This window comes from Dactylosporangium sp. NPDC050688 (assembly GCF_040654515.1).
In the GTDB taxonomy this organism is placed as follows: Bacteria; Actinomycetota; Actinomycetes; order Mycobacteriales; family Micromonosporaceae; genus Dactylosporangium.
Window position 1 is genome coordinate 55,522 of sequence record NZ_JBFAIC010000021.1, and the last position, 56,460, is coordinate 111,981.

The following is a 56,460-nucleotide window of genomic DNA, read 5'->3' on the forward strand; positions in this document are numbered from 1 at the left end:
CCGGCGGCCCGCCTCGGCCGGGTCCCGCCGCGAGCATCGCACGCTGTGACGGGATTCCCGCCTGGCGACCGGGCCGACCCGTCGCCGGAACCTGCCCAATGGCCGGCCCCGAGCACCGCCGACACCCGGGTCGGCGCGTTCGCGGCGGTCTGGGAGCGCAGCCTGCCCAGGACGAACTTCGTGCGCGGCGGCCGGGCGCGCCGCACCGGGATACTCCGGGCCCTCACCTGGCAGATGCACACCGCGTTGACCGGCCCTGTCGCCGATCCTCGTGCCGGCTTCCGGGCCGGTGTCGAACTCGTCCGGAACTCCTTGACCGACCCGCAGGTCATGGCGGCCAGCATGCGCATCCTGCGGCAGCGGCTGCTGCCCGACCTCGGGATCATCGGGCCGGCGCCCGCGGATCGGCTCGCCGAACTGATCGAACAGTTCGCGCTCGGATTCACCACCGCGCTGCGCGACCGGGTCCGCGACGCGGCCGAGGACATCAGCCGCGACGAGCGCGAGGCCTGGCGGGCCCACCAGCAGCAACTGCAGCACCAGGTCCGGCAGGCCCTGCTGCGCGACCCGCTGACCGGCCTGCCGAACCGGGCGGCCCTCACCGCCTACCTCGACGCCGTCATCGCCGGGAAACCGTCCGCGCGCATCGGTGTCTGTGTGCTCAACGTCCAACGGTTCGCCGCGATCAACGACACCTACGGCACCGTCATCGCCGACCGGCTCCTGCAGGACGCGGCACGACGACTGCGCAGCCTGGCCACCGCCCGCTCCTACTACCTCGCCCACCTCGGCGGCGACACCTTCGCCGTCGTCGCCGAGGACACCACCGGACCGGACGATGCCGTCAAGGCCGCCGACGCGGCACTGCAGCTGCTCGGGCATCCTCTGCGGGCCGACGGACACGTGGTGTCCGTCACCGCCAAGGCCGGTATCGTGGAACGCCTCGCCGGTGGGAGCGGCTCAGGCGACCTGCTCCGGGCGGCGGCGATGGCATTGACCTGGGCACGGCAGGACCAACCGAGCGCGGCATGGGCACTGTTCGACCCGGCCCGCGAAGCGCTCGACATCCGCCGCCACCAACTCACCCACGCCCTGCCGGACGCCGTGCGGGCCGGCGAGTTCGTCCTCGCCTACCAGCCGATCATCCGCCTGTGCGACAACACCATCATCGGCATGCACGCCCTGCCGCGCTGGAACCACCCCACCGTCGGGCCGGTGCCCGCCGGCGAGTTCCTCGACCTCGCCGAACGCGTCGGAGTCCTGATCCCGCTGAGCACCCAGCTGCTGCACGCGGCCTGCGCCCGAGCCGCGACCTGGCAGTCCAGCCCCGAGTCACCGGTACTCAGCATCGACTGCGCCACCACCCACCTGCGTGACCCGGGCATCGTCACCACCGTCACCGCGGCACTGGACACCAGCGGCCTGCCACCGAACCGGCTGCAACTGGCCGTCGCGCAGGACGCCCTGCGTGAGCCCAGCAACGACATCGCCTTCACCCTCGACGGGCTGGCCCGCACCGGCATCAGCATCGCCGTCAACAACACCGGCGGCCCCGCCAACCTCGCCGAGTCCCCGATCAGCACCGTCATCCTCGACCCACGCCTCCTCGACGGCCTCGACGTCTATCTGCCGACCTACATGTCCAGCAGCACGACGCTCGCGTGGCTCATCGAGATGTTCCACGACCTTGCCCGCACCGTCACCGCCGTCAACGTCGACCGGCGAGACCAGCTCGAAGCCCTCAACGACCTCGGCTGCGACAGCGCCCGCGGCAACTACCTCGCCCACCCGATGCCCCCCGAGGCGGCCGACCAGCTGTTCAACGCCGGGAACCGGCCGCCACCCGATCAGGGGTGAACCGCCGGCGCGGCGTCCGAAGTGGTCAGGGCCGGCGCCGCGGTGGACAGGTGGCGGGCGGAGTTGACCAGCCCGACGTGGCTGAACGCCTGCGGGGTGTTGCCCAGTTGCCGGCCGGTGGCCGGGTCGTACTCCTCGGCCATCAGCCCGAGGTCGTTACGCAGGCCGAGCAGGCGTTCGAACAGCCCGTGGGCCTCACGTTCGCGGCCGATGCCGAACAGCGCGTCGGCGAGCCAGAAGCTGCAGGAGACGAACGCGCCCTCGGTGCCGGGCAGCCCGTCGACGTTGCCGTCGGACTGGGGCCGGTACCGCAGCATGAACCCGTCCACGCACAGTTCCCGCCGCACCGCCTCGACGGTGCCGACCACCCGCGGGTCATGCCACGGCAGGAACCCGTACCGCGGGATCAGCAGCAGCGCCGCATCCAGCCCTTTCGAGCCGTAGTACTGGGTGAACGTGGCACGGTCCGGGTCGTAGCCGTGCTCGCACACGTCGCGGTGGATCCGGTCGCGGACGGCCCGCCACCGCCGTACCGGACCGTCCAGACCCGAGCGTTCGACCGCTTGCACCGCCCGATCCATGCCGGCCCAGGCCATCACCTTGGAATGCACGAAGTGCTGCCGGGCGCTGCGGACCTCCCACAGCCCGTTGTCCGGGTCGCTCCAGTGTCCTTCGAGGTAGTGCAGCAGGGCACGCTGCAGGTCCCACGCGTCCTCGTCCGGGGCGAGCCCGGCCTGCCGGGCCAGGTGCAGCCCGTCGAGGGTCTCGCCCCACACGTCCAGCTGGAACTGCCCGGAGGCGGCGTTGCCCACCCGTACCGGTGCGGCGCCGCCATGTCCGGGCAGCCAGTCCAGGGTGAGCTCGGTGAGCCTGCGGCTGCCGTCGATGCCGTACATGATCTGCAGGTCGGCCGGGTCGCCCGCCACGGCGCGCAGCAGCCATTCCCGCCAGGCCTTCGCCTCGGCGACGAACCCCGTGTCCAGCAACGCCTGCAGCGTGAACGTGGCGTCGCGCAGCCAGCAGAACCGGTAATCCCAGTTGCGTGGGCCGTCCCACTGCTCCGGCAGCGAGGTGGTGGCAGCGGCGACGATCCCACCGGTCGGCGCGTACGTGAGCGCCTTGAGGGTCACCAGTGAACGGCGGACCGCGTCCTGCCAGCGGCCCGTGTACCGGAACCGGTCCATCCAGCGGGACCAGAGGCCCTCCGTGGCCGCGACCGCGTGCGTGGCGTCGACCCAGCGTGGCGTCGGCTCGTGCGACGGCCGGTAGGTCAGCACGAACGGCACCCGCTGGCCCGCCGCCACCTCGAAGTCCGCGTAGGTGGCGAAGTCCTCGCCGCGAAGCGGCACCGGGGTGCGCAGCCAGGCGGCGTCCGGTCCGGCAACCGCGGACAGCTGCCCTTCGAAGTGGCGCACCCACGGCACGATCCGGCCGTAGTCGAAGCGCAGCCGCAGCGCCATGTGGACCGGTACCCGGCCGGTGACGCCCTCGACCACCCGAACCACGTCGGCGGCCTCGCCCCGCGGCGGCATGCAGTCGACCACCCGGACCGTGCCGTCCGGGGTGTCCCACTCGCTCTCCAGCACCAGCGAGTCACCCCGGTACCGCCGGCGCGACGCCACCCCACCCGCCGCCGGACCCAGCCGCCAGAACCCGTGCCGCTCATCGCCGAGCAACGCGGCGAAGCACGCCGGGGCGTCGAAGCGGGGCAGGCACAGCCAGTCGATCGACCCGTTCCGGTCGACCAGCGCAGCCGTGTGCAGGTCGCCGAGCAGCCCGTAGTCCTCGATCCGCGACACCACGGCCGTCCTCCCCGCATCGAACGCGCCGACCTACCCCCATACCCGTGCACAGTGCCGTCAACACGCGCGGCGGCGGCAGACCGCGGGTTGATCGGCGGATCAGCGGGTAGCGGTCCTGGATGGCCACGACGCCGCAGTGGTGGCGCGCGCAGTGCCAGGGACTGTTCGGTCCGGCGGCCGCGGCGCTGCGGCAGGGCCGGTACGGCCGGCTGTGGCTGGGCCCCGCTGCCGCCCTGCTGGTGGCGGGTGCGGCGGTCGCCGCGCGGACCGGGCCCGGGCACGCCGCCATCACCCGGTATGCCATCACGCATCCCGACGACCCGTTGCCGGCCACCCTGCTGCGGCTGCCGCTGTCGGTGGTCGCCCCGGCCGCGCTGCTGCCGTACTGGTTCGCGGTCGGGCAGGTGCTCATCGTGTGCTCGCTCGCCCAGCCGTTGCTGGGCACGCTGCGTACGGTTGCCGTCGCCGCCGCCGGGCACAGCCTCGCGACACTGTCCGCGCCGCTGTGGATCGCCGCCGGCCCGCCGGTCGGGCTCGGCGCCGACGACGCCAGACTCGCCGACGCCGGACCGTCGGCGGCAGTGGTGGCGCTGCTGGCCTACGCCGCGGTCCGCCACCGGATCGGCTGGCTGGCTGCCGCGCTCGTGGCGTACCACAGCATCGAAGTCGTCACGGCCGGCGGTCTGGCACCCCGCGAGCATCTCGTCGCCACCCTCACCGGGGTCGCGGCAGCGGCGCTCGCCACCCGGCCGGCCGGATCAGGTGCGTTGTCGAGGCGGGCACCGGGCGCCCGGGCGATACCGGCACCGGCGCCCGCCGGCGCGCCCGTACGCCCGGCGCGGGCCGCCAGCTGGACGATCGGCGGCAGCACGCCGTGGCGGAGCCTGCGGCGTCGGGAGTGAGGTGGGCACCGTGGCATCGTCGATCGGCATGCTGGTCCTCGCGGTGCTCTGGCTGGTCTGCGCGGTGGCCTCACTGCGGGTGGCCGCCCGGCTCGCCGCACAGCACGAGCAGCGGGTGCGCCACGCGCACGGCGACGTCCACGCCTGGCCGCAGCACCATCCAGGCGCACACGAACGGCCGCCCGTACCCCTGCTGCGGACCGCCCGGCGCTGGGCGGTGGCGGCGAGACGGCGTGCGGCACGCCTCAGGCACCGGCTGATCGGCCGGTAACCATGCCGGCACCCGTCAACGGCCGGGATGTTCCACGACCTTGCCCGCACCGTCACCGCCGTCGACGTCAACCGGCGAGACCAGCTCGAAGCCCTCAACGACCTCGGCTGCGACGGCGCCCGCGGCAACTACCTCGCCGACCCGACGGCCCACGAGGCGGCCGACCGGCTGTTCAACGCCGGGAACCGGCCGCCCGACCCGGAGCGAACCGCAACCGACGGCACCTTCGCCTCCGGGGCCAACGGTGTGCGGGTCTTCAACGCCGCCCTCAACGATCCCGACTACCTCGGCACCCGGCACGCCCGGGCGCGGGGGGCGCGCTACGACGAGTTCATCGACGCGTACGTACGGGCGGCGACCAAGCTGTTCCCGGACGCCCTGCTGCACTGGGAGGACTTCGGGCCCGGCAACGGCTGGCGGATCCTGCAGCGATACCGCGACCAGGTGTGCACGTTCAACGACGACATGCAGGGCACCGGCGCGATCGTGCTCGCCGCCGCGCTCGGGGCCGGGCGCGCGGCCGGCACCCGCCTGCGCGACCAGCGTATCGTCGTGTTCGGCGCCGGTACCGCCGGCGTGGGCATCGCCGACCAGCTCCGCGACGCGATCGTGCGCGACGGCGCCGACCGGGACACCGCCACCCGGCAGATCTGGTGCCTCGACAGGCCCGGACTGCTCACCGACGACATGACCGGCCTGCGCGACTACCAGACCCCGTACGCCCGGCCGGCCGCCGAGGTCGCGGACTGGCGGCGCGATGGTGGGATCGGCCTGCACGAGGTCGTCGCCCGGGTCCGGCCGACCATGCTGATCGGCACCTCCACCGTGCACGGCGCGTTCACCGAGGCGATCGTGCGGGAGATGGCGGCGCACACGGACCGGCCGATCATCTTCCCGCTGTCCAACCCGACCGAACGCATCGAGGCGATGCCGGACCAGCTCATCGCCTGGACCGACGGGCGCGGGCTGATCCCCACCGGCATCCCCGTCGCGCCGGTCACCCACCGGGGCGTCACCTACGCCATCGACGAGGACCTGACGCTCAAGGAGGCCGCCTTGCGCCGCGGCATCAGCGACGAGCTGTACGAACGCATCGTCGTGCCCGAGGACCTGACCCACTCCGGCGTTGCCGACGCGCGGAAGTACCGCAACGGGGTCAGTGGTTGATCACTGCTTGACCTCAACCGTGCTTGAGGTACCACCATGGTGCGCATGGACGCGGAATCCCCGGCGAATGCCGCAGACCTCGAAGCCATCGAACAGGTCGTAGCCACCGTCGAACACTCCCAGCAGCACAAGGACCCCGACGAGTTCCTCGGCCTCTTCCACCCCGACGCGGTCTGGACGACGAGCGGCGGCAAGGTCCTCATCGGGCTCGACGCGATCTCGGAGTTCACCCGCAAGGTCCTGCCTGCGGCAGACTGGGACGGCAAGGTCACCTACGAGGTGGTCCACGTGTTCTTCATCCGCCCCGACGTCGCCGCGGTCAAGGTCCGTCAGCGCTACCTGACCCCAGGCGACGAAAGCGAGGGTGCTCCGCTGTACGTGATGTCCAAACAGGACGACGGCCGCTGGTTGCTGACCGCCTGCCAGAACACGGGGGTTGTCGCCGCTGGATGACTGATGCCCATCCAATGCCGACTCGAAGGACAACGCCTGCCGCCAGTACGCCGGTCAGTACCTCCACCTGGTCGCCTCGACGACCTCCTGCGGGGTGGCGCCGGCGAACCGGTCGGCCTCGGCGAGGCGGACCGCGCAGTACGCCTCCAGCAGCGGCGGCCCGAGCAGCCCGGCCAGCAGGTCGTCGGTGCGCAGCGCGGCGACGGCGGCGCCGGCCGTCTGCGGCAGCCGGTCGGGGCGGCGGTCCTCCGGCAGCAGCGCTGGGTCGCCCGGCACCTCGGGCGGCAGGCGCAGGTCCTGCCCGCATGAGGCGGCGACGATCTCGGTCACCGCGGCGACGACGAGGTACGGGTTGGCGGCGCCGTCGCAGCACTTGACCTCGACGTTGGCGGCCCGGTCGCGCTCGCCGGGACTGCCGGTGACCAGCCGCAGCGCGGCCTCGCGGTTCTCGTGGCCCCAGCAGCGGTACGGTGCGGCCCAGCGCTGCGGCTGCAGCCGCAGCCGGCTGGTGACGCCGGGGGAGCCGAGCGCGGCGAGCGCCGGCAGCCGCCGCAGCAGCCCGGCCATGGCGGCCTCGCCCGCGGGGCGCAGCCCGTGCGGCCCGTCACCGCCGCTGAACAGCGCCTGCCCGTCGCGGCGGGCCGAGACGTGCAGGTGGTGTCCGTTGCCGACCTGCCCGGCGGTGACGACGGGGGCGAACGACACCCGCAGCCCGTGCCGCTGGGCCACCGCCCGGACGGTCTGGCGGACCAGCACCGTCCGGTCCGCGGCGAGCACCGGGTCGGCGGCGGCGACGGACACCTCGAACTGGCCCGGCGAGTACTCCGGGTGGATCTGCTCGACGGGCACGTCCTGCGCGTCGAGGGCCTGCACCAGCTCGTCGAGGTACGCCGCCACCTCCACGACCCGGGTCATCCCGTAGGCGGGGCCGGTCACGGCAGGGCTGCCGTCGGCGGTGGCGAGGTACCACTCCACCTCGAACGCCATCCGCAGCTCCAGGCCGAGCCCGGCGGCGCGGGCGGCGGCGGTGCGGGCCAGCGTCCGCTGGCAGCACGGCCACGGCTCGCCGTCCTGGGTCCGCCGGTCGACCGGCGCCCACGCCCAGTGCGGCTGCGCGGCCAGGACGGTGACGCGGTCCAGGTCGGGGAACAGCCGCAGGTCCCCGGCCGGCCCGCCGACGTGGTCGCTGGTGGTGACCGAGTCGTCGACGAGGAACACGTCGAAGACCGGCGACATGCCGACACCCCAGCCGGCCGCGTGGTCGAGCCGGCCGACCGGCACCGCCTTCACCCGCGTGACGCCGGCGTTGTCGACCCAGGTGAGGGCGACCGCGTGGACGTCGCGGGAAGCCAGCTCGGCGGCATCCATCGACGCGTCCCTTCCTGAGGGTCAGGGGCAGCAGCGGACCTACCCGCGCCGACCCCGGTGAACCGCCTCCGCGGCCGCATACCGGTGGCCGGCGGCCGGTGCCCGGGCGGCCGGGTGGCAAGGCCGCTGACGTGTGGTGATACGCCGGGATGGCTTTGCGGGTGATCCTGCGGACCGTACACTCGGCGGCACGTCGCCGGGCCTGTGTGGCCACCCGGTGGCGAGGTGGCCGACGGCACCTGCCCGCACCGTGCCGGGCGCACCGTCGCCCGCTTCCTTGCCCGACCCACCCGCCACGTGCGTGCCTGCCTCGTGGCGTGGAGTCGCTCGTACCGTTGCCGGTCGGCGACCGAAGCCTAGGGAGATCATGAGAAGACCAGCCGTTACCGTGGGAGCGGTGTGCGCCGCACTGATCGCGGTCATGTTCGCCGCCAACCTGTTCGCCGCCAAGCACCAGTCCCGATCGACGCAGACGCTGCACCCGCGCACCGGGCTGCACGTCAGCGGCAGGAACATCGTCGAGGCCGGCGGCAGCAGCTTCGTCATGCGCGGCGTCAGCCACCCGTACGCCTGGCACAAGGACCAGAACCAGGCGTTCGCCGACATCAAGCGGCTGGGTGCCAACACCCTGCGTGTCGTGCTGACCGGCGGCGTCGGGGCCGGCGAGGTGGCCGACGTCATCGCCAGATGCAAACAGCACCGGCTCATCTGCGTCCTGGAGTACCACGACACCACCGGCTACGGCGAGCAGGACGAGGCCGTCGCCCTGGACACGGCCGCCGAGTACTGGACCGGACTCAGTAGCGTCCTGGCCGGCCAGGAGAACTTCGTCGTGGTCAACCTCGGTAACGAGCCGTACGGCAACGGCGACACCACGGGCTGGGCCGGCGCGACGAGCGCAGCGGTCAGGAAGCTGCGCGACGCCGGCCTGCAGCACCTGATCATGGTCGACGGACCCAACTGGGGACAGGACTGGCAGGGCGTCATGCGCAGCAACGCCGCGGCGGTGTTCAACAGCGACCCGCGACGCAACATCGTGTTCTCCGTCCACATGTACGGCGTGTACGGCACCGCCCAGAAGGTCACCGACTACTACGACGCATTCCACAACGCCGGGCTGCCCCTGGTGGTCGGTGAGTTCGGCTGGAAGCACACCGACGGGGCCGTGGCCGACGACACCGTCATGGCCGAGGCGCAGGCCCGCGGAATCGGATACCTGGGCTGGTCGTGGAGCGGCAACAGCGGCGGCGTCGAGTATCTCGACATGGCCACCGGCTTCGACCCCGACCGGCTGACGGCATGGGGCCAGCGCATCTTCGCCAGCGCCGACGGTATCCGGGCGACCGCGAAGGAAGCCACCGTCTACGGCAGCAAGGCAATGGCCCGGTAGGGCCGCAACGTCCCGCTACGGCGGTACTACTCCGAAAGTAGGACCGACTTCCGCACCATCGCCCAGGCCGACCCCGAGCCGTCCACGGGTAGTAGCCCCTCGCCCAGCGACATCGAACACGCAGGGGGAGGCGGACGTGAGCGCAACGAAGGCTGCGCCTGCGGACCGGCAAGCGCGGACCACAGGGCAGTTCCGGATGACGCAGACCTTGCCCGGCCCGAGACAGGCAGGAGCTGCGCACCGCGGCCTCGCCGGCGGGCGGCCGGGGTTCTGGCCGCTGATCCTGTCGTACCTGGCGGTCGTGGCCAGTGACCTGTGGTTCGTGTACCCGCTCGCCACCGACGCGCTCAGCTGGCCGCTGACCGTGCTGTGGACGTGGCCCATCATCACCACGATCACCGGCATCGTCGGCATCCGGGGCACCCGCAGACGGCTGCGCGCGGCAGAGGCCCGCTGGTCCGGCCGCGGGCCGACGAGCAGCCCGGACTTCCTGATCGTGCTCGTGCCCACCGTCGGGCGGCACGACACGTACCCCGCGCTCAAACGCTCGGTGCTGTCCTACCTCGAGCATCTCCCCGCGTGCTTCCCGCGGCTCAGGATCGACATCGTCATCGACGAGGGCTGCGAGGCCGCCGACCGGATCGCCGGGCTGGCCGCGCGCAGCCCGCTGATCCGGCTCGTCGTCGTGCCGGCGCGGTACCGCACCGCCAACGGCACACGATTCAAGGCGCGCGTCACCAACTACGCGCACGAGCTGCGCATCCATGAGCACGAGCACCGCGACGACGTGTGGGTGCTGCACATGGACGACGACACCGGCGTCGGCCCCGACACCGCCCTCACCATGGCCCGGTTCATCGAGGAGCAGTCCCAGGCCGGCCGCGACGCCAAGCACCTGGCGCAGGGCGTCCTGACGTACCCGCGCGAGTACGCCGTGAACACGCTCACCTGGCTCGCGGACTCCGTCCGGCCCGCCGAGGACGTGGGACGCTTCTCGGCCTGGACCGGCAGCGGCACCCCCCGCGCCGGCGTACACGGTGAACTCCTGCTGGTGCGGGCCTCGATCGAGGCGAGCATCGGCTGGGACTTCGGCCCCCGCAGCATCGTCGAGGACGCCCAGTTCGCGCTGATCTTCAGCGCCCGCTACAAGGGCCGCAGTGCCTGGTTCGGCGGGCGCTGCTACGGCGCGTCGCCCGCCAGCCTCCGCGACTTCGTCCGCCAGCGCGAACGCTGGTCCTGGGGCCTGACGGCGCTGGTGTTCAACCGGTCGCTGCAACTGCGCAACCGGCTGCTGCTCGGATACTCGGTGGTGTCGTGGGTCGTCGGCCCGATCACCAACGTCTCGGTCGTCATGCTGCTGAGCATCCTCGTCGCCGAACGCAACACCTCCCCGGTGGCGCTGTTCATCATCCCGCTCTGGGCGCTGAACATGGCGTACACGATCTGGATGTACTGGGAAGGCCTCCGGCTCAACGCCGCCGTGTCCGGCGACGGCCGGCGCAGGTGGTGGGAACCCCCGGTCGTCATCCTGCTCATCCCGGTCTTCGGGATGATGGAGAGCATCCCCGGGCTGCGCGGCTTCATGAAGTTCGCCCAGCACACCGAGCACAAGTTCACGGTCATCCGCAAGCCGTCATGACCACCCGGCCTACTGGGCACCGGGCGGGCGGAAGACGACCTTCTGCCCGGTGGCCTGATCGATCTCCTCCGGCGTCAGCAGCACGACCGTCTCCGTCGAGACCGCGCCGGAGGCGGTGGCGGCAAGACGGACCGCGGCGGCCGTGGCGTTGTCGGGCAGCTCCGCGATGATGTACGTGTCGGCACCGCCGAAGGCGAAGTGGAACGACTCCAACCGGCCGCCGAGACGGGCGATCAGTTGCTCGGTCTGCGTCACCCGGCCGCTGCCCCCTTCGTCGAGCAGACCCCGGACGCCTTCGGTTGTGTAGGTGCTCCGGAACAGGAACTTCGCCACGCGTGTCACCTTCCCCAGGTTCGTGTGCCGCGGCCGGCAGCCACCCCGCTCGCCCTGACGCGGCGGCGCCGGGCCAACGTTTCCTCAGGCCGGCGGGACAAACCTGCCGGGCGCGGTGACCTGCAGGACCCGGTCGACCCGGGCCAGTCGCAGGGTGCGGGCGACCTTCGGTGACAGGCCGCGCAGGGTGAGCCGGCCGCCGTCGCTCCAGACCTTGCGGTGCACGTCGAGCAGGACCCCGATGCCGGCGGCGTCGATGTACGCGCACGCCGTCATGTCGATGACGAGGTCCGCCGGGCGCAGCGCGGCGGCGTCGTCGAGCAGCGCCCGCAGGCGCGGCGCGGTGCTGGTGTCCAGCGGGTCGGTGACCAGCACCTCGACCAGCCGCATTGCTGGTGTGTGCGCTATCGGCTGCATGTCGTCTCCTTCCGGGTCATACGTGTCAGCGTCGCCGCCGGGTTCGGCGGCAGGCCCTCGGCCCTGTGACAGTTGCGTGACATCCGCACGGCGCCGCCAGGGCAGCGCCGTCGCCGGGTGCGGGGGGTGCGTCATGGAACCGTCACACCGCTGCGGGGTGTTCTCCACATCGGCGGCGCAGGGTGATGCAGGTGCTGGAGATCTCGCGGGAGGTTGCGTGACAACGCCCATCGTGCCGCCCATCGTGCCGCGCATCGTGGTCGTCGTCACCGGATTGTTGGACGCGGCGACGCTGCCGCGCTGGCGGCAGCGGCTCGAGGACGCGGTGACGGCCGTCCCGGCGCATCTCGTCGTCGATCTCACTGGTTGCGCTGGTGTCGACCAGGCGGGCACCGCGCTGCTCGCCGCGGTGCACGAACGGCTGTGGGCGACCGGGGGCCGGCTCACCCTGCTGGGCATGAACCCCCGGCTCGACCAGGTCCCGCCGCAGGCGCCGACACCGGCCGGCTACCGGCCGCGGCACCGCAGGCAGTGGCAACGTGCCCGGCAGCCCGCCGACCAGCGGCAGAGCGACGAGCTTCGCCGGTGGCCGGCGCCCACGACCGGCGGCGCCCGGTGACAGCGCTGCCAGGTCGCAGCACGGCGTTCCGGCGGCGATACGCACGCCGTGGGAAGGCATGATGCGGTGATGGCAGGTGTACTGGTGATCGAGGACGACGACCGGATCCGGTTGTCGCTGATGCTGGCGCTGGAGGACGAGGGATATACGGTCCGGGCCGCGGCGAGCGCGGAGGAGGGCCTCGAGGCGCAACGGGCCGAACCGGCGGACACCGTCCTGGTCGACCTGATGCTGCCCGGGATGGACGGCTTCGACTGCGTACGGGAGATGCGCCGCCACGACGACGTGCCGATCGTGGTCGTGAGCGCCCGCGACGACACGCATGACATCGTCGCCGCCCTCGAGGCGGGCGCCGACGACTACCTCGTCAAGCCCGTCGCGGTGAAGGAACTGTCGGCCCGGCTGCGGGCGCTGCGACGACGGGCCCGCACTGCGCCGCCGACCATGTCCAGACTGGTCTTCGGTGACCTGGAGATCCTGCCCGACGCGGGGGAGGTGCGGCTGCGGGGCACGCCGGTCGCGGTGACCCGCACGGAGTTCCGGTTGCTGTGCGAGCTGGCCGAGCATCCCGGCCTGGTGCTGTCGCGGCAGCAGCTGTTGCAGCGGGTGTGGGAGTACGAGATCGGCGACGAGCGGCTCGTCGACGTCCACATCGGGCGGCTGCGGCAGAAGGTCGAGCCCGATCCGCGGACACCGCGGCACCTCGTCACGGTCCGCGGCATGGGCTACAAGCTGCAGCGATGAGACGTGCAGGGCTTCGGACCCGAGTTGTCAGCGGATTCGCCGTCGGCGCGCTGCTGCTGTCAGCGTCGATGGCGTTCGCCACGTACCAGGCGACCCGGCGCTACCTGCTGGAGGGACGCGAGCGGGTGTCGGTGCGCGCCGCATCGTATGACGCCCGGATCCTGCGGGAGGGAATGCTCACCGACCAGGTCGACGTCGTGAACCTGCTGCGGGCGCTGGACACCGGCGGGAACCGGCGGGCGATGCTGTACCGCGACGGCAACTGGTTCGGCCGGGCGGCCGACGACGGCACCACCGAGGCGGTGCCGCAGAGCCTGCAACGCCTGGTCCAACAGGGGCAGGCGGGCAAGCAACTGGTCCGGGTCAACGGCGTCCCCGCGATCGTCGTCGGCGTGCCGTTGACCGACACGGCGGCGCTGTACGAGGTCGATCTGTTCCGGGAGCTGGACCAGACGCTGCGGACGCTGAGCTGGGTGCTCACGGTCGTGGCCGCGCTCACCGCCGTCGCGGGGGCCGGCCTCGGCTGGTACGCAGCCCGGTACGTGGCCCGCCCGTTGCGGTCGGTGGCCGGCGCGGCGAAGGAGATCGCCGCCGGCGACCTGTCGACCCGGCTCGACCCGGCCGTCGAACCGGATCTCGTCCAGCTCACCACCTCGTTCAACGACATGGTCGACCGGCTCGCGAAACGCCTCGAACAGGACCGCCGCTTCGCCGCGGACGTCAGCCACGAGCTGCGCTCGCCGTTGCAGACCCTCGCCGCGTCGGCCAGCGTGCTGGCCCGCCGGCGCGAGCACCTCGACCACCGCACCGGGCTGGCGGTCGGGCTGATCGTCGAGGAGATCGACCGGTTCCAGTCCCTCGTCGACGACCTGCTCGAACTGGCGAAAAGCGACCAGCCGGTCAACCGCGAGGAGATCGACGTCGTGGCCGTCGCGCGGCGCGCGTGCCAGGCACGGAAGCTGGCACCCGGCCTCGTCACCGCCGCTGGTGACACACCGCACCTGTGGCCGGTGGACGGTCGCCGCGTCGAACAGATCATCGGCAACCTGCTGGACAACGCGGCACGCTACGGCGGCGGAGCCACCGCCGTCCGGGTCGGGGCGATCGGCGATGTGTGGTTCATCGAGGTCGACGACGAAGGCCCCGGCGTCAGCCCGGAGGACAAGACGACGATCTTCGACCGGTTCGTGCGGGGCCGCGCGGCCCGCGCCCGCACCGACGACGACGGCGCGGGGCTGGGCCTGGCGCTGGTCGCGCAGCACGCCGCGGCGCACGGCGGCCGGGCCCTGGTCCTGGACCGGCCCGGCGGCGGCGCCCGGTTCCGGGTCGAGCTGCGCCGGGAGCCGTTGTGACCGGCCGGCGACAGGCGCTCGTCGCCGCGTTGGCCGCCGCGATGATGCTCACCGGATGCGGCGTGCCGACCGAGGACGACCCGCGACCCATCTCGGTGGGCAGCCGGCCGGACCCCACGACCGCGGCCCACACCGCCAGCCCGGCGCCGGGCGTACCGGTCGAGCTGCTGTACCTCGTGCGCGACGACGTCCTGGTCGCGGTGCACCGCCCGGCCCAGCAGACGCCGGCGATCGACGAGCAGCTGCGGCAGCTGCTGGCCGGCCCGACCGCGACGGAACGGGAAGCCGGATACACCAGCGCGTTGACCGGCATCACCGTGACCGGCACGGTGGAGGTCCGCGGCGGTGACGCGACGGTCGAGATCGGCAACCGGCCCGACGGCGCCGGCCGCAACGACGAGGTCCTCGCCTACGGCCAGATCGTGTGCACGCTCACCAGCCGTGCCGATGTGCGAACCGTGTCGTTCCGGCTCGACGGTCAGCCGCTGCGGGTGCCCCGCGCCGACGCGTCCCTCGACGACGGCCCGCTCACGGCCGCCGACTACACCGGCCTCATCCGGCCGGCCTGACCACCGCTCGCGCCGGCCAGGCGGTGGTGGGATGCCCGGGGGGAGGACCCCACCACCGCGTCTGCGGGAGTTCAGCGCACGCGACGCGTTCCCTCCGAGCTGCGTGGCCAGCTGGCCGGTTGCAGTCTGCTCCGGCGATATGGAGACCGTCCGGCGGGAAGATGACAGTTGGATGACGGCGCGTCGTCGCGCAACTGTCATACATTCGCCGGTTGTCCTCCATGCCCCGTGGTGAGGATTGCGCTCTCGGCTCCGCTCGGTGCCGAGCAGCGCACGCCAGGGAGGTGGCGACGTCATGCCGATGATCGGCGGCCGGTACCGGCTGATCGCCGAGGCGGGCACCGGCGGCATGGCATCCGTCTGGCGGGCCGTCGACGTCCGGCTCGAACGGACCGTCGCGGTCAAGATGCTCCTGCCGCAGCTCGCCGGCTCCGCACGCGCGCAGGAGCGGGCCGAGGTCGAGGCCCGCGCAGCCGCCCGCCTCATCCATCCGAACATCGCCGTCGTCCACGACGCGGGGCACCTGCGACGAGGGCTCCGCCGCCGGCTGCCGTACCTGGTGATGGAGTTCGTCGACGGTGAAACCCTCGGCGAACGGCTGGCCGGTCCGGACTCGATGCCGTGGCAGCGGGCGGTGCGCATCGCCGTCCAGGTCGCCGACGCGCTCGCCGCCGCGCACCTGCACCGGGTCGTGCACCGCGACATCAAGCCGGGCAACATCATCCTCACCCCGTCGCGGGTGAAGGTCGTCGACTTCGGTCTCGCCGCGTTCTGCGGGGTATTGCCCGCAGGCCCGGCCGGGGTGATGCTGGGCACGCCCGAGTACATGGCACCGGAACAGGCCCGGGGCGAGCCGGTGACCGCCGCCGCCGACGTGTACGCACTGGGCCTGGTGCTCATGCAGATGCTGACCGGTGCGCTGCCCTGGACCGCGGCGGACCGGCAGGGCCTCGTGCGGCAGCGGCGCCGGTCCCCGCAGGTGCGCATGCCACCGACGGCGCAGGTGCCGGCAGCGGTGGTCGCGCTGTGCGATCAATGCCTGGCCGGCGATCCGGAGCTGCGACCGTCCAGCCGTCACGTGGCCCGCGTCCTGCGTGAGGCGCTGGCCGAGTACGGCACGGACCCGGAGCCGGACCCGGCCGACGTGGGCGAGCACCACCGGCCGGCGCCGCCACCGGCACGGGCGGCGACACCACGGCCGGCCCCATGGGAGGCACCCGCCCGGCACCGTCCGCGCCACCGGAAACGGCGGTCGGTGGCGACGCTCATCGCCGTCCTCGCCGCGGTCCTGGGCTGGATCCACCCGATCGGCCGGCCGTCGACAGCCACGGCGAGCGGCCCGGCCGGTGCGGTCGGACCGGCCGCCCCGGGCCCCGCGGCCCCTGAAGCGTGCGCGATCCGGTACACCAGCCAGCGCGACGGCACGACGTTCACCGCGGAACTGTCGGTCGCCGGGCACCTGCGACAACCGTGGACCCTGCAGTTCACGGTGCCCGCCGGGCAGCGCATCGCCACCGTCACCGGGATGCCGTGGTCGCAGGCCGGCACGCAGGTGACCCTGACCGGCACCGCACCGCTGTCCGCCGGCCGGGAACTCACCGCCACCATGACGGGCGACCTGCACCGCATCGACGCACCACCGCCGACGGCCTTCGCCGTCAACGGCATCACCTGCGACCGCGTGGTGTCCGTGCTCGCCCTGAGCCGGCAGGACACGGTGTGACCCGCCCTGACCCCGCCGCACCCAGGGGCGCCTCGCGGCTGCTCCGGTTCGACGCGGTCATCGACAAGCCCCACGACATCGGACACCTGGCGCTGTACTTCGCCATCCTCAGCGGCTCACCGGGCCGGCGCCGGGTCCACCTGCGGGTGGACGTCGCCCGGTGCGATGTCCTTGCAGCGGCGGACATTGACCTCCTCGTCGAGCTGCACCGGCGGCTCCGCGAGCACGGCGGCCGGCTGACGCTGCGCAAACCGCCGGCGCGGATGCAACACCTGCTGCAGCGGGCGGACCCGGCCGCACTGTCCGAGATGCTGCACGACGGCGACGGCGCATCTGCAGTGATCTGACCCCTTGCGGCGAACCGGCCTGGGCCACGCGCCGTGCCCGTTCGCGGTGCGCGACCGTACGATGCGCTCCTGCGCACCGGCGAGACACTGCGGGCGCCGTGGCGCGTGCCGGACGGCTGGCGGGTGGACGAGGTCGTCGCGGTGGCCGGCCGCACGTACGCGTGGCTGGAGCCCGACGGCGACACCCCGCGGACCGACTGGCGCGGCTGGCTGTGGGACGCGGTCGGCGGCCGGCCGGTCGCACCGCCCGTGTTCGTGCGCGGGTACCGCTGGGGGCCGTGGCCCCTCGGCCGGCGGCCCGCGCTGCTGGTGAAGACCGACTGGCAGGACTACCGCGTCCTGGACCTGGCCCTGCGCCGGCCGGTGGGGCCGGCCCTGCCGGAGCCCGCCGGGGACCTGAGCGCGCCCGCCGCCGGTGTCCTGCACGGCCGTGCGGTGCTGGCCGCGGCGGCCGGGGCGGCGGTCACGGTGTGGGACCTGCTCAGCGGCGTGCCCCGCCACGTCGTCACCGTGCCGGAGGCGCCACTCGCGGTCGCGGTCGCCGCCGACCGGCTGTACATCGCCGGCCCCGAAGGCGAGATCAGCACACATCCCGTGCCGCTGCGGGCCGTGCACCCGATGGCCGTCCGCACGGCGCGCCGCAGGTGAGGCGGATACGATGCCGGGATGACGGCAGGGCGGCCGATACCCACCCCGGACGACGTGCTCGGGTATTTCGACACGCTGTCGAACTGGGGACGCTGGGGCGACAACGACGAGCTCGGGACGCTGAACCACATCACCGACGACGTCCGGCTGGCGGCGGCGCGGGCCGTGCGCCACGGCAGGAGCGTGTCGTGCGCATGGGAGGTCGCCGTGCCGGACGAGATGGAACGGTCCACGACGAGCTGCCCGTGCGCCGCCGAGATGCCGGGTGCGCAGCACATGCCGGCCGCGTTCCACGCCGACCGGCGCTGGGGCTTCTCGTCCGAGCGGCTCGGCATCACGTTCCACGGCAACACCCTCACCCACGTCGACGCGCCGTGCCACATCTTCTGGGACGGCACGATGTACAACGGGCGGCCGCACTCCCTGGTCGACGCGGCGACGGGATCGGCGTGGGCGGCCGTCACGGCGGCGGCGGACGGGATCGTCACGCGTGGTGTCCTGCTGGACATCGCGAGGGTCCGCGACGTGCCGTGGCTGGAGCCGGGGGAGGGCGTGGTCCCCGAGGATCTGGAGGAGGCCGAGCGCCGCCAGGGTGTGCGGGTGCGACCCGGCGACGCGGTCCTGCTGCGGACCGGCTACGGCCGCGCCCGGCACGAGGCCGGCGCGGCCGGCGGTTTCACGCAGGCCGGCTGGCACGCCTCCTGCCTGCCGTGGCTGCACGAACGGGGGGTCTCGCTGATCGGCGCCGACACCCCGCAGGACGTCCAGCCGTCGGGGTACCCAGACGTGCTGATGCCGGTGCACGCGGTGGGCCTCGTCGCGATGGGGCTGTGGCTGCTCGACAACTGCGACCTGGAGGCGTGCGCGGCGACCGCCGCCGAGCTCGGCCAGTGGGACTTCCAGCTCGCCGTCGCGCCGGTCCGTTTCGCCGGTACGTCCGGCAGCCCGGTCAACCCGATCGCCACCTTCTGACCGACCGGCGGCCGTCCGGTGTACGCGCCGGACGGCCGCTCGCGCAGCGGGCTACTTCGGTGTGGTCGGCGAGTCCAGCCAGGTGTTGATGAGCGACGTGAAGTCCTTGCCGGTGTGCTGGTTCACGAACGCGATGAACGACGCCCGGTCCTGGGTCGTGCCGCGGTGCTTCTGCGCCCAGTCGGCCGCCATCGCGAAGAACGCGGCGTCACCGATCTGCTTGTGGATCTGGTGCAGCATGAGCGCCGGGCACATGTAGACGTTGCTCTCCGCGAAGCTGTCCGCCCTGGGCTTGCCGGGCGGGCCGAGGTTCTTGCGCAGCCGGGCGTCGACGCCGCGGGCCCAGTCCTCCCACTGCTTCGCGGTCACCTTGTCCCGCTCGTTGGTGTACAGGTGCTGCGCGTACGTGGCCCAGCCCTCGTTGAGCCAGAGGTCGTTCCAGTTCGTCGGGGTGACGGCGTCGCCGAACCACTGGTGGGCGTACTCGTGCAGCAGGTCGGCGTCGAAGCCGGCCTTGAAGTCGGCGTCGCTGCCGTAGTCGGGCAGGCCCATGGTGATCATCTGCTGGGTCTCCATGCCGGAGGCCGACGGCACCATGAGCACGCCCGCGCTGTCGAACGGATACGGGCCGAAGCGCTGCTCCAGCCACTGCAGATACTGCGGCGACTTACGCAGGTAGGGCAGCGCCTTGTCGTCGGGGCCCTGGCGGTACCAGTACGTGAGCGGGATGCCACGCGGACCGGTCCCGGTCTCCTTCTTGTACTGCCCGACGGCCAGGGTCGTGAGGTAGCTGGCCACCGGCTGCGTCGCGGTGTACGTGAACGTGTTGCCGTCCTGGCCCTTCAGCGTGCCGCTCGCGATCGCCGACCAGCCGTCCGGCACGGTGACCGCGATGTCGTACAGCGCCTTGTCCGACGGCTGGTCGTTGACCGGGTACCAGGTGCTGGCGCCGTACGGCTCCTGCATCGTCCACAGGCCGTTGTCCTTGGTGACGGTCAGCCCGAGCGGCTCGACGTCCCGGCGGTGCGACGGCATCGGCACCGTCGCCGGCGTGCCGTGGTACTTGACGACGAGGGTGGCGAACGCGTCCTTGGCGACCGCCCCCGGCACGGTGAGTTTCGTGTCCGCCACGGTACCGGTGGCGGCCGCCCCGTTCAGCGTGACCGCGTCCAGCGCGTACGCCTTGGAGAAGTCGAGCTTCACCTCGGTGAGGTCGGCCGCGGCGCGCAGCCGGAGCGTCGCCGTGCCGGTCAGTGTCTTCGTCTGCGGCTGCCAGGCCAGCTCGAGCCCGTAGTGCAGCACGTCAACACCGGGATTGCCGTAGTTGGGGTACACGGGGTCGGCGACCGGCGTGGAGCGGCCCGCCGCCCAGGCGCTGTAGTCGGGGCCGGCCGGGCTGGCGGCGACGCTGGGCGCCGCGCTGGCGGAGGGCGCAGGTTCGGGGCCGCTATCGGTGCAGGCGGCCGTGAACAGGGCCGCGGAGAGAATGATCGGGAACCATGATCGACGCACGGCGCAGACCATACGGTACCGCGACCCGCCGCGATGCCCGGTGACAGCGAGCCCGGTCGATGCTGGTGGGGGCCGTACGTGCGCCGCCGCCGGCCGTCAGGCGCCGGCGCGCCGCCGGCCGCGACCGGCCGGCTTACCGCTGGTCGGTGCCCGGCAGCGGCAACAGCATGAAGCCGTCATCGTCGTCGGAGGCCGCGCCTGGGGCGCCGTGGTCGAGCATCCGCTCCACCTCCGGCAGCAGCCGCGCCGCGAACATGACCTCGCCGAGCCCCACGCACGCGGCGGCCACGACGAGCCCGGTGGCCGGCGCGACGGCGACCGCCATCGCGGCGACCAGGCCGCACGCGGCCCGCATCCGCAGGCAGCCGCGGGCCAGGCCGGGGAACCGCGCCGCGCCCCCGGCGTCGCCGGCCGCCGCGACACCCAGGGCGAGGCTGATCGCCGCGACCGCTGTGTCGTACGCCGGCAGCTGCACCACGACCAGGCCGGCCACCGCCAGCAGCGCCGCCCCGGCCTGGAACAGGCGCGGCCCGCCGAAGCGGGCGCGCAGCAGCTGCCCGCCGCCGAACCGGCCGAGCGCGACGAACAGCAGCCACGAGCCGGCCGCCGCGGCACCGAACGTCCGCACCGACGACGGCCACAGCATCGCCAGCACCGCCAGCAGCAGGCTCAGCAGGCCGAAGCTCGTCACCGCCCACCAGCCGAGCACGCCGTTGAGCGGGCCGGCCTGGCGTCCCGCGCTGCGCAGCCCGGCCATCGCGTCACGCTCGGCCGTGCGCAGCCAGACGCGGGCCTGCCGCGGTGCGGTCCGCAGCGCGGCGCGGACCTGGTCGGTGCCGGCGCCGGTGGCGGTGGGGGATCGCATGAGCCGCCTCCTTCGGTCGGGGTCGGCCATCTGGTACCCGCCGCACCGGCCGGTCGAACGCGCTCCGCGTGCCATTGCCGCTGCCGGTACGGGCACGACCATCGTCGCCTTGTCCGGCGGCGCCGGTCACCGGATCCGGGGCGCGACACCCGAACGGGGACCGGGCCAACCTGGCAAGATCACACGTGAGCCGGCCGGTGGCCGCGACGGGATCGGCCATCACCCGCGGTACGCACACCGCACCCGGGGCTAAACTGCCGCTGGCCGGCAGTCAGCGGCCGTTGTTCTCGCGGACAGCCGACCGGGGTGACCCGGCGGCTGGACGTCGGCGGGAGGTGGGGGTGTGGCCGACCGCAGTCGGCGGGAGTCAACCGGCGCGGCCACGGCACCGCCGGCGCAGCAGGTGTGGCTGGACGAGGTGGCCACCGCGGCCGCCCGGGACGCCGGGAGCGTGCCCGTGCAGCTGCTCGGCGACTACCTGTCGATGCTCGCCGACGCGGCGGTCAGCGGCCGCCGGCCCGAACGCGCCGAGCTTGACGCGGTGGCGCTGCTCGGCCGGCAGGCCGCCGAGCAGGGCATCTCCGCCGGGCGGGTGGTGCAGCTGTACCTGTCGGCGGCCCGGAGGCTGTGGCAGGACCTGCCCATGGTGGTGCGCTCCGGCGACAGCGAGGTCGTGCGGGCGGCGGCGGCCGCGGTGCTGCACGTCATCGACGACGCGGTCGCCACGCTCGCCGACGGCTACGCGGTCGCGCGGCGGGACCTGGTCCGGCGGGAGGAGGCACTGCGCCGGGAGCTCGTCGACGACCTGCTGCGCGGCGACTCCGACCTGGGCAGCGTGGTGGAACGGGCGGAGCCGTTCGGGCTCGACCTCGCCCGGGTGCACCAGGTGGCCCTGGCCGCGCCGAGCCGGCGGCTGCCGGACGCGGACGCGGCGATCAGCGCCCTCGAGGCGGTCATCTTCGACCGGCTCGGCGACCGCGACGTGCTCGTCGCCACCAAGGAACACCTCCTGGTCGTCCTCGCTCCGGCCGAACCCGCCGCGGCCGGCACGACCGCACCCGCGGGCCGCGACAGCGAGCTGGGCGAGCTGATGCACGGCGAGCTCGAACGGCTGCGGCACGGACGGCCGTGGCGGGTCTCGGTCGGGCGCCCGCACCCCGGCCTGTACGGCATCGCCCGCTCATACGAGGAGGCCCGCGAAGCCCTGACCATGGCGGGTCGCCTGCACGTGGACAAGCCCGTCATCACCGCGCACGACCTGCTCGTGTACCGCGTCCTGCTGCGCGACCAGCCCGCCATCGCCGACCTGGTCTCGGCCGTGCTCAGCCCCCTGCTGCAGGCCCGCATCGGCGTCGGGCCGCTGCTGGACACGCTGGAGGCCTACTTCGCCACCGGCGGAGTCGCCACCGAGTCCGCGAAGCGGCTGCACGTGTCGGTGCGCACGGTGACGTACCGCCTGGGCCGGGTCAAGGCCCTCACCGGCTACGACGCGGCCGACCCGGCCCACCGGTTCACCCTGCAGGCCGCGGTCCTCGGCGCCAAGCTCCTCAACTGGCCGGCCGAGACCCGCGCGGGCACGACCTGACCTGCCGGCGACCCGGTCAGCACGGCTCCCGGTCGGCGGTGACGTCGAAGACGCCGAGCAGCCCGGCCAGGACGATCGCCTCCTCCCGGGTGAGGATGAGGCGGCCACGGCCGTCCGGTTCGCCGCCGCAGCCGTGGATGAGCTCCCGGCGGCCGCCGGCGTGGTGCGCGATGACGGTGACGCGGCGCCCGGTGGCGCTGGTGAACGACCGGCACGTGCCGATGCCGGGCAGTGAGGTCAGTTCGATCTCCATGCGGGCTCCGCGCTACACCCGGTGCCGGTGACCGGCGTCGGTGCAGCCGGGACAGCGGCTCGCCGCCGGCTGCCGGAGCAGGTGGTCGATGCGGATGTCGGCCGCACATGCGGTACACACGCCGTAGCGGCCGTGTTCGAGCGCGTCCAGCGCATGCTCGAGGTCGCGGAGCCGGTGCCGGGTGAGCGCGGCCAGCGCCGGCTGTTCGGTGCCGCCGTCGCCGTCCGGCGCCGGCTGGTTGAGCAGGCGCAGCTGGGTGCGGCAGTGGTCGCGGTGCTCGTGCAGCAGCACCCGCAGCACCTCGAGCTCCCGCTGCCTGCCGAGGACGCCCGTCATGGCCGGGCCGCAGCGGCCGTCGCGATCCGGCGGAGCGCATCGGCTGTCTCGGCGACCGCCGCACGTGCCGCCTCGATCTCGGCCTCGTCCTCGGCCGTCCTGCGCGGGCGGTTCGTCAGGGCCGTCAGGCGCGCCACGTGCTGCGCGAACTGCGCCTCCAGCTCCTCGTGCAGCACCGCATCGTGCGGCATGATGGCCTCGCTTTCTTCGTTCATGGCAGCGCTCGGCGGCGGACGGTCAGCGTCCGCGGGCCTGGCAGGGCACGCAGAGCCGGGCGTGCGGCAGGATCTCCAGCCGCTCGGCGGGGATCGGGCCGGTGCAGCGTTCGCAACGGCCGTAGCTGCCCTCGGCGATGCGTGACAGCGCGGCGTTGACCTCCTCGATCGCGCGGCGGGCCGTGGCCGTGCGCGTAGCGATCGCGTGCGGGTCCTCGCCGGTGGCGCTCGGGTCGGCGCCGGCCGCTTCGAGGGTTGCGAGGGTCTCGGTGTGCTGCCGCAGCTGGTCCTGCAGCGTCTGCCGCACCGTGTCGAGGTTCGGAGCGGTGTCGACGTTCATGTGGATCTCCCATCAGCGTGCCGGAAAACGGTGTGTTGCGCCGGTCGAGCCGGCGTGCCGGAAAACGGTGTGTTGCGCCGGCCGCGCCGGCATGTCGGAAACGGTGTGCTGTACCGGTCGCGCCGGCCTGTCGGAAACGGTGTGTTGCGCCGGTCGCGCCGGTGGGTCGGAAGCGGTGTGCCGCGCCGGTCAGGACCGCACGGCGCTGCGGCGCAGCGCGGCGAGCGCGGCCAGGCCGGCGCCGCGCGCCGCGGCCAGATGCGGCGCGGCGGGACGGCGCACTGGGGTGCCCGTGGCGCCGGCGATGCGGGCGGCCAGCCGCGGCCGGGCCGCACCGCCACCGACAAGGAGCAGACCACCACGGACCGCCGCGGCGACGGCCTCGCGGTCACTGGCTGTCCGGCACACGTGACGGACGAGTTCGGCGACGGCGGTGACGACGGCCGCGTCAGGATCCGGCCCGCCGGTGTCGTCGTGCAGCCCGACGTCACGCCGCCGGGCCGCGACGGTCACGCCGTCCGCGAGCACGGCGACCTCGGTCAGGTGCGCGCCGATGTCGGCGATCAGCAGCGGCGCCGAGGCCGCGCCCGCGCCGATCGCCGCCGCGCGTACGGTGTCGATGAACAGCAGCCGCGCCGGTTCGAACACCGCCGTCAGCAGCCCGCGCACCGCCTCCAGCTGGGGGTCGCTGCCCACGGGCCGGCACGCCACGATCACGGCGCCGCCGGGCAGCGGGCGCCGCCGGGCGGTCCGAAGGCCCGACAGCAACGCCCACATCGCCTCCGCGTCGGTGATCCGGCCCCGGACGACCGGACCGTGCCCCGGCGTCCTCGGCGTCCCGGGATAGCTGACCTGCAGCAGGCCGTGGCCCGACGCCCAGATCCTGGTGCCCGCGCCGCCGAGGTCGAGCCCGACGGCCGACGGCCCGTGCGGCGCTGCATCGCCGGAGGGGTGGGTGAACATGGGGCTCTCCTCTCGGATGCCAGAACGCGCCCCATGACGGGGACGGGGGGATTGCCGGGCCGCACGGACCACGGGTCAATCGACCGGTGGTTACCGCGTGCGGCCGTAGATGGACCGGCGGTCAGCGAACGGCGGTCGTCACGCCATACCGGCCGGAGCCGGGCGGTGACGACGGCCGCAACGGGCGCGCGAGCCCGAGACGTCCCCTCACCACGGGGCATGCGGCGACCGGGACAGCGGTTCGCCCGCCGTGCACCACACCAGTCACCATGATCACCACCCCGCGTGCGAAGTACCGAAGGAACCTCCAGCATCGGCGACCGGCCGGCGACCGACATCGGGAGCGGTCGGCAAACGTGACGCCGGTCCAGTTGCCGACCACCGGCAATGTCGCCGACCACCGGGCAGGCGGGTGGAGGTGCGCGGCGACCGCTTCATCCCCGACGATGTCATCACCGATCCGGGGTGTCCCTGCGGTAGCGTCGATGGAGTTCGGGAGGTCGGTCAGCAGCACCCAGCCGGACGAAGAAAAGAGGCGTGGACCGCATGCCGATGAGTCAGCGCATCGGGGAGTTGGGCCGGCGTATCGCCCGGGGGCTCGTCTACGGATGCTTTGTCAGTGCTGGCGTCTCGACGCTGGCGCAGGTGGTGTCGCTGTTGACAGGCAGGCCGAGATTCGCCGGCTGGCCCTGGACGACCGGCGTCATCATTGTTCTGCTGATATCGGGCTACGCCCTCGGAAGGCTCCGCGGCTCGGGCACCTCGAATGCTGACAAGTCTCCCGGCCGATCGCGGTCTCCGATCGAACCCAGTATGGAGGCCGCCGAACAGATGGCCAGGTCTGGTCAGCGGATACAGGCAGTGAAAATGGTTCGCCAGTTGACCGGGCTGTCTTTGGAAGCCGCGCTTGCGGTCGTGCGGAAGATGGAGGAGCGCGGCAAGCTGGAGCGACCATAGGCCGAACCGGACGGATCGGTCGCAGTGTTCACCAGTACATCGGCCTGGCGGTCGGCGGGCCACAACCCTTGATCAAGCGCTTGGCGAAAGCCCAGGCTCGGTGCAGGTATGGTTCGGCGATGACGTCGGCAGGCGCGGCGCCCGGTGGCAGCATGCTGGCAGTCGCCGCGCGGATCGCTGCTGCGGCCGGCCTGCTGATCGGGCCGGTCGCGGTGTCAGGATGCGGCGCGCCCGAGGGGGAGATCACCGGGTCGACGAAGCTCTCGTACTTTTCGGCGACCTGGGTCGACGACTCGATCTTCTTCCTCGAGGTGTCGGCCACGGACTCCGACTCGACGACGGCGCTGGTGCGGGTCCGCGCCGGCGGGCGCCCGGAGCGGATCCCTGTGGCGCGTCCGAGCTGCCGCGACCCGGAGGACGTGGATGCGTCGGCGTCGGCGCTGGTCCCGCTGGGCGGGCAGGACATCGGGCTGATCGTGCCGTGCGGCGACGATGTCGAGCTGACCAAGGCCGCACTCGTCCGGATGAACGTCCGGGACGATGCGACGACACCGGTTGCGACTGTCGACTACGACGGCTGGGGAGTGGCGTGGGACGCCGATGCCGGGACCGGATATTCGCGTGCGAGCTCGTGCGGCGGCGGCATCCGGGCGTTCAAGGAGTCGGCGGCGGAGTGTTTCGGCGGTGCCGAGGCCAGGTTCCCAGCCGTTACGGCCGGTGGCAGCGTGATCTACCTGAGCACGAGCTGCGGCACGGGTGATGCCGGACCGGCGGGGACGTTCTCGGTCTGCCGCCATGACGGCCCAGGACGGGACTCGGTGCTGCGGCGAGGGGTACGCAAGCCGGGCGGCCTGGCAGTGGACGGTGACCGCGTCGCGATTGCCGGTGAGATCGACGGCAAGGCCGGCCTGTGGCTGCTCGACGGCGGGAAGGTCCGCCGGGTCGCGGCCGGTGACTACGGAGACCTCGCCGTCGCCCCGGGTGGAGGACGCGTGGTCGCTGTTCTGCGTGACGAGGGCTGGTTCTCGACCCGCTGGTCACTGCGTATCCTGTCGGTCGATTGACGCCGCGACGACGGACGATCCGGCCCGGTGAACGCCTCCTCGCCGGCGCGAAGACCTTGTCGACATGGTCAATACCGGCGCGTCCAGCACGGCATGTCGGGACCTGCCCCGCGCCACCGTCGTGACCGGCGCCGCTGCGGCAGCGCGTACCGTGGCAGCGTGCAGCTACGTGGGGTCGAGACGGCGGACGGAACGATGGCGACGCTGTGGTTCACGGACGGCGGCGTGTACCTGATCCGTCACTCCGCCCGGCAGTCCGTGCTGCTGCGCCGGGCGGGCGGCGCCGCGTTCGCCGCCGTGGCCGTCGCACTGACCGCGATGGGCGTCGGCAGCGCCGTTAACGGCCGAGCCGGCAGCATCCTGTTCGCCGGCGCCGGCCTCCTCGCCATCGCCGCCGCGGTGACGGCCGTCGCGGGGATGGCGCTGTCCAGCTGGACCGGACGGGCGATCCGCAGCGGGACGGCGGCGCCGGACCTGCCGCTGACCGGTATCGCCTGGGCACGCAGCGCCGAGGACGGGGAGCGGGTGCGGGTCACGGTCGGGATGACCGGCGGCGAGGTGCACGAGTTCACCGCTGCGGGGATGACCGGCGCCGATCTGGTCCGGCGGTTCGACACCCTGCTGCAGGCGGGCGGAGCCCCGAACCGGCGTTGAACGCGGCGGGTGGAGCGGTCGACCCCCGGCCGGTGACTGCCGCTACGGCCCCGGTCTGCAGGTCGTTGCATGCGGCCGCCTCCTCGGAGTCCAACTGCTGCAGCTGCGTCACGCCACCGGTCAGGTGGCCATGCTCGCCTGAGGGCCTGCCGCCTCAGGTCAGCGTCCAGCGCTGGTTGGTGCCCGAGCCGCACGCCCACAGGATGATCTTCGTGCCGTTGGCGGTGCCGCGGTTGCTGGCGTCCAGGCACAGGCCGGACAGGGCGCTGGTGATCGTGCCGTCGGCGTTGACGTTCCACTGCTGGTTCGCCTGGCCGTTGCAGTCCCAGATGACGACGCTCGTGCCGTTGGTGGTGCCGTTGTTGTACGCGTCCAGGCACTTGCTGCCGTACACGGTCAGCTGCCGGCTCTGCGTCTGTGTCCACGCCTGGTTGCCCTGCCCGTTGCAGTCCCACAGCTGCAGCTGGACGCCGTTGGTGGTGCTGGAGTTGTTGACGTCGAGGCAGCGGCCCGACTGCACGCCCTGGATGCGCACGGTGGCCGGCGCCGACGCACCGGGCAGCGCACGGACCTCGATCGCGTCGAGGTCCGGCGCCCACGCCGCGGCGTTGCCGAACGTCAGGGTGTTCGCCGCGCCGGCGGCCAGCTGCACGATGACCGAGACGGTGCCGGCGGTGGTCCACGACCCGGTCGGCGGGAACGCGACCACGGTGGACGGCTGGCCGCTCACCTGCAGCGTCGCGGTCCGGGTCGCGGTGTCGCCGTTGGTGTAGGCGACAGTCGCCACGGCGAGACCGGCCGCGGCGGCGGTGACGGCGTTGACGCGCAGGGTGCCGCCGTTGCCGACCCCGCCGACCTTCGCGCCGCCGGAGCAGCCGGTGCAGGCGACGACCGTGGCGCCGGTGCGGGTGTTGCCGGTCGCCTCGGCCTCGTACGTGCTCGCGGCGGCCTCGGTGCCGGTGACGGTCAGCAGCACCGACTCGTTCGCCGGCACGTTCACCGTGTACGAGGTGGTGAAGCTGCCCGCGTTCTGCGCCGACCACAGGTTGCGCACGGTGGCGGCCGTGGCGGCGAGCCCGAGGTCCGCCCAGCGCACGGTCATCGCCGCGGCCGTGGACGCGCGGTTGAGCAGCAGCACGGCGCGCCGGCCCGAGCCGGACAGCACCTTGCCGTACACCTGCCGGCCCTGCGCGTCCTGCGCGACCTTCACGCCTTGCAGCCCGCGCGGGTCCTGGTCGACCGCGATGACCTCGGGGTTGCGCAGCGTGGCGAGGGTGGTCGCGTCCATGGTGGCGACGTCGTCGCCGATGAGCAGCGGCGCGCCCGAGATCGCCCACAGCCCCAGGTGGGTACGGTTCTGCGCCGCGGTCAGCCCCGGCATGCCGGCGATCATCATGTCGGGGTCGTTGTAGTAGCCGGTGTGCTGTGCCGCGGGGTGGATGCCCTGGTCGAAGTTGGCCAGCACCATGGCCTGCGTCGCGGTCTGGCCGTAGTAGATGATGTCGGTGCTGGTGCGCCACATGGTGCCCATGCCGGGCGCCCAGTTCCACGGGCTCTGCACGCCCCAGTTGCAGATCGACAGGGTCAGGGGACGGCCGGTCGTCGCGGCGGCGGCGGTGACCGCGGCGCTGATCGCGCGGTACGTGGACTGCGGGTCCAGGCCCTCGGCGCTGCCGCCGCACCAGTCGACCTTCACGAAGTCGAAGCCCCAGCGGGAGAACTGCAGCATGTCCTGCGCGTAGTGGCCCTCGCTGCCGCTGCCCGGCGCCGCCGGCCGGCCCGTCGGGTAGTAGTAGCCGCAGCCGTCGCGCCCGGCGTCGGTGTAGATGCCGGCCTTGAGGCCCTTGGCGTGCAGGTAGTCGGCGATCGCGGCCATCCCGCCGGGCCACTCGGCGGTGTCGACGGTGATGTTGCCGGCGGCGTCGCGGGTGCCCTGCCACCAGCCCTCGTCGATGTTGACGTACGTGTACCCGGCGGCGGCCAGCCCGGAGGAGACCAGCGCGTCGGCCTGCGCCTTGATGACGTTCGCGTTGATCTTCGCGGCGAACGTGTTCCAGGAGGCCCACCCCATCGGCGGGGGCGGCACGGGCACCTGAGTGCCGGTCACGGCGACGGGCACCGGCACCGGTTCGGGCGCGGGCTCGGTGGCCGCGGCGGCGGCCAGCCCGGTGAGCAGGGCGAGGAGCGCGAGGAGACGGACCGCATGCGGCATCGGCTGGTGTCCATGTCAGTGATGCCCGGATCGGCGGTTCCGGGCGGCTGGATCGATTGTTATCGCTCACACTGACGTCCGTCAATCACCAGATGGAAGCTCATGTGAGCGCACACGCGGCGGCACGTCGGCGGCGCCGCCGGCGTCGTTGGAATACTGGGGCGTGGCATGGACGGAGACCACGCTCCTGCTGCAGCTGCTGCCGACGTCGGTGTGGTTGTCGGTGGTGACGAACGCCCGGCTCGCCGCGGACGACCGGAACGTCGAACTGCACGCCCAGGGCCTGCTGTGACCGGCGGGGGCCCGGCGGTCACACCGGGGCATGCCGCTGCGGGAACTCCTCGATCAGGGCGGTGGCCCTGCCCGCCTGGCCGCCGCCGAGCAGGCAGGGCCGTGCTCCGCGGCGCCCCGCACGCCCGCGGCCGCGGGCTGGCGTCCCGGGTCGTCCGCGCCGCCGCCGAGCGGATCGCGGCCCGCGGCGAGCGGGCGTTCCTGCACGTCGCGGCCGCCAACACCGGCGCGATCCGGTGCTACGAACGGCTCGGCTTCGTCATCCGCAAGTCCCTGCGGTTCCACGGTTACCGCGTGCCGTAACCGGTCCGACCGCGCCAGTGCGGGACGGCCGGCCACCCGATGACGGCGGCGGCGAGGACCATCGTCCCGTCGCCGACCCGAGCGGACCGGCCGGGTCCGTCCGGCCTCAGAAAAGGCCCCCGCAGGAATCGGCCAGCCGCGCCTGTTCGGTGAGGTTGAGGATCTGCAGGTGCGCCAGCCTGTTGCGGGCGGACTTCAGCTGCCGGCTCGCATCCCGCCAAACCGCGTCGTTGTGGGTCGGCAGGGCACGCACGACGGAGAACAGCCGGCCGACCTCGATCGGGCTCTGATCCTGGCCGGATCTGTCGGCGGCAGTGTTCACCTGCGCCTCACCGAACCGCTGGATCAGCGCTCGCACCAGCAACTGCCGCTTCGTCTCGATCCAGGGCAGCAGGACGCGTGACTGTGCCGCCCAGACGCTGTGTTCAATCGCGGCGGGAAGGGCGGCGAGCGCGTGCGGGCTCGGGCTGTGCTCGTTCTGCCACAGCTCCAGATGGCCCAGGTCCCACAGATGCGCGACGTCGGCGTGCGGCCAGGTCGTCTCCGCCTGCCGGCGCCCGCCGTCATGCGGGTCCGCCAGCGGTGGCACGGCCGCTTGGTCCTTGATCGTCGAGGTCAGGCTCTGCGGATCGCCGTCCCACGCCCGAGCCAGGTACTGCGCCAGATCGAGGTCCCAACGGCACACCTCGACGATCGTCTCCAGCCGTACGTCGCGCAGCACGCCTTCGACGTTCGCGCTGCCAACGAGCGGCGCCAGCCGGCAAGCGACGTCCCAACGCGTGAGCCGGCCCCACCACCACAGTGCCTCGAACGTCACGTCCGCGGTCTCCGTGCCCAGCAGCGGCAGCATGTCCCGGGTGCCCACGACCACCACCCGCGGCCGCAGGGTCGCGGGTCGCGGCCTGGAGGCCGCGGTGAGTCTGGTCATCAGGTCGGCGACGGCCGTGGGGTCCGGCGCATGGTGACCGGTGCAGTTCAGCACCGCGGTTCGTGCCGTCGCGTCCTCGTGGTCGAGGAGGTCGCCGACGACAACCGGCAGCTCATCGCCGAAGACGAGACATTCCGCGAGCCACCGCAGTGGCGTGAGTCCCGCCTCGAAGGGCCGTGAACGGCGGGGCTCCTCGCCGGCCGCGCGCAGGGCGTGCACGATGGCGGACACCAGACCGTCGACGAAGGACGACTCAGCGGCCCGTTGTGCGGGAAGGACGACAGCTACGTGCCGTCCCCGCTGCACCTCCTCGGTGACCTGCGCAACCAGCCTGTCAGGGCCCGGCAGCCTCCACACGGAGTCGTCCATGTCAACCCGCCACGGTCAGGGCTTCGGCGACCACGCCGTCAAGGACCCAACCCGCCTCGGTCGTATGCGCCACGTCGAGGAGCTGCATCCGGTCCAGGAACACGCCGGCCTCGCCGAGCACGGGCTCGAGATCGGCTCGGGTGAACGCCACCATGTGCCGTTCGTCGCCGGGGTCGCTGCTGTTCTCCGCCCAGGCGCGGGCCACCGGCCGGAGGCGCTCGTCGATACCGACGTCGTCGAGGAATCGTGTCGCCTGCTCCGGAGTGCTGAACGGGTGACGCAGCCCGCCGAGGACGTCATCCGTGGAGCGGCCGCTGTTCACCTGCTCGGCGGCCCGCTCCAGCAGCATCGGCCAACCCGACGTCAGCTCGTGCACCCTGCGTCGCAGTGCCACCGTCTCGAACGGGAAGTCGTGCCAGGCGCGCAACGCCTCCATCGGCCAGCGCCCGAGCCGGACGTGCAGGAAGGCGTCGCCGGCGGGCACGGCGAGCGGTGCTGCCGTCCGCAACCGGGCCACCACGATCACCCTGACGGTGAGCCGCTCCCGGATCCATGCGCCGATGTCGAGCAGCGTGCCCGCGAGGTCCACATCCGCGCGGTGATCCGCCTCGACGAGCAGCAACCGGTGCTTCTTGCCGTCCTCGAAGTGCTGGTGCAGCTCCGCCAGTGGTACCGGGATCAGGTCCAGTTGCTGCTGTTCGGCCATCCGGTGCAGCACGGCGCCGACCCGGTCGATACCGAGCGCGGGTGTACCGGTCACCACGGCTACCTTGTACTGCCGACCCGCGCGACGGACGCGCGACAGGTTGCGTGCCTTGTCCTCCTTCTCGCCGATGAGGTCAGCGAGGTCGGCGTCGGTCAGCGGCGAGCGCTCCCACTCCTTGCCGACCACCATGCGGCTCATGTTGGGGTTGTACTCGTACGGAAGCTCGAAATGCGTCGAGGCCTCCCGCAGTTCCTGGTCCAAAGCCTTCTTCGTGCCCAGCAGCGCGACCACGTTCGGCGACCGGATGCCGTAGTGCTCGCCACTGCGGTGCAGCACGCCGAGGCCGACCATCTCGTCGAGATAGCGCACGAAGTCCTTGCCGCGCAGTTCATCCTCCGCGAACCCCTTGGGCCACGAGGCGGCGCAGTATGTTCGCAGGTCATCGACGGAGAACGTGCTGCCCGGCTGCCCGTCCTCCAGGCTGAGTACCGTCACCACCAGGGCGATCACGCGGTAGCGGGTGTCCAGGTTGATCGTCCACCGGAACCGCTGCGCGATGAGGTCCCGCACGGCCCGATTGGCGTACACGCCGTCGACGTCCTCACTGGTGATGACGATCCGTCCCGCCCGGCGCACCGTGCGGCGTTGCAGATTGTCGATCAGCGCCTCGCAGAAGATCTGGACCAGGCTCGCCTGGTAGTTCGTCAGCGCCGCGATCCTCCACACCAGGTCGTCAGATTCGAAGTCGTAACCGATGGCCCGCATCGGCCGCTCCACCAGCTCCCGGACCTCCAGCGGACGCAGCGGCCCGATCAGGATGTCCGCGCCGCCGTGCGCGACCGGGGTGTTGGACAGGTCGTAGAACCGCTGCACCTGGTGCAGACCGGCGAACACCGGCTTGAACCGGCGGCCGTAGCGTTCCATCAGATTCTTGAGCCGCTGGAACGTGCGGAACTGACCCCTGCCGTTCTCATCGGGGGCGGCGTCGGCGGCGAGGAACATGTCGGCCTCGTCGAGCAGGAGCAGCAGGCTGTTGGCCTCGTCCCGGTCCAGCCATTCCCCGATCAGCTGGGACACCCGGTCGGGCAGGATGTGACGGCCGTCCGGCAGCACCCCGAGCTGGCTGAGCGGGCGGATCAACAGGGTCCACAGCTCCTCGGGCTTGCGGGCCTCACCGATCGACTCGGACTTCAGGTCCAGGTACAGCGCGACCCTGCGGCCGGTCCGCCCACGGACGAGCGGTTCCGTGTACAGCTTCTCGATCCTGCGCAGGAGCGCCGACTTGCCGAGTTGGCGGCCGCCGTACACGAACATGGATCCAAGCGCCCGCTCGACGGCCTCCCGCTCCCGTTCACGGCCGACGAAGACCTCGCTGGGCACGTCGCCACCGGCGAAGGGCGTGTACGGGTTGATCGACGTGAACGGCAGCGTCACCTCCTGCGTCGCCTGGAAACCGGCCTCCTGCCGGGTCGCCAGCCAACCGATGACCGCCTCGTCGATCACCAGGGTCGGTGACCCCTTGCCCGACGTCGGGATGCTGTGCTGGCGCAGCTTTAGCCGCTGCTCCACCGACATGATGCCGAAGTACAGAATGAGGTGCGCCGACGTGCGGCCCCGCTCCGGCACCAGGTCCAGCAGCCGGCCCGGGGTGGTGGACCGCTCGAACACCAGAATGACCGTGTACCGACCGTTCGCCTGCGTGCCCAGCTGAGGCACGTACGAGCTGTCCAGCGGCCGGGCCCGCACCTCGTAGGCCGCGATCCGGGTCCGCGGCGCGTCGGTGACGTCCTGGAAGGAGTTGTTGCTGCTCAGTGGGTTGAGCCCCAACATCCGCAGCACGTCGGCGAGCGCATTGCGGAACCGGATCTCGCCCTTGTTGTCGCGCTTGCGGGTGTAGTACAGCTGGTAGAGCTGCTTCCACGAGCTGAGGCCCTCGCGCAGGCTGCCGACCTGCGGCTGCTGGCCGCCGGCCAGGTCGATGATGCTCTGCAGCACCGCCTCCTCCGGGCGTTCGTGCGGCCCCGCCTTCGCCGCCGTCTCCGCCGCGTGCTCGACCACAGCCGGGAAGAACTCGTCGAAGTCGCCGCGACGCCCCACGGACACCGCCTCCGGCAGCGGCTCGCCGCTCTTGAGTTTGGTGATGAACTCCTCGGCGGTGACCTCGTCGTTGCGGTCCAGCACCCGCCGGATCCGTTCGATGTCGTCGCGGGGCGCGGCAAGCACCGCCAGTCTGCTCTCCAACTCCGCGCGGTACTCGGTCATGGCCCGCGCCGCCCGTGCACCCATCTCCGCGAGCGGTGCCCTGGCCAGGTCGTAGCGGTCCACCGGCGCGATGCGCCAGTCGTCGAGTTCGCTCTCCAGCGACCGCGCCAGCTCGTCCGATCCGAGTGAGCGCAGCTTCGCGATCGCGACGTCGGTTGCCTTGACGGCGGCGTTGTGTGCCCGGTTGAGCGTGTCGGCGTACCGCTCGACGATGTCGGACTCCTCGTCGCCGAGCAGTTCCCGGGCGGCACGGACGTTGCCTCGGTCCAGGTACCCTCGCACCGCCTCCTCCACGGTGCGGCCGTGCAGTGCGCCGTACAGATGTTCCGGGCGCAGCGGATGCGTGGGATCGCCGTTGACGTCCTGGTCGACCTCGTACACGAGCCGCAGCGCACGCCGCCGGACCTCCTGAAGGCTGCAGGGGCCGGTCGGCGCCGGGTCCTGCCGGATCCACAACGCCAGCCGATGCAGCGCGGCCTCACCGAGCGTCCGTGGCGCCGGTGGCGGCACGTAGCTCTCCCCGGCCCGGCGCAGCGCGTCCATGTCGAACAGGTCCGCCGGTCGGCGGGCCTGCCGGAGCCGGGCCGCCACCGCGAGCCCATGGGCCAGCAGACGCCGGACCTCATCGACCAACTGCAGCAGACGGGTCCTCGCCTTCGCCTGGATCGGCTGCTTCAGCTGCTGTGGCGAACTCAACGCCTGGTCGGCCGCGGTGATCAGCGCATTGACCGTGGCGCTGTTGCCCAGGATGTGCACGACATCCTTGAGCTCGTCGAGTCGTGGGTCGCCGCCGGTCGCCGCCGACGGTCCGGCCGCGGCGAGCAGGGCCAGGTCGGCCAGTGCGCGACCGAGTCGTTCGTTGTCCCGCACCAGGTGATGCAGGACGTTGCTGGCCCGGGGAAACACCACGTTGGCCCGGCTCAGCGTCTCCTTCAGCGAGGTGGCCTGCGGGGCCAGCGCTGCCCACTGTTTGAGCAGCTCGTCGTAGCCGCCGTCATCGGCGGAGGCGCGCCGGCCGCCGTGCTTGACCGCTTCGACCGCGACCGCGACCACGGCCCGCAGCGGCTCGTGCTGGATGTCGGCGCGCTCCACCAGCCGCGGCAGGCCGACCGGTGAGTAGCCGGCGGACAGCCCGAAGCGCAGGCACGCGGCGAGCAGCACGGCGGCCTCGTCCATGCCCTCCGGCTCCTCCATGAGGTCCGCGGGCAACGAACTCTCCAGGTTGTCCAGGTCGCAGCGCATGGCAGCGGTGAAGAAGGCCAGCGTCCGCTGGCGTGCTCTGGACTGGTCGTCGGCCTCGGCCGTCAGCCACGCGAGGTCCTCGCGTCCCTGGTCGATGAGGTCCGCGACCACAAGCGGCCAGGTGGCGGACTCGTGCGCCCGCAGATGTTCCTCGGCTTCCGGGAGATCGACGTCCGCCGCGGCGGTGGATGCCTCCGGGGCAACGCCGCCGGGCGGGGTCGCCGGCGCCGCCGGTGCGTACTGCGCAACGGCTGCCGGAGCCGGTGACACCGCATCCGGGTCCGCGGTGACGGCCGGGGTCTGCCGTTGCGCGGGTGCGGCCGGCTGCACGGGACCGAGTACGACAGGGCTGAAGGCGACGGGCCCGGGCGCCGGGTTGTACGTGGCAGGCGTTTGCGGGGAGTCCGGCGCCGCGACGGCCGTCGGCAGGCCGCCAGGCAGGCCTTCGACCGTGGCCGTGCTGGTCGGCGACACCTCGGCCAATGCCGTCCGGCCGCCCGGATCCGCGGGCTCATCAGGGCCTGTATCTGCCGCCGGTGCGCCGGTTGCGGCGACCGTGGCGACGTCCGCGCCGGCCGCCGCGGACAACCGCTCGTCCGCCGCGACGGCGAAGGACGCCCCGTCGTCGGGTCCGGCGGTCAGGCCGGCGGTGCGGATCACCTCATCCGGGTCGTCGTCGCCCAGTTGGCTGAGCTGCCGGCGGGCCTCCTCAAGGATCGCCTCGCGGCGCTGCCGGCGGGCGGACTCCGCGCGTTGCCTGGCCATCACCTGCAGCAACTCGCGCTCGGCGGCGTCGATCGTGAGCCGGGCCTGGGTGATGCTCCCGCACGGCGACCCCAGCACCGCTCCGGCGTCGTCCAGCAGTGACCGGACGTCCTCGAACCAGCGGTTCGGCTCGTCCAACGTCCCGGCCGCCGGCTCGCCCGCGGTGACCCTCCGCTCGGCGGTGGCGAGGCAGAGGAGGACCGCCGGCTCACGGTCGCTGAGTTGTCCGATACGTCTATGCAGGTCGCGCAGGGCATCGAGGCGGTGGGCGGAAGTGTCGTCCGGGTCGGCCTGCTCCATTCTGCAACGCTACGATTGCACGCCGTCGCCAGGCATCGACCGAACCACCACGGTCGTGGGCTCGCCGGTACGGCGGTGCCGCCGAAACGGCCGCCGCGGTCGCCGGACGCCCGACCCGCACAGCGTCGAACGTCCAACCGCTACCGGTGCGGCGGAGGATGACCAGAGCCTCGACCGTTTCCGCGTCGCGACGGTGGTCGGCAGGGCGTGTGCCCAGCCTGCCGGCACATCGCGTCGGCCGGAGTGAAAACGTGGCGCGATACCCGTAGCGCCGCGTCGATGCTTCGATGAAGATGGATCGTTGTTGCCGGGTGCCGAACCATCGGGGGTCATGTGATGACTGCTGTCAGCGAGGACGAGACCGGGGCGCTGCCGCCGTTGCCGCTGCCGGGGGAGCGGAACTGCCCGTTCGGGCCGCCGCCGGAGTACGAGGATCTGCGCGCCGGGCATCCGGTGATCAAGGTGGCCTGCCCGACGGGCGTGGACGCGTGGCTGGTCAGCCGGTACGCCGACGTGCGGTACGTGCTCGGCGAGCCGGAGCTGTTCAGCAACCGGGCCGGCGTCGCCGCGCACATCCTGCTCGGGTTCGGCGGCCGTGACGTGCCCGTCGGGGAGGGCGAGTTCCCGCGCATGGACGGCGCCGAGCACCTGCGGTTCCGCCGGCACATGGCGCCCGAGGTGTCCAACATGAAGCGGATCAACCAGCTGCGCCCGCTCGTGCAGAAGATCGTCGACCGGCAGCTGGACGTACTGGCGAACACGCCACCACCCGTCGACCTGTACTCGGCGTTCGCCCGGCCCGTCACCACCGCCGTCATCGCCGAGCTGCTCGACGTGCCGGAGGCCGACCGGCCGCTGTTCCAGCGGGCCGCCGAGGCGCTCAACGCCGGCGCGTCCAGCGCCGAGGACGTCGCCGCGGCGCTGCGGCCGCTGTTCGAGTACCTGTACATGATGGTCGTGACCCGCCGGGCCGACCCCGGCGACGACGTCATCAGCCGCATGATCGTGCGCAGCGACCAGACCGACCGCCCGTTCACCGACACCGAGCTGGTGTCGATGTCCGCCGCGCTGCTGCTCGCCGGCTACGACACCACGGCCAGCCTGATCAGCCACGGCATCGTCGCGCTGCTGGAGCACCCGCAGGAGCTGCGGCGGCTGCGCGCCGACCCGGCCCTGGCCGGCAACGCCGCCGAGGAGCTGGTCCGCTACCTCGGCGTCGGCGGCGGCCTGTTGCGCGAGGTCACCCGGGACACCGAGATCGCCGGGCAGCCCGTCAAGGCCGGCGACTTCGTGGTCGTGGCCATCCAGTCGGCGAACCGCGACGGCGCCCTGCACCCCGACGGCGACCGGCTCGACATCGGCCGCGCCAGCGGCGCGCACCTCGGCTTCGGCCACGGCCCGCACCAGTGCGTCGGGCAGCAGCTGGCCCGCCTCGAGCTCACCGCCGTGCTGGGCACCGTGCCGCGGCGGATCCCGACGCTGCGCCTGGCGGTGCCGTTCGAGGAGATCAGGTTCAAGACCAACAGCGCCGTGCTCGGCCCGGTCGCCGTGCCCGCGGCCTGGGACGAGATCGTGCCGGCCCTGGAGACGGAGGGCTGATGCGGGTCGAGGTCCACGCCGAGCGGTGCATCGGCTCCGGCGTCTGCGCGCTCGTCGCCCCCGACGTGTTCGACCAGCGCGACGACGACGGCGTCGTGGTGCTGCTGGCCGAGCACCCCGCCGACGAGCACCACGAGTCGGCGTACGAGGCGGCGGCCCGATGCCCGGCGGCCGTCATCGACATCCACGAGGCCGGATAGCGCACCTGACGGCCACGCCTGCTGGAACGGGACGGGTAGCACCCGAGCGCCGCGGTCCCGCCGCACCTGGGCAGGACCGCGGCGCCCCGGTTCAGGCCGCCGTCGCCGTCACCGCGTCGATCACGTCGAACGCGGCGTCGGGGCAGCCGACGATGACGACGATGTCGCCGGCCTGGCACCGGAAGCCCGGGCCGGGCGGCGGCAGCACCTGCTCGCCGCGCACGACCGCGGCGATGACCGTGCCGTCGACGCCGGTGCCGGCCAGGGGCCGACCCACCTGCGGCGAGCCGGCGCCGATGAGCACCTGCAGCACGCAGATGCCGTCGTCGTGCCGGTCCAGCCGCGCGCAGACGGTCATCGGCCCGGCCGCGCCGGCCACGCCGGCCAGGACCTCGGCCTCCGCCGCGGTGAGCAGGACGCCGGTGCGGCGGGAGGCCGGGTCGGCCGGGTCGTGCACGAGGAGCTCCCGGTGGCCGTCGGCGTGCCGGGCGACGCCGACGCGGTGGCCGTCCGACGCGGTCAGGACGTGCAGCACGCTGGTGGTGGTGTGCATGGCGCCTCCTTGAGCCGTCACGAGAAGTACCGCAGCCACACGTAAACCCATGCGATGACCGTGGTCATCACGGTGGTGACGATGCCGTAGCGGGTGAACTGCCAGAAGCTGATCGGCTCGCCGGAACGGGCCGCGATACCGAGCACGACGACGTTGGCGCTGGCCGCGACCGCGGTGCCGTTGCCGCCGAAGTCCGCGCCGAGCGCGAACGCCCACCACAGCGACTGGCCGGTGGCCGGGTCGGCGGTGGTCGCGACGATGTCCTCGACGATCGGGGCCATCGTCGCCACGTACGGGATGTTGTCGAAGAACGCGCCCAGCACCGCCGAGCCGAACAGCAGCCCGGTCGCGGCGAGGAAGTAGTCGTCGCCGACCTGGCCGGTCGCCCACGTGCCGATGTTGTGGATGACGCCGGTCTCGACGAGGCCGCCGACCATGACGAACAGGCCCATGAAGAAGACCAGCGTCGACCATTCCACCTCCTGCAGGTAGACGGCGGTGTCGACCCGCGCCACGAGGACCATCAGCCCCGCGCCGAGCAGCGCGATGATGGCCGGCTCGACGTGGATGACGGCGTGCAGCGCGAACCCGGTGACGACCAGCGCGAGCACCGCCAGGCAACGGACCAGCAGCCGCCCGTCGGTGATCGACGACCGCGCGTCCATGGCCATGACCTCGGCGACGCGCTCCGGGTGGAACTCGAACCGCTTCCGGAACATGACCCAGGCCAGCAGGATGAACAGCGCGAACAGGATCACGACGATCGGGGCCATGTGGACCACGAAGTCGTTGAACGACAGGCCGGCCCGGCTGCCGATGACGATGTTCGGCGGGTCGCCGACGAGCGTGGCGGCGCCGCCGATGTTCGAGGCGAGGGCCTCCGCGATGAGGTACGGCGCGGCGGGAATCCCCAGCTTGCGGCACACGAGCACGGTCACCGGCGCCACCAGCATGATCGTGGTGACGTTGTCCAGGAACGGCGACGCGACCGCGGTGATGACCATGAGCAGCACGAGCAGCTTGTACGGCCGCCCGCCGGAGCGTTTCGCCGCCCAGATGGCGAGGAACTCGAACACCCCGGTCTGCTTGATCACCCCGACGATGATCATCATGCCGAGCAGCAGGAAGATGACGTTCCAGTCGATGCCGGCGTGCTCGGAGAAGAACACGTCCTTGCCCGGCACGAGGCCCAGCAGCGCCATCATGCCGGCGGCGAACAGCGCCACGGCCACCCGGTGGACCTTCTCGGTGGCGATGAGGATGAACGCGACCGTGAAGATCGCGATCGCTGCGAGGGCGCTCACGGGCGGCCCGGCGGGCCGTGCGGCGTGACGAAATGACGCGGACGCGGTGATATACGGTACATGACGGAAACCTCCGAAAGGACAACGCAACGAGACCGTCGACCCGGCGGGTCACGGCTGTGGGACAGGTGTCGTCTCGTGCGTCAGGAGGTGGGTGGACCCCGGCAGCCCGGCGTCCCCGCCGACCGTCCATCGTGGAGGGTCACGGCGATGGGGGCGGCGCACACCGCCCGCAGTTGTGGTTCGAGGCCGGTGATGGCCGGCAGGACCGCGAGCCAGTGCGGCGCGTCGGTGCGGGACTGCCGCGGCTCGGGCAGCTTCCTGCCGTGCGGCGTCTCGGCCCCGGTGGCGGCGGTCGCGACCGCGGTGCGCGCGACCTGGAACGTGTCGCCCGGCAGCATGTCGTGCGCCCGCGACAACCCCAGCAGCAGCCCGCACAGGCTCAGCGCCAGGGCGACGGCGCTGGTGCGCACCGCAACGAATCGCTGCACGCCGCACCTCCCGCCGTTTTCTTGAGTCGTTCACTTTACCAGGCGAAACGTGGCTCGGGCGTGGTGGCGAGTGGACCGGCGGGGGGCGTCAGCCGGTGCAGGGTACCCCGTTGACGTACACGGTCGGCGGCGGCGTGGGCGGCGTGGTGCGGGTGCCGTACAGGCCGACCGTCACCGAGCCGCCCGGAGGGATGACCCGGTTCCAGCTCGCGCTGGCGAGCGTGACCGCGGCGCCGGACTGGCTGAAGGTGGCGTTCCACGCCTGGCCGATGCGCTGGTCGCCGCCGAAGCTGAAGGTGATGACCCAGTCGGTGATCGGGGTGGTGCCGGTGTTGGTGACGGTCACGTCGGCGACGAAGCCGGTCGCCCACACGGACGTGTAGGTGAACCTCGCGCGGCACGACAGCACGGGCGGCGCACTGCTCGACGGGCTCGCCGCCGGGCTGCTGGGCCCGCCGGTCCCGCCGGAGACGGTGACCGCGTTGGAGGCGATCGAGACGTTGCCGGCCGCGTCGCGGGCCCGGACGTAGAACTGGTCGCGCGGCGACACGACCGCGGCGGTGTAGGTGGTCCCGGTGACCGTGGACAGCAGGGTGGAGACGAACACGCCGTCGAAGCGGTAGACGTCGTAGCCGGTCACCGCCACGTTGTCGGTCGCCGGTGACCAGGTCAGGGTGGTGCTGGGGCCGCTGGCCGGGTCGGCCTCGAGGTTGCCCGGCGCGCCCGGCGGCACCGTGTCCGGGCCGGTGTCGACGACCGGGGTGACGACCACGACCGGGTTCGACCCGCCGGAGCGGTGGCCGAGGTCGTCGTGGGCCGAGACCTGGAAGGTGTACTGCCGGCCCGGCCGGATGTCGGTGATGATCGTGGCCGTGGTGACGTTGCCGAGGGCGACGACCTGGCCGACGTCGTAGAACGCCTGCATGAAGGTGACGTCGTAGCCGGTGACCGCGCAGCACCCGGGGGTCGAGGCGGTCCAGCTCAGCGTCACCGAGGTGGACGTCGCGGCGGTGACCCGCAGGTTCGACGGCGGCGCCGGCGGGAACGGTGAGGTGTTCGGGGTTGCCGAGCCCGACGGTGCCGGTGCGCCGGCCGCGGCCGCGGCCGGCGGCACGCTGCCGCTGGCGTCGTTGACGGCGACCAGCAGGGCGCCGGCGAGCAGGGCGGTGGCGGCGACGCACGCGAGTCGAAGTGGCGGCAGCAGCGCTCGGGTCCCGGACATGCGGCGAGCCTGCCCAATGCATCGACATCCGTCAACGATTCGCGGTGTCCGTCGCCGGTACGGGTGGCGCGCGCGTGAAACTTCCGCGATCACGCGGACGGTCCGACGGGCCTCGTCCAGGCCGACGCGACGGTGCCGCCGACCGCTACGGCGGCCGTCGATGCCGACCCGTCCGTTGTGGCGGCTCTAAAGGCGAATTGTCGGTGGACGATGCGGTTCGCGGCATTTCAACATGACCAGCGGTACATATTAAGTATCACTGGAGTAACGAAATCATGCGTTGATACGCAATTCCTGATGGATGATGAGCCAGACTCTGTGTCTGAGGTGCAGGGTCCGATCCACCGCGATGAATGGTGAAGTGGGGCTGCCGTGATGGAGTCACGGGTGGAGCTGCGCGGCGACGTCGAACAGGGCACTGTCGAGGTCATTCTCGACGGCCCGTGGGACGCGCGTGTCCGGATCGATCTCGCGTCCGCCGTGCGCAAGGGCCTGGCGGAGCACCCGCGGGCGCTCCTGCTCAACCTGGCGGCGATCAAGGAGCCCGACCCGGCGCTGGTCGGCGCGGTCCTCATGGCCGAGCGGCGCGGCGGCGCGGTCCGGCCGCCGGTCCCGCTCGTGCTCGTGGCAGGCGACGCCCTGTGGCGCAGGCTGACCGCCGTCGGGCTCACGAGCCGGCTGCCGATCTACGCCACGGTCGCCGCCGCACAGGACGCGCTCACTCGCAGGACACCGCGGTTCGGACGGGTCAGGCTCGACCTGCAGCCCGGCGCCATGGCACCGTCGGCGGCCCGGTCGTTCGTCGGTGACACCGTGCTCGCCTGGGACCTGGGCGACCTGCTGCACGCGGCCCGGTCGATCGTCTCGGAGCTCGCGACCAACGCTGTGGAGCACGCGCAGACACCGTTCACCGTGACCGCCTCGCGGCGCCGGGAGCTGCTGCATCTCGCCGTCGAGGACGGCGACCCGGCGCTGCCCTGCGTGATCGACCGCGCACCCGAGAAGGGCACGGCGCTGGACTTCCGCGGCATCGGCCTGCGGTTCGTGGCGGAGACAGCGAGAGCGTGGGGGTCGATGCACACCGCGACCGGCAAGGTGGTCTGGGCGACGCTGGCGACGGCGCCACAGGCACGAAACACGGGACACACACACGGTTGGTAGATGCACAGCGCTGAGGGGGCGACGCGCATGCAGCACACAGACCAGCACGACCATGGTGACATAGGTGACCCAGGTGCCCCGGCCGGGCCGCCGGCGCTGCTGCACGCGAAGCTCGCCGTGCCGGAGGTGGTGCCGAGGGCACTGTGCCGCCAGGACCTGCAGGACGAACTGTGGAACCTGACCGACCTGCCGGTCACCGTGATCACCGGGCCCGCCGGCTGCGGCAAGACGCAGCTGGTGGCCGCGTGGCTGGCCGAGGACGGCGACCCGGTCGCATGGCTCACCCTGGACCGCGACGACCGGCTGCAGCCGAACCGGATGTGGCGGCACCTCATCGAGGCGCTGCGCACCGCCGGGGTCATCCTGCCGGCCGGGCTCCTGGAGCGCTGGGCCGACCTGGCCCCCGACCACGACTGCGTCATGGAGGTCGCCGCCGCCCTCGCCGCCTGGAACCGCTCGCTGCTGCTGGTGCTGGACAACGCGACCTGGCTCGACGAGGACCAGCTCGACGAGATCGACTACCTGGTGCGGCACGCCGGCTGCCTGCGGCTGCTGCTGATCGGCCGGTCCCGGCCCAGGTTCCCGCTGCACCGCTACCGCCTCGCCGACCAGCTCAGCGAGGTCACCGCCGGTGACCTGCTGCTCGAAGCCGACGAGGCACGGACCCTCTTCGCGCTGCACGACGTCGAGCTGACCGACGGTGACCTCGCCGACGTGATGCGCCAGACCGGCGGCTGGATCACCGGGATCCGGCTGTGCGCGCTGGCGATGCGGCAGGACCCGCCCGCCCCGGTGCCGGACCTGGCCGCCCACGAGCACGTCGTCGAGTACCTCACCGGCGAAGTGCTGCACCAGCTGACCGCGCCGCAGCTGGAGCTGCTGCACGGCGTCGCCCTGCTGGACACGTTCACCGAGGACGTCGTGGCGACCGCCGCCGGCGAGCCGTCGGGCGCGCACCTGCTGGAGCAGCTCGTGGCGGCCGGGGCCCTGATCGACACCGTCGACGAGGACCGGCGCGTGCACTGCGTCCACCCGCTCCTGCGCGCCCTGCTGCGCACCCGGCTCGCGGAACGGTCGCCGGACCTCCGGGCGCTGCGCCTGCGGGTGGCGCGCTGGCTCGCCGCGACCGGCGACCTGGCGGGCGCCGTCGCGCAGACCGTCGCGGCCGGCGCCTGGGACGAGGCGGCACGGATCCTGGTGGAGGACCTCGCCGTGTGCGCGGTCCTGGTCGACGGGCGCCGCGGCCCGCTCGCCGAGCTGCTCGGCGACGCGCCGGCCCGGCCGGCGACGGCCGAAGGCACGGTCATCGCCGCCGCGCTCGCGATCGCCCTCGGCGACCGGGGCACGGCCGAGCGGCTGATGGCCGGGCACAGCATCGAACCGGCGCCGGGCACGGCGCTGGAGCTCGCCCTGACCACCTGCGTGCTGCACCAGGCGCTCGCGTTCTTCGCCGGTGACATCGAACGCCTGGCGGCGGCCACCACCGCCGGCACCCGCCTGATGGAGCAGGTCGGCGAACCGCGCCTGTGGGCGCGCCCCGAGCTGCAGATGTACGTCCTGGCCGGCACAGCGACCGTGCGCCTGTGCACCGGCCGGCTGGACGAGGCGGCGCAGACGTTCACCGACGCCGCCCTGGCCGCGGACGGTCCGTGCTGCACCGAGCTGCTCGCCTACTGCATGCAGCACCTCGCCCTCACCGAGGCGCTGCGCGGGCGGCTGCGCACCGCGCACCACGCCGCGCAGCGGGCCGTCGCCCTGGCCGCCGTCGACTGCCGGCGGCACCCCGCCGCCGACGCGGCGCTGGCGTGGGTCGCCACCGAGTGGTACGACATCGACGCCGCCTGGCACCACCTGCAGGACGCCGAGGACGGACTGGGCGCGTTCGCCGGGACGCCGCAGGAGGCCGCCTTCGCCACCGTCCTCGCCCTGATCCGGGCCCGCCTGCTGCGCGCCCGCGGCGAGCTGCCGGCGGCGCTGTCCGCGGTGCGCCGGGTGCGTGGTGCCGGGGCGCCCCGGGCGTGGATCCTGCACCAGGCCGCGCTCACCGAGCTGCGCCTGCTGCTGGCGATGGGCCGCGACCAGGAGGTCCGCGACGGCCTCGCCGGCCTGGACCCCGGATCACCCGATGTGGCGCTGCTCGACGGGGAGGCACTGCTGGCCGCCAGCGAACCGGACCGCGCGATCGAACGCGCCGACCTGGTGCTGCGCGACGCCGATCTGCCGCCCGACGTGGTCGTCGAGGCGTGGCTGCTGCTCGCCGCCGGCGTCGCCCGGCAGGGCGACCAGTCCCGGGCGGTGGAGGCGCTGCGCACCGCGGTCGAGCTGATGTCCGAGGAAGGCGGCGTCCGGGCCGTCTACGAGGCCGACGTGACCCTGCGGCATCTGCTGCGCCAGCAGGACGTCGAGCTGCCGGCGCTCGAGCGGCCTACCGCGGATCACGGCCGATGAACGCCAGCAGCCGCGTCTGCGGGTCCGCGTCGCCGGGCACCTCCACCCGCGGGCCGTAGTGCCCGCTGCCGCGCATCGCCGCCTCCATCGGCAGCATCCCCTCCAGCATCGCCGCGCAGCGGTCCGGGTCGAGGCGCTCGTCCTGGCCGGTCGCGCGGGCCAGGTCCCACGTGTGCAGGAAGACGTCGGCGGTGTAGAACTGGCTGATCGCCCGGTCCAGCGGGACGTCGCCGATGTGCGGGTTGCTCAGCGTGCGCCCGCCGCAGCCCGGGTCGTCCAGCAGCGCCTGCACCGCGTCGCTGTGCACCTGCCACGCGCCGACCGGGTCGTCGCCGACCGGCAGGCCCTTCGGCAGCTCGATGCCGGCTCCGGCGCGCAGGAACCCGGGGAACCACTCGACGAGGTGGCCGACGACGTCACGGGCCACCCAGCCCTCGCACGGCGCCGGGCGGTCCCAGCCGCCGGGCGGCACGCCGCGGACCCGCCCGGTGAACGTGCCGGCGATGTCGCGGTGCTCCTGTGCTGCGTCCATCCGGCCACGCTATCGCCTTCTCCCGCCCGGCGTGCGCCCGTGGCCGCGACCGGCGCCGCGGGCCGCTCCGATACGGTGGTGCTCCTGATCCGGGGGAGGGGACGACAGTTGCGCATCGAGGACCGGCCGTGCCGTTCGTGACCGTGGGGGCGGTGCGGCTGCACTACGAGGAGAGCGGCAGCGGCGACGCCGTCGTGCTGGTGGCGGGGACGGCGGCGGCCGGGCGGACGTGGCGGCTGCATCAGGTGCCGGCGCTCGTCGCCGCCGGGTACCGGGCGATCACGTTCGACAACCGGGGGGTCGCGCCGAGCGACCCGGCCCGGCCGGGGCTCACCGTCGACGACCTCGTCGCCGACACCGCCGGGCTGGTCGAGCGGCTGGTCGGCGGAGCGTGCCGGCTGGTCGGCTCGTCGATGGGCGCGCACGTGGTGCAGGAGCTGCTGCTGACCCGGCCGGACCTGGCGACCCAGGCGGTGCTCATGGCGGGCCGCGGCCGGCCCGACGCGTTCTCCCGGGCCCTCGCCGCCGCCGAGCGCACCCTGTACGACGAGCGCGTCCAGCTGCCGGCCGGCTATGACGCGGCGATGCGGGCGGTGCAGAACCTGTCGCCGCGCACGCTGCAGGACGAGCAGGCGGTGCAGGACTGGCTCGACATCTTCGAGATGGCCGCACCCGATGTCACCGATGCCGCGGTACGCCCGCAGCTCGACGTCGACCTGCACACCGACCGGCTCGGGGTGTACCGGCGGATCAGCACCCCGACGCTGGTCATCTCCTTCGCCGACGACCTGGTGGCGCCGCCGGTGCGCGGGCGGGAGCTGGCCGCGGCGATCCCCGGCGCCCGGTACGCCGAGATCCGCGACGCCGGGCACTACGGCTACCTGGAGCGGCCGGAGGCGGTCAACGCGGCCATCCTCGACTTCTTCGCCGGCCGGGCCGGCTGACGGGCGCTCAGCCCCTGCCCGGCGTGCGGCGGCGCCACCACACGGCGCCGCCGGCCAGGACCAGCAGCACCGCGACGGCGCCCAGCGCGGCCCACAGCAGGCCGCTGCCGCCGTCGCCGGAGGACGCGGCAGGCTCCGCCGCGCCGGTCGGCGCCGCGGTGGACGGTGGCGCCGCGCTGGTCGCCGGGGCGGCGCTGGACGGGGCGGCGCTCGTCGGGGCAGCGGCGGCGTTGGTGAACGTCAGCTGTCCCTCCAGGGGGTGACCGTCGCCGGAGACGGTGCGCCACACGACCCTCACCGCGCCGGGCGGCAGCGGCCGCACCGGCTGGGTGAGGGTCTTGTCCACGGACTTCGGCGTGCCGTCGCTGTAGGACACCCCGTCGGCGCCGGTGACCACGACCGTGCTGAACTGCTGCTTCACCATCTCGTTGAAGGTGAACGTCACCGCCGTGAGCGGGGCGGTGACGGTGGCGCCGGCGGCCGGGTCGGTCTTGACCAGCTTCGCGTGCGCGAAGGCGGGCTGGGCCGGCAGCAGCATCACCAGCAGGGCCGCCACGGCGGCGGCGAGGGGCGCGCGGAGCGTCACGTGCAGTCGCATGCGCCAATCCTGGACCCTGCCCCGTCCCGGCCGTGGCACCGGGGTCGGACGGAAAGCTGACGGGAACTCAACCGGCACCCGCGGCGACTACCCCGTCGCACGTGTCCGTCAGGAAAGCCGTTGAGGGTGAAGGATCGCTGATGTCGTTGCGCAACCGTGAACTGCTCGCCGCCGCCGGTGCGGTACTGGTGCTCGCAGCGGCCCGCGACGCTGCAGCAGCTGCCGGTGTTCACCCCGATCGGGTCGGCGGTGTTCGCGATCCCGCCGGGCTGCGAGCCGGGCGGCTGGGTCGGCCGGACGCTGCTGGGCTGATGGAAACCGGTGGTCACAGCGGGCCGCATCCACTGTGACCACCGGTGCTCGGGGTGGTGCGCCTACCTGCGGAACACGAACCAGTCGACGTTGACGAAGTCGGCGGGCTGGCCGCTGCTGAAGCGCAGGTACACGGTGTGCCTGCCGGTGACCTGGCCGGTCAGGTTGCCGGGGATCTCGCGGAAGCTGCTCCAGCCGCCGGTGTTGGCGACGGAGAAGCTGGCGACCGGGGCGTTGCTGACGCTGTCGATGCGGACCTCGACGGTGCCGCTGACGCCGCCGGCGGCGCCGGAGGAGACGCGGGCCAGGAAGTCCCTCGGCGAGGTGCTGCCGAAGTCGACGTTGTCGTACCGGGCCCAGTCGCCGTTGGCGAGGTAGCCGATCTGGTCGCTGCCGGGGACCACGCCGGACTGCGCGTTGTACGACTCGGCCTGGATGGTGCTGTACGCGCTGCGGGTGCCGGACGTCGCGGTCGGCGTCGGGTTGCCCGTGGTGGCGGTGGCGGTCGGGGTGGCGCCGCCGCCCTTGGTGTAGACGGCGACGTAGTCGACCAGCATCGGTACGCCGGACGCGGTGCCGCCGGTCGGGGTGGAGGAGCCGGCGACGCCGTTGGGGAAGGCGCCGCCCATGGCGACGTTGAGCAGGATGAAGTAGCCCTCGTGGCTGGTCATGTCCGACCAGTACGAGCCGACCTGGTTCTGGTTGACGGAGAAGAACTGCACGCCGTCGACGTACCAGCGCAGCACCTGCGGGCTGACGCTCGTGTCCCACTCGATCGCGTAGGTGTGGAAGTTGCCCTGGCAGGTGCTGTTCGGGCAGGCCCGGGTCGCGCCGAGGCCGTTGGTCTCGTTGCAGGGGCCGCCGGGGTTGACGCCGCAGTGCAGGGTGCCCCAGACCTGGTTGAGGCCGTTGACGTTCTCCATGATGTCCAGCTCGCCGATGCCGGGCCAGTTCCAGTAGTTGCCCCGGTACGGCGAGCCGAGGGCCCAGAACGCCGGCCAGTAGCCCGCGGCGGCGACGCCGGTCACGTTGGGCATCTGCAGGCGGCCCTCGATGCGCAGCACGCCGCCGGACGGCGGCTTGAAATTGGTCCGCTTGGTCTCGATGCGGGCCGACGTCCACTGCCCGGAGCTGTTCCTGATCGGGGTGATCTTCAGGTTGCCCGAGCCGTCGAGGCCGATGTTCTGCGTGCTGGTGGTGTACGTCTGGATCTCACCGGTGCCGAAGTTGGCCGGACCGTTCGGGTACTGCGTGCCGGTCGTGAAGAGCCAGTTGTTCGAGGACGGCAGGGTGTTCGCCGACCCGGTGAAGTCGTCGCTCCACTGCAGCGACCATCCCGACGGCGTCGAGGGGACGGAGGCGTACGCGTTGACGGTGACCGCGGCGGTGCCGGCAAGGACGGTCGCGGCGGCCGCGGCGAGCAGCACCCGGCGGCGCCGGGAGCGGGCCGGCGCGGTGCGGGGTGTGGAACGTGCTGGGGTGTCGGTGGGGCTCATCGGGGGAACCTCCAAGGGCGAAAGTGCGGTCCGGGCGACCGGGCGGGGCCGCTCGTGAGAGCGCTCTCACGTTTCTAACGAGTTACAAAATTGCTGTCAATGACTGCCGGGGGAGTATTTTTACTGGTCAGAGTGTTAACAAATGTCCCGGGGCGGGCGTGGGGGATCGACGTGAGAGAGCGCTCTCTGCGCTGGTCGGCGGCAATTCCACCGGCCGGCCGCAACCGGTACCGCAACCGGTGCCGAAACCGGTGCCGAAACGGGCCCGGGACACGGTGACCGCGACGGCGGGGAACACGAATCCGGCCGCGGTTCGTGCCGATACGCAAGACCGGAGGTGTGCATGGGCAACGGGCCGGTGGTCGGTGTGCTGTCGCCGTTCGTCGGCGGCGCCTACTACGGCACGATCCTCGCCGGGATCAGCGCCGCGGCCGCCGCGGCCGGCAGCCGCACCGTCGCGGTGCAGACCCTCGACGCCGTCGCCGACATGGCCGTCAACGGTGGCACCCCGGCGTTCACCGCGCCCGTCGCCTGGGGGCACCTCGCCGGGTTCGTCGTCCTCGCCGACGCGGTCACCGGCGCGTACCTGGACCGGCTGCGCGCCGTCGGCAAACCGGTCGTGCTGCTCGGCCACACCGAGAGCCACGCCGAGAGCCACGCCGAGAGCCACGCCGAGAGCCACCCTGCGAGCCGTGCCGGTGGCCGCACCGCGGGCGGCGCCGATGGCCAGTCCGCCGGCGGCGACGGGCTGCCGGCCGTCGTCGCCGACAACGGCGCCGGTGTCCGCGCCGCCGTGGAGCACCTGATCGGCCACGGGCACCGCAGGATCGCCTTCACCGGAAACGTCGCCGCCTCCGACGTCGCCGAGCGGTACGCCGCCTATGCCGGCACCCTGCGCGCCCACGGCATCGAGCCCGACCCCGCGCTGTTCGTGCCCGCGACCGACAACCTGGAAAGCGGCGTCGCCTGGGCCACCCCCGACGCCCTGCGGGACCTCGCCGCCACCGCGATCGTCGCCGGCACAGACCGCAACGCGATCGGGCTGCAGCGGGCCATGGCGGCCGCCGGGCTGCGCTGGCCCGGCGATCTCGCGCTCACCGGCTTCGACGACACGGAGCTCGCCGCGTACCTCACCCCGAGCCTCGCCAGCGTCCGCCAGCCCCTCGAGGTGATGGCGGCCACGGCCGTCGACCTGCTGCTGCAGGCCGTCGCGGGGATCGCGGTGCCACCCGGCGAGCGGAGAGTCCCGACGGTCTTCGTCCCGCGCGCCTCCTGCGGCTGCACCGACGCGGTGCTGCGCCTGCCGCCGCCCGTCGCGGCCGCCGGCCCGGAGCGGCTCACCGAACGCCTGTCGATGCTGCTGCCGCCCGGCGCCGTGCGCACCGGCGAGCACCTCGCCGTGCTGGCCAAGGCGGTCGACGCGGTCGTGGAGGTGGCCGAGGCCGCCGTCGCCGGCGCCCCGGACCAAGCCGCGGACCAGCCCCCGGACCAAGCCCCGGATCAGGCCCCGGATCAGGCCCCGGACCACGCCGCGGCCAGCGCCGCCCTGCTGACCCTGTACGGCCTGCAGAACCAGCCGGAAGGGCTGCGGATCGTGGTCCGCGCCGTGCGGGAGTACACCCAGCAGATCCCGGCCGGCGACGTCGGCACCGCCCGCCGCCTCGACGGCTGCCTGCACGAGCTCATCATGGGCGTCCTGCGGGTGCGGCAGGTGGCGAGCTTCGGCGACCGGTGGCGGCTGCGGGCGACCATCGGCGCGCACTACGACCTGTCCATGGCGCTGCTGTACCACCGCCGCTCCGACCCGCGCGACCTGAGCTGGCTCGCGGTCACCCCGGCCAGCGCCGGCTCGCTCGGACTATGGAGCGGCGGCGGGAGGCTGTCCGCGCCGCCCGGCTGGCGCCGGCGACCGGGCCCGCCGATCCCCGGGGGCACGCCGGCGGTCAGTGCGTTCCCGCCGCCGGAGCTCATCGCCGCCGCTGGCCCCGGCGAGACGGTGTTCGTGGTGCCGGCGAAGGTCAACGCCAGCGACCGCGGGCTGCTCGCCGTCGTCGGTGTCGTGGAGTGCCAGGTCGAGGACGGCCGGGAGCTGGTCAACCAGTGCGCCGCCCTGCTCACCGTCGGCCTCGATCTGCGCGAGCAGGAGCAGCACCTGCGCCGCGCGGCCCTGTCCGACCCCCTGACCGGGCTGCCGAATCGCGCCGCGTTCGTGGCGCACCTGCAGCGCGCCGTACGCGGCACCGAGCGGCACTTCGCCGTGCTGTTCCTGGACCTCGACGGCTTCAAACAGGTCAATGACCAGCTCGGCCATGCCGCCGGCGACGAGCTGCTGGTCCACGTCGCCGAACGCATCCGCCGCTCGCTGCGCGCCGGTGACGTGGCCGCCCGCTTCGGCGGCGACGAGTTCGTGGTGTTCCTCGCCCGGGTCGGTTCGACCGAGCACCTGCACCGCATCGCGCAGCGGCTGCGGGCGTCGATCGCGGCGCCGTACACGGTGGGCGGCAGTGTGGCGCGGGTCGGGGTCAGCATCGGCTGCACCCCGTGCGGCGACAGCGCCGGCGCCGACGAGATCCTGTCCGCCGCCGACGCCGCCATGTACCGGGTGAAGGTCGCCGGCCGCTGACCCCGTGCCGCCGCCGCGATATCGTGACCTGCGGCGCGGCGAGCGGAGGAGGAGCATGCGGGTACTGATGGTGGCGCCGCCCGGCGCGGGCAAGGGCACCCAGGCGGCGGTGATCTCGGCCCACTTCAACATCCCGCACATCGCCTCCGGCGACCTGCTGCGCGACCACGTGGCCCGCCGCACCGAGATCGGCACCGCCGTCAAGGGCCACCTCGACCGCGGTGAGCTGGTGCCCGACAGCATCATCATGGCGCTGGTCCGCGACGCGCTCACCGCCGCGAAGGCGGCCGGCGGTGGCTACGTGCTCGACGGCGTGCCGCGCACCATCGAGCAGGCGCGGGCCACCTATCAGATCGCCCGGGAGCTGGGCATGACCGCCGACGTCGCCCTGCACCTCACCGCCGACGACGAGGAGCTGCTGCGGCGGCTGCTGGCCCGGGCCCTGGTCGAGCACCGCTCGGACGACACCGAGGAGGTCATCCGGCACCGGCTGCGGGTGTACCACGAGGTGACCTACCCGATCGTCGCCTGGTACCGGCAGCGCGGCATCCTGGTGCCCGTCGACGCGATGCGCCCGGCGAAGGACGTCGCCCGGGACATCATCGACGCGCTGGAGGCCCGGCAGGCCGAGCCCCGGCGGCCGGAGGAGACCGCGCCGGACGACGGTTGGGGCCCGCACCCGTCCGGCTCGTGAGCGGCACGCCCCCCGCGGTCAGCCGTCCAGGGTGACGGTGCAGCCGGCGTCCGGCCCGGCCCGGAACTCGTACGCGCCCGGCGGCGTGACGAACCGCTGCTGCTGGACCGACCAGTACGCGAGCGCGGTCTCCGGGACGTCGAAGCGCACCTCGCGCGACTCGCCCGGGGCGAGCGGCACCCGCTCGAAGCCGGCCAGCCGCCGTTCCGGGGCGGGCACCGGCCAGCAGCGCAGGCTGACAGAGAGCTGCACGACCTCGTCGCCGGCGCGGTCGCCGGTGTTGGTGACGGTCACCGCCGCCGACCGCCCCGCGGGGTCCACCCGCAGCGGGCCGTAGGCGAACGTGGTGTACGACAGCCCGTGGCCGAACGGGTACAGCACCTCGCCGCGGTGGTACTGGTACGTCCAGCCGGACCCGATCACGTCGTGGTCGGTCGGCGCGGGCAGCACGGTGCCGGCGCCGTACCAGGTCTGCGGCAGGCGCCCGCCCGGGTTCGCGTCGCCGAGCAGCACGTCGGCCACGGCCGTGCCGAGCTCCTGACCGGCGTGTGACGTCCACACGATCGCCGGCACGTGCTCCTGCGCCCAGTCGATCGCGTACGGGTAGCTGGACACCAGGACCAGCACCGCCGCCGGGTTCGCCGCCACCACCGCGCGCAGCAGCGCCTCCTGCTGCGGCGGCAGCGCCAGCGACGACCGGTCGACGGTCTCCCGGCCGTTGATGTGCGGGTCGTTGCCGAGCACCACCACGACGTGCGACGCGGCCCGAGCGGCCGCCACGGCCTCGTCCACGCCCGAGGAGACCGGCTCCAGCACGAAGCGCAGCGCGCCGCCGGTCCCGCCGCCGGTGGTCAGCCGGCCGTCGGGGCCCTCGGTCACGTACCGGCTCAGCGCGTTGGACCACAGCAGCACCTCGTCGCCGCCGGCCGGGTGCAGCTCCCACAGCTCGCGCACCACCCACCCGTCGGGCGTGACCGCGGTCGCGGCCAGCGCACCGGACTCCTCGACGGTGACGTACCGGTCCGCGGCGGTGTCCCGCAGCGTGTGCACCGGCACCGGGCACTGCACGCTGGTGCCCCAGTCCTGCACGGCGAACACCGCACCCGGCCCGCCGGTGAGCCGCAGCGCCCCGTCGACCCGCCGCCCGTCCGCCGTCGCCAGCCGGACCCGGTCCAGACCGTCCACAAAGGACACCGCGCATCGCGGCCGCAGCGCGCCGACGATGGTGACCGCGTACGGCAGCGTGCCGCTGTACCAGTCGGTGAGCACCCGGTCGCCGAGGTGCCCGATGACCGCGACGTCCCCCGGCGCCGACCACGGCAGCGCGCCGGGGCGGTTGCGCAGCAGCACCACCCCCTCGCGGGCGGCGCGCGCGGCGAGCCGGGCGTGCGCCGGGCAGGCGATCACGTCGCGCCGGATCCCGCGGTACGGGTCCTGCGCGGGCTCGAACTCCCCGGTGTGGGCCCGCATCCGCAGGATCCGCCCGACCGCGGCGTCCAGGTCGGCCTCCGTGACCAGGCCCCGGTCCAGGGCCTCGGTGAACCGGGCGATCGTCGGCCCGGGGTCGGGGCCGTTGTCGGTGTAGCTGTCCACCCCCGCGCGCAGCGCCGCGGCGTGGGACTCGGCGTGCGAGGCGAAGTACCGCTCGGTCTCCACCAGGTTCGACGGCGCCTGCGCGTCGGAGCACACCACCAGGTCCGGCGCCACGGCCCGCAGCACCTGCGCCAGCAGCGGATGCACGTGGTTCGGCACGCCGTTGACGAGGTTGTAGGCCGGCATCACCCCGGCCGCGACCCCGGCGCGCAGCGGCTCCAGGAAGCCGGGCAGCTCGTACTCGTGCACGACCCGCTCCGGCACGGCGATGTCGGCGACGTCGCGGTCGGTCTCGACGTTGTAGGCCAGGAAGTGCTTCAGCACCGGCGTGGTCCGCCACACCGAGGGGTGCGGGCCGCGCAGCCCCGTGCAGTACGCGACGGCCAGCTGCGCGGTCGCGTACGGGTCCTCGCTGTAGCCCTCCTCGTTGCGCCCCCACCGCGGGTCGCGCAGCGGGTTGACCACCGGCGCCCACACGTTGAGCGAGGCGGGCTCGCCCGACGGCGGATCGTGGTGGAACGCGCGGACCTCGGTCGCCGCGGCCTCGCCGACGGCGCGCAGCAGCGCCCGGTCCCAGCTCGCGCCGAGCCCGACGGCCTGCGGGAACACGGTCGCCCGGCCCATCCAGGCGGCGCCGTGCAGCGCTTCACAGCCGGTGCGGAACTCCGCCAGGCCGAGCCGGGGGACCGCCGGCTGCCGCTGGTGCAGCAGGGCGATCTTCTCGGCGGTGGTGAGCTGCCGCAGCAGGTCCGCGACATGATCGGTCATGGGTCCCCACTCTGCCGGTAATAGCTCCGGCAGGAGGCTGTCGAAGCGCTTCGATGATCGGTACCCAGCCCGGACGTGTCAAGCAGAGCGAAACTTTCACGCCCGTCCGCGCGGTGCGCGCGGTCCGGCGAGGGCCTCCGTCGATGTCCTTGTGGGTGGCGCATCGATGCCCTACGGTCTGGCAGTCGAAGCGCCGTCGAAGCGCTTCGATACCTCGCGCACCGCATCGTGCACCTCGATCACCCGAAGGGTGGAACCACCATGCAAAGCGGAGCGACCCCGGCACCGGACGCCGGCACCGGCCTGAGCCGGCGCGGCCTGCTCACCTCCATCGCCGTCATTGCCGCGGTGCCGTTGCTGGACGCCTGCGGCAGCCCGAAGGAGAAGAGCTCGGGCACGACCAGCGAGGGCGACCTGTCCAAGGCGCTGCCCTCGTACGCCCCCAGTGACCTGGTCAAGCCCGACATCCCGGTCGTCACCGGCGCCAACGGCGCCGCCACCGACCCGGCGTTCCTAGCCTACCCGGCCAACCCGGCCCGCACCGTCACCGGCCAGATCGGCAACGGCGGCACGTATGTCACCATGACCCCGCTGTGGGGCGCCATCCCGCCGTCGAACGGCAACGCCCACTACGACGCGGTCAACAAGCAGCTCGGCGCGACCCTGAAGCTGCAGCCCGCCGACGGCAACACCTACGGCGACCTGCTGCCGCCGCTGTTCGCCGCCGACAAGCTGCCCGACTGGATCAACATCCCCAGCTGGAACACCACCAAGCTCAACTTCGGCGAGGCGGTCCGCACCAAGTTCGCCGACCTCACCCCGTACCTCGCCGGGGACAAGATCAAGCAGTACCCGAACCTCGCCGCCATCTCCACCAACGCCTGGGTGTCCGGGGTCTGGAACGGCAAGCTCTACGGCCTGCCGATCTACTCCTCCAACGCCGTCATCGCCGGCATGTACTACTACCGCAAGGACCTGCTGGACAAGGCCGGCGTCTCCGCCGACGTCAAGAACATCGCCGACCTGGAGGCCATCGGCAAGGCGCTCACCAACGCCGCCGCCGGCCAGTGGGCGTTCGACGACCTGTTCGGCAACGACGCCGCGTACATCTACCAGATCTTCGGCTTCCCCGGCACCGGCTACCCGTGGACGACCGACCCGTCCGGCAAGCTCGTGCACCGGTACGAGACCGACGGCATCGTCGAGGCGCTCAACTGGCACGCCAAG

General features: G+C 73.0%; 54 protein-coding genes (1 of these 54 only partly in view). 31 read left to right on the forward strand and 23 right to left on the reverse strand.

The window, feature by feature from the left end; all coding sequences use genetic code 11:
* The first annotated feature begins 45 nt into the window (after positions 1–45).
* A complete protein-coding gene (locus AB0H83_RS21535) occupies positions 46–1,857 on the forward strand; it encodes a bifunctional diguanylate cyclase/phosphodiesterase (RefSeq protein ID WP_360096551.1) in 1,812 nt (603 codons plus the stop codon).
* On the opposite strand, the gene AB0H83_RS21540 is transcribed toward AB0H83_RS21535, so the two are convergent.
* On the reverse strand, positions 1,848–3,659 hold the full coding sequence (locus tag AB0H83_RS21540) for a glycoside hydrolase family 15 protein (RefSeq protein WP_360096554.1): 1,812 nt from the start codon (positions 3,657–3,659) through the stop codon (positions 1,848–1,850). The two genes, AB0H83_RS21535 and AB0H83_RS21540, sit on opposite strands and share 10 nt — an antisense overlap.
* A gap of 119 nt (positions 3,660–3,778) precedes the next feature.
* On the opposite strand from AB0H83_RS21540, the gene AB0H83_RS21545 reads away from it, so the two are divergent.
* Genes AB0H83_RS21545 through AB0H83_RS21560 form a run of 4 tightly spaced genes read left to right on the forward strand, consistent with a single transcriptional unit; the run spans position 3,779 to position 6,452 of the window.
* Positions 3,779–4,561 (forward strand): hypothetical protein, encoded by a 783-nt coding sequence (locus AB0H83_RS21545; RefSeq protein ID WP_360096557.1) that lies wholly within the window; start codon positions 3,779–3,781, stop codon positions 4,559–4,561.
* Positions 4,562–4,571: 10 nt separating this feature from the next.
* Positions 4,572–4,832: a hypothetical protein gene (locus AB0H83_RS21550; RefSeq protein ID WP_360096560.1), complete on the forward strand. Its 261-nt coding sequence runs from the start codon at positions 4,572–4,574 to the stop codon at positions 4,830–4,832.
* 27 nt (positions 4,833–4,859) lie between these two features.
* A complete protein-coding gene (maeA, locus tag AB0H83_RS21555) occupies positions 4,860–5,999 on the forward strand; it encodes an oxaloacetate-decarboxylating malate dehydrogenase (protein WP_360096563.1) in 1,140 nt (379 codons plus the stop codon).
* A gap of 45 nt (positions 6,000–6,044) precedes the next feature.
* On the forward strand, positions 6,045–6,452 hold the full coding sequence (locus AB0H83_RS21560) for an SgcJ/EcaC family oxidoreductase (protein WP_360096566.1): 408 nt from the start codon (positions 6,045–6,047) through the stop codon (positions 6,450–6,452).
* 54 nt (positions 6,453–6,506) lie between these two features.
* On the opposite strand, the gene AB0H83_RS21565 is transcribed toward AB0H83_RS21560, so the two are convergent.
* Positions 6,507–7,820 carry a glutamine synthetase family protein gene (locus tag AB0H83_RS21565; protein ID WP_360096569.1) on the reverse strand — a complete coding sequence of 438 codons (1,314 nt, stop codon included), beginning with the start codon at positions 7,818–7,820 and terminating at the stop codon, positions 6,507–6,509.
* 397 nt (positions 7,821–8,217) lie between these two features.
* Between AB0H83_RS21565 and AB0H83_RS21570 the strand changes: the two genes are divergently transcribed.
* Together AB0H83_RS21570 and AB0H83_RS21575 are read left to right on the forward strand one after the other, a co-directional pair.
* Positions 8,218–9,210, forward strand: a complete 993-nt coding sequence (locus tag AB0H83_RS21570) for a glycoside hydrolase family 5 protein (protein WP_360096572.1) — start codon at positions 8,218–8,220, stop codon at positions 9,208–9,210.
* Positions 9,211–9,406: 196 nt separating this feature from the next.
* A complete protein-coding gene (locus AB0H83_RS21575; protein WP_360096575.1) occupies positions 9,407–10,849 on the forward strand; it encodes a glycosyltransferase family 2 protein in 1,443 nt (480 codons plus the stop codon).
* Positions 10,850–10,858: 9 nt separating this feature from the next.
* On the opposite strand, the gene AB0H83_RS21580 is transcribed toward AB0H83_RS21575, so the two are convergent.
* Both AB0H83_RS21580 and AB0H83_RS21585 read right to left on the reverse strand, forming a co-directional pair.
* Entirely contained in the window at positions 10,859–11,182 is a 324-nt protein-coding gene (locus AB0H83_RS21580; RefSeq protein WP_360096578.1) for a GYD domain-containing protein, read from the reverse strand.
* Positions 11,183–11,266: 84 nt separating this feature from the next.
* Positions 11,267–11,599, reverse strand: a complete 333-nt coding sequence (locus tag AB0H83_RS21585) for an STAS domain-containing protein (RefSeq protein ID WP_360096581.1) — start codon at positions 11,597–11,599, stop codon at positions 11,267–11,269.
* Between the two features lie 217 nt (positions 11,600–11,816).
* Between AB0H83_RS21585 and AB0H83_RS21590 the strand changes: the two genes are divergently transcribed.
* The 8 genes from AB0H83_RS21590 to AB0H83_RS21625 all read left to right on the forward strand — a co-directional run bounded on the left by AB0H83_RS21590 (position 11,817) and on the right by AB0H83_RS21625 (position 18,573).
* Positions 11,817–12,218, forward strand: coding sequence for an STAS domain-containing protein (locus AB0H83_RS21590; RefSeq protein WP_360096584.1), 402 nt, complete (start codon positions 11,817–11,819; stop codon positions 12,216–12,218).
* A gap of 69 nt (positions 12,219–12,287) precedes the next feature.
* Positions 12,288–12,962, forward strand: a complete 675-nt coding sequence (locus tag AB0H83_RS21595; RefSeq protein WP_360096587.1) for a response regulator transcription factor — start codon at positions 12,288–12,290, stop codon at positions 12,960–12,962.
* Positions 12,959–14,314 (forward strand): ATP-binding protein, encoded by a 1,356-nt coding sequence (locus AB0H83_RS21600; RefSeq protein ID WP_360096590.1) that lies wholly within the window; start codon positions 12,959–12,961, stop codon positions 14,312–14,314. Before AB0H83_RS21595 ends, AB0H83_RS21600 begins: the two co-directional genes overlap by 4 nt.
* Positions 14,311–14,883, forward strand: a complete 573-nt coding sequence (locus AB0H83_RS21605; RefSeq protein ID WP_360096593.1) for a GerMN domain-containing protein — start codon at positions 14,311–14,313, stop codon at positions 14,881–14,883. The genes AB0H83_RS21600 and AB0H83_RS21605 overlap by 4 nt, the downstream gene beginning before the upstream one ends.
* 295 nt (positions 14,884–15,178) lie before the next feature.
* Positions 15,179–16,606, forward strand: a complete 1,428-nt coding sequence (locus AB0H83_RS21610) for a protein kinase (protein ID WP_360096596.1) — start codon at positions 15,179–15,181, stop codon at positions 16,604–16,606.
* Positions 16,603–16,953 carry an STAS domain-containing protein gene (locus tag AB0H83_RS21615; RefSeq protein WP_360096599.1) on the forward strand — a complete coding sequence of 117 codons (351 nt, stop codon included), beginning with the start codon at positions 16,603–16,605 and terminating at the stop codon, positions 16,951–16,953. Before AB0H83_RS21610 ends, AB0H83_RS21615 begins: the two co-directional genes overlap by 4 nt.
* Before the next feature lie 123 nt (positions 16,954–17,076).
* Positions 17,077–17,601, forward strand: a complete 525-nt coding sequence (locus AB0H83_RS21620; RefSeq protein ID WP_360096602.1) for a hypothetical protein — start codon at positions 17,077–17,079, stop codon at positions 17,599–17,601.
* Positions 17,602–17,619: 18 nt separating this feature from the next.
* Positions 17,620–18,573, forward strand: coding sequence for a cyclase family protein (locus AB0H83_RS21625; protein WP_360096605.1), 954 nt, complete (start codon positions 17,620–17,622; stop codon positions 18,571–18,573).
* A gap of 51 nt (positions 18,574–18,624) precedes the next feature.
* Here AB0H83_RS21625 and AB0H83_RS21630 read toward each other — a convergent pair whose 3' ends face one another.
* Together AB0H83_RS21630 and AB0H83_RS21635 are read right to left on the reverse strand one after the other, a co-directional pair.
* Positions 18,625–20,085, reverse strand: a complete 1,461-nt coding sequence (locus AB0H83_RS21630) for a M1 family metallopeptidase (protein WP_360096608.1) — start codon at positions 20,083–20,085, stop codon at positions 18,625–18,627.
* Positions 20,086–20,218: 133 nt separating this feature from the next.
* Positions 20,219–20,950 carry a hypothetical protein gene (locus AB0H83_RS21635; protein WP_360096611.1) on the reverse strand — a complete coding sequence of 244 codons (732 nt, stop codon included), beginning with the start codon at positions 20,948–20,950 and terminating at the stop codon, positions 20,219–20,221.
* A gap of 343 nt (positions 20,951–21,293) precedes the next feature.
* Between AB0H83_RS21635 and AB0H83_RS21640 the strand changes: the two genes are divergently transcribed.
* Entirely contained in the window at positions 21,294–22,535 is a 1,242-nt protein-coding gene (locus AB0H83_RS21640; RefSeq protein WP_360096614.1) for a helix-turn-helix domain-containing protein, read from the forward strand.
* A 16-nt stretch (positions 22,536–22,551) separates the two neighbouring features.
* Here AB0H83_RS21640 and AB0H83_RS21645 read toward each other — a convergent pair whose 3' ends face one another.
* The 5 genes from AB0H83_RS21645 to AB0H83_RS21665 form a co-directional block, all read right to left on the reverse strand.
* Positions 22,552–22,788, reverse strand: a complete 237-nt coding sequence (locus AB0H83_RS21645) for a potassium transporter TrkA (RefSeq protein ID WP_360096617.1) — start codon at positions 22,786–22,788, stop codon at positions 22,552–22,554.
* A 12-nt stretch (positions 22,789–22,800) separates the two neighbouring features.
* On the reverse strand, positions 22,801–23,124 hold the full coding sequence (locus AB0H83_RS21650) for a hypothetical protein (protein WP_360096619.1): 324 nt from the start codon (positions 23,122–23,124) through the stop codon (positions 22,801–22,803).
* Positions 23,121–23,339, reverse strand: coding sequence for a hypothetical protein (locus AB0H83_RS21655; protein ID WP_360096622.1), 219 nt, complete (start codon positions 23,337–23,339; stop codon positions 23,121–23,123). Before AB0H83_RS21655 ends, AB0H83_RS21650 begins: the two co-directional genes overlap by 4 nt.
* A 22-nt stretch (positions 23,340–23,361) precedes the next feature.
* On the reverse strand, positions 23,362–23,679 hold the full coding sequence (locus AB0H83_RS21660) for a TraR/DksA C4-type zinc finger protein (protein WP_360096625.1): 318 nt from the start codon (positions 23,677–23,679) through the stop codon (positions 23,362–23,364).
* A 189-nt stretch (positions 23,680–23,868) separates the two neighbouring features.
* Positions 23,869–24,642, reverse strand: coding sequence for a cell shape-determining protein MreB (locus AB0H83_RS21665; RefSeq protein ID WP_360096628.1), 774 nt, complete (start codon positions 24,640–24,642; stop codon positions 23,869–23,871).
* 537 nt (positions 24,643–25,179) lie between these two features.
* Between AB0H83_RS21665 and AB0H83_RS21670 the strand changes: the two genes are divergently transcribed.
* A complete protein-coding gene (locus AB0H83_RS21670) occupies positions 25,180–25,599 on the forward strand; it encodes a hypothetical protein (RefSeq protein WP_360096631.1) in 420 nt (139 codons plus the stop codon).
* A gap of 28 nt (positions 25,600–25,627) precedes the next feature.
* Here the strand turns inward: AB0H83_RS21670 and AB0H83_RS21675 are convergent, their stop codons facing one another.
* On the reverse strand, positions 25,628–25,921 hold the full coding sequence (locus tag AB0H83_RS21675) for a hypothetical protein (protein WP_360096634.1): 294 nt from the start codon (positions 25,919–25,921) through the stop codon (positions 25,628–25,630).
* A gap of 25 nt (positions 25,922–25,946) precedes the next feature.
* Between AB0H83_RS21675 and AB0H83_RS21680 the strand changes: the two genes are divergently transcribed.
* Together AB0H83_RS21680 and AB0H83_RS21685 are read left to right on the forward strand one after the other, a co-directional pair.
* Positions 25,947–26,663, forward strand: coding sequence for a hypothetical protein (locus tag AB0H83_RS21680; RefSeq protein ID WP_360096637.1), 717 nt, complete (start codon positions 25,947–25,949; stop codon positions 26,661–26,663).
* Positions 26,664–26,822: 159 nt separating this feature from the next.
* Positions 26,823–27,317 (forward strand): hypothetical protein, encoded by a 495-nt coding sequence (locus AB0H83_RS21685; RefSeq protein ID WP_360096640.1) that lies wholly within the window; start codon positions 26,823–26,825, stop codon positions 27,315–27,317.
* A gap of 154 nt (positions 27,318–27,471) precedes the next feature.
* Here AB0H83_RS21685 and AB0H83_RS21690 read toward each other — a convergent pair whose 3' ends face one another.
* Complete coding sequence (locus tag AB0H83_RS21690; RefSeq protein WP_360096643.1) at positions 27,472–29,529, reverse strand: RICIN domain-containing protein; 2,058 nt, start codon at positions 29,527–29,529, stop codon at positions 27,472–27,474.
* A gap of 163 nt (positions 29,530–29,692) precedes the next feature.
* Here AB0H83_RS21690 and AB0H83_RS21695 point away from each other — a divergent pair, with 163 nt between their 5' ends.
* Positions 29,693–29,821, forward strand: coding sequence for a hypothetical protein (locus tag AB0H83_RS21695; RefSeq protein ID WP_360096646.1), 129 nt, complete (start codon positions 29,693–29,695; stop codon positions 29,819–29,821).
* 101 nt (positions 29,822–29,922) lie between these two features.
* Positions 29,923–30,123, forward strand: a complete 201-nt coding sequence (locus tag AB0H83_RS21700) for a GNAT family N-acetyltransferase (RefSeq protein WP_360096649.1) — start codon at positions 29,923–29,925, stop codon at positions 30,121–30,123.
* Positions 30,124–30,229: 106 nt separating this feature from the next.
* Here AB0H83_RS21700 and AB0H83_RS21705 read toward each other — a convergent pair whose 3' ends face one another.
* A complete protein-coding gene (locus AB0H83_RS21705) occupies positions 30,230–30,988 on the reverse strand; it encodes a hypothetical protein (protein WP_360096652.1) in 759 nt (252 codons plus the stop codon).
* A 93-nt stretch (positions 30,989–31,081) separates the two neighbouring features.
* On the opposite strand from AB0H83_RS21705, the gene AB0H83_RS21710 reads away from it, so the two are divergent.
* A complete protein-coding gene (locus AB0H83_RS21710; protein WP_360096655.1) occupies positions 31,082–31,231 on the forward strand; it encodes a hypothetical protein in 150 nt (49 codons plus the stop codon).
* A 190-nt stretch (positions 31,232–31,421) separates the two neighbouring features.
* On the opposite strand, the gene AB0H83_RS21715 is transcribed toward AB0H83_RS21710, so the two are convergent.
* On the reverse strand, positions 31,422–36,695 hold the full coding sequence (locus AB0H83_RS21715; protein WP_360096658.1) for a hypothetical protein: 5,274 nt from the start codon (positions 36,693–36,695) through the stop codon (positions 31,422–31,424).
* A 336-nt stretch (positions 36,696–37,031) separates the two neighbouring features.
* Between AB0H83_RS21715 and AB0H83_RS21720 the strand changes: the two genes are divergently transcribed.
* A complete protein-coding gene (locus AB0H83_RS21720) occupies positions 37,032–38,294 on the forward strand; it encodes a cytochrome P450 (RefSeq protein WP_360096661.1) in 1,263 nt (420 codons plus the stop codon).
* A complete protein-coding gene (locus tag AB0H83_RS21725) occupies positions 38,294–38,494 on the forward strand; it encodes a ferredoxin (protein WP_360096664.1) in 201 nt (66 codons plus the stop codon). The genes AB0H83_RS21720 and AB0H83_RS21725 overlap by 1 nt, the downstream gene beginning before the upstream one ends.
* Positions 38,495–38,585: 91 nt before the next feature.
* On the opposite strand, the gene AB0H83_RS21730 is transcribed toward AB0H83_RS21725, so the two are convergent.
* The 4 genes from AB0H83_RS21730 to AB0H83_RS21745 form a co-directional block, all read right to left on the reverse strand.
* Positions 38,586–39,047: a TrkA C-terminal domain-containing protein gene (locus AB0H83_RS21730; RefSeq protein ID WP_360096667.1), complete on the reverse strand. Its 462-nt coding sequence runs from the start codon at positions 39,045–39,047 to the stop codon at positions 38,586–38,588.
* A gap of 17 nt (positions 39,048–39,064) precedes the next feature.
* Complete coding sequence (locus tag AB0H83_RS21735; RefSeq protein ID WP_360096670.1) at positions 39,065–40,351, reverse strand: ArsB/NhaD family transporter; 1,287 nt, start codon at positions 40,349–40,351, stop codon at positions 39,065–39,067.
* Positions 40,352–40,494: 143 nt separating this feature from the next.
* Positions 40,495–40,842: a hypothetical protein gene (locus tag AB0H83_RS21740; protein WP_360096673.1), complete on the reverse strand. Its 348-nt coding sequence runs from the start codon at positions 40,840–40,842 to the stop codon at positions 40,495–40,497.
* Between the two features lie 88 nt (positions 40,843–40,930).
* Positions 40,931–42,064, reverse strand: coding sequence for a cellulose binding domain-containing protein (locus tag AB0H83_RS21745; protein WP_360096676.1), 1,134 nt, complete (start codon positions 42,062–42,064; stop codon positions 40,931–40,933).
* A gap of 375 nt (positions 42,065–42,439) precedes the next feature.
* Here AB0H83_RS21745 and AB0H83_RS21750 point away from each other — a divergent pair, with 375 nt between their 5' ends.
* Both AB0H83_RS21750 and AB0H83_RS21755 read left to right on the forward strand, forming a co-directional pair.
* Complete coding sequence (locus AB0H83_RS21750) at positions 42,440–43,225, forward strand: ATP-binding protein (RefSeq protein WP_360096679.1); 786 nt, start codon at positions 42,440–42,442, stop codon at positions 43,223–43,225.
* A gap of 27 nt (positions 43,226–43,252) precedes the next feature.
* The gene (locus tag AB0H83_RS21755) at positions 43,253–45,673 is read left to right on the forward strand and encodes an AAA family ATPase (RefSeq protein WP_360096682.1); all 2,421 of its coding nucleotides are present in this window, start codon (positions 43,253–43,255) and stop codon (positions 45,671–45,673) included.
* Here AB0H83_RS21755 and AB0H83_RS21760 read toward each other — a convergent pair.
* A complete protein-coding gene (locus tag AB0H83_RS21760) occupies positions 45,651–46,205 on the reverse strand; it encodes a TIGR03086 family metal-binding protein (RefSeq protein WP_360096685.1) in 555 nt (184 codons plus the stop codon). The two genes, AB0H83_RS21755 and AB0H83_RS21760, sit on opposite strands and share 23 nt — an antisense overlap.
* Positions 46,206–46,333: 128 nt before the next feature.
* Between AB0H83_RS21760 and AB0H83_RS21765 the strand changes: the two genes are divergently transcribed.
* Complete coding sequence (locus AB0H83_RS21765) at positions 46,334–47,149, forward strand: alpha/beta fold hydrolase (RefSeq protein ID WP_360096688.1); 816 nt, start codon at positions 46,334–46,336, stop codon at positions 47,147–47,149.
* Between the two features lie 7 nt (positions 47,150–47,156).
* Here the strand turns inward: AB0H83_RS21765 and AB0H83_RS21770 are convergent, their stop codons facing one another.
* Entirely contained in the window at positions 47,157–47,747 is a 591-nt protein-coding gene (locus AB0H83_RS21770; protein ID WP_360096691.1) for a copper resistance CopC family protein, read from the reverse strand.
* A gap of 156 nt (positions 47,748–47,903) precedes the next feature.
* Between AB0H83_RS21770 and AB0H83_RS21775 the strand changes: the two genes are divergently transcribed.
* Positions 47,904–48,059: a hypothetical protein gene (locus tag AB0H83_RS21775; protein ID WP_360096802.1), complete on the forward strand. Its 156-nt coding sequence runs from the start codon at positions 47,904–47,906 to the stop codon at positions 48,057–48,059.
* 62 nt (positions 48,060–48,121) lie between these two features.
* Here the strand turns inward: AB0H83_RS21775 and AB0H83_RS21780 are convergent, their stop codons facing one another.
* A complete protein-coding gene (locus AB0H83_RS21780) occupies positions 48,122–49,555 on the reverse strand; it encodes a carbohydrate-binding protein (RefSeq protein WP_360096694.1) in 1,434 nt (477 codons plus the stop codon).
* Positions 49,556–49,898: 343 nt separating this feature from the next.
* Between AB0H83_RS21780 and AB0H83_RS21785 the strand changes: the two genes are divergently transcribed.
* The gene (locus AB0H83_RS21785; protein WP_360096697.1) at positions 49,899–52,178 is read left to right on the forward strand and encodes a GGDEF domain-containing protein; all 2,280 of its coding nucleotides are present in this window, start codon (positions 49,899–49,901) and stop codon (positions 52,176–52,178) included.
* A 55-nt stretch (positions 52,179–52,233) separates the two neighbouring features.
* On the forward strand, positions 52,234–52,872 hold the full coding sequence (locus AB0H83_RS21790; RefSeq protein ID WP_360096700.1) for an adenylate kinase: 639 nt from the start codon (positions 52,234–52,236) through the stop codon (positions 52,870–52,872).
* A gap of 18 nt (positions 52,873–52,890) precedes the next feature.
* On the opposite strand, the gene AB0H83_RS21795 is transcribed toward AB0H83_RS21790, so the two are convergent.
* The gene (locus AB0H83_RS21795) at positions 52,891–55,233 is read right to left on the reverse strand and encodes a glycoside hydrolase family 3 C-terminal domain-containing protein (RefSeq protein ID WP_360096703.1); all 2,343 of its coding nucleotides are present in this window, start codon (positions 55,231–55,233) and stop codon (positions 52,891–52,893) included.
* 261 nt (positions 55,234–55,494) lie between these two features.
* On the opposite strand from AB0H83_RS21795, the gene AB0H83_RS21800 reads away from it, so the two are divergent.
* Positions 55,495–56,460, forward strand: partial view of a hypothetical protein gene (locus tag AB0H83_RS21800; RefSeq protein WP_360096706.1) — the 5' portion only. The gene runs 744 nt beyond the window's last position; the window shows 966 of its 1,710 coding nt (coding positions 1–966); it begins with the start codon at positions 55,495–55,497; the stop codon falls past the right edge of the window.

Excerpts from the sequence above, each read along its gene's own strand:
- AB0H83_RS21545 (WP_360096557.1), top strand. The coding sequence starts at position 3,779 with ATGGCCACGACGCCGCAGTGGTGGCGCGCGCAGTGCCAGGGACTGTTC.
- maeA (WP_360096563.1), top strand. The coding sequence starts at position 4,860 with ATGTTCCACGACCTTGCCCGCACCGTCACCGCCGTCGACGTCAACCGG.
- AB0H83_RS21560 (WP_360096566.1), top strand. The coding sequence starts at position 6,045 with ATGGACGCGGAATCCCCGGCGAATGCCGCAGACCTCGAAGCCATCGAA.
- AB0H83_RS21565 (WP_360096569.1), bottom strand. The coding sequence starts at position 7,820 with ATGGATGCCGCCGAGCTGGCTTCCCGCGACGTCCACGCGGTCGCCCTC.
- AB0H83_RS21575 (WP_360096575.1), top strand. The coding sequence starts at position 9,407 with ATGACGCAGACCTTGCCCGGCCCGAGACAGGCAGGAGCTGCGCACCGC.
- AB0H83_RS21585 (WP_360096581.1), bottom strand. The coding sequence starts at position 11,599 with ATGCAGCCGATAGCGCACACACCAGCAATGCGGCTGGTCGAGGTGCTG.
- AB0H83_RS21595 (WP_360096587.1), top strand. The coding sequence starts at position 12,288 with ATGGCAGGTGTACTGGTGATCGAGGACGACGACCGGATCCGGTTGTCG.
- AB0H83_RS21600 (WP_360096590.1), top strand. The coding sequence starts at position 12,959 with ATGAGACGTGCAGGGCTTCGGACCCGAGTTGTCAGCGGATTCGCCGTC.
- AB0H83_RS21610 (WP_360096596.1), top strand. The coding sequence starts at position 15,179 with ATGCCGATGATCGGCGGCCGGTACCGGCTGATCGCCGAGGCGGGCACC.
- AB0H83_RS21625 (WP_360096605.1), top strand. The coding sequence starts at position 17,620 with ATGACGGCAGGGCGGCCGATACCCACCCCGGACGACGTGCTCGGGTAT.
- AB0H83_RS21635 (WP_360096611.1), bottom strand. The coding sequence starts at position 20,950 with ATGCGATCCCCCACCGCCACCGGCGCCGGCACCGACCAGGTCCGCGCC.
- AB0H83_RS21645 (WP_360096617.1), bottom strand. The coding sequence starts at position 22,788 with ATGGAGATCGAACTGACCTCACTGCCCGGCATCGGCACGTGCCGGTCG.
- AB0H83_RS21650 (WP_360096619.1), bottom strand. The coding sequence starts at position 23,124 with ATGACGGGCGTCCTCGGCAGGCAGCGGGAGCTCGAGGTGCTGCGGGTG.
- AB0H83_RS21655 (WP_360096622.1), bottom strand. The coding sequence starts at position 23,339 with ATGAACGAAGAAAGCGAGGCCATCATGCCGCACGATGCGGTGCTGCAC.
- AB0H83_RS21660 (WP_360096625.1), bottom strand. The coding sequence starts at position 23,679 with ATGAACGTCGACACCGCTCCGAACCTCGACACGGTGCGGCAGACGCTG.
- AB0H83_RS21665 (WP_360096628.1), bottom strand. The coding sequence starts at position 24,642 with ATGTTCACCCACCCCTCCGGCGATGCAGCGCCGCACGGGCCGTCGGCC.
- AB0H83_RS21690 (WP_360096643.1), bottom strand. The coding sequence starts at position 29,529 with ATGCCGCATGCGGTCCGTCTCCTCGCGCTCCTCGCCCTGCTCACCGGG.
- AB0H83_RS21710 (WP_360096655.1), top strand. The coding sequence starts at position 31,082 with ATGGTGACCGGTGCAGTTCAGCACCGCGGTTCGTGCCGTCGCGTCCTC.
- AB0H83_RS21715 (WP_360096658.1), bottom strand. The coding sequence starts at position 36,695 with ATGGAGCAGGCCGACCCGGACGACACTTCCGCCCACCGCCTCGATGCC.
- AB0H83_RS21720 (WP_360096661.1), top strand. The coding sequence starts at position 37,032 with ATGACTGCTGTCAGCGAGGACGAGACCGGGGCGCTGCCGCCGTTGCCG.
- AB0H83_RS21725 (WP_360096664.1), top strand. The coding sequence starts at position 38,294 with ATGCGGGTCGAGGTCCACGCCGAGCGGTGCATCGGCTCCGGCGTCTGC.
- AB0H83_RS21730 (WP_360096667.1), bottom strand. The coding sequence starts at position 39,047 with ATGCACACCACCACCAGCGTGCTGCACGTCCTGACCGCGTCGGACGGC.
- AB0H83_RS21745 (WP_360096676.1), bottom strand. The coding sequence starts at position 42,064 with ATGTCCGGGACCCGAGCGCTGCTGCCGCCACTTCGACTCGCGTGCGTC.
- AB0H83_RS21750 (WP_360096679.1), top strand. The coding sequence starts at position 42,440 with ATGGAGTCACGGGTGGAGCTGCGCGGCGACGTCGAACAGGGCACTGTC.
- AB0H83_RS21755 (WP_360096682.1), top strand. The coding sequence starts at position 43,253 with ATGCAGCACACAGACCAGCACGACCATGGTGACATAGGTGACCCAGGT.
- AB0H83_RS21760 (WP_360096685.1), bottom strand. The coding sequence starts at position 46,205 with ATGGACGCAGCACAGGAGCACCGCGACATCGCCGGCACGTTCACCGGG.
- AB0H83_RS21770 (WP_360096691.1), bottom strand. The coding sequence starts at position 47,747 with ATGCGACTGCACGTGACGCTCCGCGCGCCCCTCGCCGCCGCCGTGGCG.
- AB0H83_RS21780 (WP_360096694.1), bottom strand. The coding sequence starts at position 49,555 with ATGAGCCCCACCGACACCCCAGCACGTTCCACACCCCGCACCGCGCCG.
- AB0H83_RS21785 (WP_360096697.1), top strand. The coding sequence starts at position 49,899 with ATGGGCAACGGGCCGGTGGTCGGTGTGCTGTCGCCGTTCGTCGGCGGC.
- AB0H83_RS21790 (WP_360096700.1), top strand. The coding sequence starts at position 52,234 with ATGCGGGTACTGATGGTGGCGCCGCCCGGCGCGGGCAAGGGCACCCAG.
- AB0H83_RS21795 (WP_360096703.1), bottom strand. The coding sequence starts at position 55,233 with ATGACCGATCATGTCGCGGACCTGCTGCGGCAGCTCACCACCGCCGAG.